Origin of the sequence: Cereibacter sediminicola (assembly GCF_007668225.1) — a bacterium.
GTDB lineage: Bacteria > Pseudomonadota > Alphaproteobacteria > Rhodobacterales > Rhodobacteraceae > Cereibacter_A > Cereibacter_A azotoformans.
On sequence record NZ_VDEK01000011.1, the window covers coordinates 55,934 to 111,450 of the forward strand.

Sequence of the window (55,517 nt, forward strand, 5' to 3'; positions counted from 1 at the left end):
AGGATGCGGCGCTCGAACCGGTTCGAGGCCTCGGCCACGGTCGGCGCAAGCGCCTTTTCCGCGATCTCGGCCATGTAGGCGGTACGGTCGTTCACGCCGCCGAACTCGCCGCCGAAGCGGGTGGGGCGGCCCATCTGCCAGGCCAGCTCCTCGACGACCTGCTCCTTCATCTCGTTGAGCTTCGCCACCCCGGCCTTGACCAGTGCGATGCGCTCGGCGAGCGGGCGCACGGCCCAAGGCCCCTGCGCGGCCCTGGCACGGGCGGCCACGGCCTTCGCCTCCTCCATCGAGAGCGGCATCCGCTCGGCATAGACCCGCCCGTCGACGGGCGAGATCAGCTGGATCGGTTTCGTCATGATGTTCCCCGTTCAGGCGCGCTCGAATAGGCGGGCCAGTTCGAAATCGGTGACCACGCGGTCCTGCTCCTGGATCTCCCATTCCGCCGCGTGGTGGTAGTGCTCGACGACCTCGTCGCCCATCGCCGCGCGCAGCATCGCCGAGCACTTGAGAAGTTCCGCCGCCTCGCGCAGCGTCTTCGGGATCTCGCGGATGCCAGCGGTGGAATACATGTCGCCGCGCATTTCGGCTTCCAGATCCATCTTCTTCTCGATGCCGTCAAGCCCCGCCGCCAGGAGCCCCGCGCAGGCGAGATAGGGGTTCAGGTCGGCGCCGCCAATCCGGCACTCGATGCGGACAGATTTCGTGCCCTCGCCGCAGACGCGGAAGCCCGCGGTGCGGTTGTCGCGGCTCCAGACCGCCTTGGTAGGGGCGAACATGCCGATGCAGAAGCGCTTGTAACTGTTGATGTAGGGCGCGAGGAAGGCGGTGATCGCCTGCGCATGGGCCAGTTGGCCGGCGAGGAAGTGCTTCATCGTGGCCGACATGCCGTGCGGGTCGTCGGCGTCGAAGAAGGCGGGCTTGCCGTCGAGCGTCCAGAGCGACTGGTGGATGTGGCTGGACGAGCCCGCTCGGCGGTGGTCGTATTTCGCCATGAAGGTCACGGACTTGTCCGCGGCATGCGCGATGTCCTTCACCGCCATCTTGGTGATCGCGTGATTGTCGGCCGTGTCGAGCGCGTCCGAATATTTCACGTTGATCTCTTCCTGCCCGGCCTCGGCCTCGCCTTTGGAACATTCCACCGGGATGCCCGCGCCATAGAGGCCGTTGCGCAAGGTGCGCATCACCGCCTCTTCCTTGGTGGTCTGGAAGATGTGGTAATCCTCGTTATAGGCCGAGACCGGCTTCAGGTCGCGGATCTGGCCCGAGGCCTGCATTGAATCGCGCACCTGGTTGAACGAGGTCTCGAACAGGAAGAACTCGAGCTCCGTGGCCATCATCACCGTGAAGCCCATCGCCTCGGCCCGCGCCACCTGCCGCTTCAGGATTGCGCGGGGCGACTGGGGCACCTCCTGGTGATGGTGGTCGAGCAGGTCACACAGCACCAGAGCCGTGCCCTCCTGCCAGGGCAGCACCCGCAAGGTGCCCATGTCGGGCTTCATGACATAGTCGCCATAGCCCCTTTCCCAGCCCGAACTCTTGTAGCCGGGGACGGTGGTCATCTCCATGTCGATGGCCAGAAGATAGTCGCAGCAATGGGTCTCGTGATGCGCGCTGTCGATGAAATGCTGCGCGTGGAACCGCTTGCCCATCAGGCGGCCCTGCATGTCGACGCAGGCGACCAGAACCGTGTCGATCTCGCCGCGCTCGGTGGCTTCCTTCAAGGCGTCGAATGTCATGTTGCCGGGCATGTCTGTCCTCGTTCACTCGCAGGCGGGGTGGGGCGGCGCGGGGCCGCCCCGGTCAGGCGTCAGGAGAAGCGATAGGGCGGGCCCGCCTTCTTCATCGTCTCGTTGTAGTCCTTGATGATCTGCACGACCTTGGCCTTCACCTCGGATTCCTGCGCGATCTCGTCCCAGAACTCGACGGCGGCATTCTCGACCTGGGCCCATTCCTCGTCGGGGATGGTGGTGAGCTTCAGCTTGGTCTCGTTCACCCGCAGATGCGCCTCGCCGGCCCAGTACCAGTGCTGGCGGTAGTAATGCGACTGCTCGAAGCAGACGCGGAGCAGTTCCTGCAGGTGGGGCGGCACCTCGTTCCAGCGGTCCATGTTGGCGAAGAAATGCCCGATCCAGGCGCCCGAGATGTTGTTGGTCAGGAAGTAGTCGGTGACGTTGGCCCAGCCGACCGTGTACACCTCGGTGATGCCCGACCAGGCGAGGCCGTCCAGTTCGCCGGTCTGCAGGGCCACCTCGACATCCTCCCAGGGCAGCGTCACCGGCACCACGCCGAAGCGGGTCAGGAAGCGCCCGGCGGTGGGGAAGGTGAAGACGCGCAGGCCCTGCAGGTCGGCCAGGCTGTTGATCGGCTTCTTGGTCGAGAAGTTGCACGGATCCCACGAGCCGGCCGAGATGTGCTTGACCCCGACCTTGGCATATTCCTCGGCCCAGATCGCGCCGAGCCCGTATTTGTTGAAGAGCGCCGGCACATCGAGCGAATAGCGGAGTGCCATGGGGAAATAGCCGCCGAACACCGTCACCTCGGTCGGCGAGGCCATCGAGTCGTCGTCGGATTGCACGCAGTCGATGGTGCCGCGCTGCATCGCCTGGAACAGTTCGGCCGTGGGCACCAGCTGGTCGGCATAGAACAGCTCGATCTCCATCTGGCCCTGGGCGATGGTGTTGAAGGCCTCCACCGCCGGTTTCACGACATGCTCGCCAAGGGCGGCCCCGGCATAGGTCTGCATCCGCCACTTGATCGGCGCCTGCGCGCGGGTCACGGCGGGGGCGGCTAGGCTGGCCGCACCGGCCAGCGCCCCGGTGGTGAGGAACTTCCGTCTGGTCGTCATGTCATACCTCCATTGAGTGAGCGGAAGCGGTTCGGGCCGCCTCTCGTTGATGGGCTGTCATCTGGCGTAGAGCGTCTGCGGCAGCCAGAGTGCAATCTGCGGGAAGGCCATCACCAACGCCAGCGCCACGACCATTACTGCGACGAAAGGTATGATCGAACGGTAAATATCGCCGATGCTGACCTCGGGCGGGGCCATGGCCCGCATCAGGAACAGGTTGTAGCCGAAGGGCGGTGTCAGATAGGCGACCTGGCAGGTGATGGTGTAGAGCACGCCATACCAGATCAGGTCGAACCCCAGCACCCCCACCAGCGGCACGTAAAGCGGCGCCACGATCACGAGCATCGCCGTATCGTCGAGGAACATCCCCATGATGAGGTAAGAGAGCTGCATCATGATGAGGATCGTCCAGGGCGAAAGCTCCAGCCGGTCCACGAAGAAGCCCTGGATCGCCCGCACCGCGCCCAGGCCATCGAAGACCGCGCCGAAGGCCAGCGCCGCAAGGATGATCCACATGAACATGCACGAGATGGCCAGCGTCGCCCGCGTCGAGGTCTCGAACACCTCGCGGGTGAAGCGCCCCTTGACGACCGCCGCCGCCACCGTGACCAGCGCCCCGATGACCGAGCTTTCCACAAGGCTCGTCCAGCCGTTGACGAAGGGCACCATCATCGAGGCGAAGATCCCCAGCGGCAGCAGGCCCGCCGCCAGCAGGCGCATCTTCTCGGCGCGCGGAACGGCGGCCAGCTCTTCGGGCGGCAGGACGGGCCCGAGAGAGGGGTTCAGCCGGCACCGCAACCAGATGTAGGCCACGAAGAGCGAGGCCATCAGCAGCCCCGGCAGGATCCCCGCCAGCCAGAGCTGCCCCACCGGCTGCCGCGCGATCATGGCGTAAAGCACCAGCACAACCGAGGGCGGGATCAGGATGCCGAGGCTCGACCCGGCCTGGATCACGCCCGTGACCATCCGCTTGTCGTAGTTGCGGCGCAAAAGCTCGGGCAGGGCGATGGTCGCGCCGATCGCCATGCCCGCCACCGACAGCCCGTTCATCGCCGAGATCAGCACCATCAGGAGGATCGTCCCGATGGCGAGGCCCCCCGGCACCGGGCCGAACCAGACATGGAACATCCGGTAGAGATCATCGGCCAGCCGGCTCTCGCTCATGACATAGCCCATGAAGATGAACATGGGCAGCGTCAGCAGCGGATACCATTTCATCAACTTCATCGCCGCCGAGAAGCCCAGGCTCTGCCCGCCCGTGCCCCACAGCGCGAGCGAAGCCACCACGGCGACAAAGCCGATCACGCCGAAGACGCGCTGCCCGGTCAGCATCATCAGCAGCATCGCCGAGAACATCAGGATGGCGATCATCTCGTAGGACATCAGATCGTCTTCCCGCGCAGCGTGGCGATATCCCGGATCAGGATGGCGAGACACTGCAGGATCATCAGCACGAAGCCCAGGCACATCACCAGCTTGATCGGCCAGAGGTAGGGCCGCCATGCGGTCGGGCTGCGCTCGTTGTATTGCAGCGAATAGGCGGTGCTGTCGATCGCGCCCCAGAGCATGACGCCGAGATAGAGGATCACGGCGAAGATCGTGACCGCGTCCCACCAGCTCTTCTTCCGCAAGGGCCAGTCGGCATAGAGCAGATCCATCCGCACATGGCTGCCCATCTGCAGCGAATAGGGCCCGCCGAGGATGAAGTAGGCCACCATCACGAACTGCGCCATCTCCAGCGTCCAGAGCGACGGGTTGAAGAAGACCTTGGACACCGAGGACCACAGCAGCACGCCCATCAGGACGAACAGGAGATACATGGCAAAGCGGCCGATCCCGTAGTTCAGCCGATCCACCAGCCGGACGAAGGCGACAAGAACCCGCGGCATCGCTCAGCCCGCCCCGTCCGGCGCCGGCAGCGCGGCCAGCGCCCGCTCGAGGATCGGGGCGAGACGGTCGGCCATGGCCTCTTCGGCCTCGGGCGTGGCGATCAGGTCGTTGCGGATCTCGAGCATCACGTTCGCAAGCTCGTAGGGCAGGGCCTGAAGACGCAGCGTGTGGGTCACGTCATCGGCGGCGGAATAGGGCTCGTTCAGCCCGCAGACGAGTCCGCTGTCGCGGCTCTCGGCGAAAACCGCGCGGGCGAGACGGTCGTCCCGGTCGTGGATGATGCCGAACTCGACGCGGCGGGGCTGGCCATGCCACAGGGGCGTGAAGGAATGGATCGTCACCAGCGCCGGCGGGGAGCCTCGCGCGATGCGCCGCACGATCTCGGCCCGCAGGTCGGCATGAAACGGTGCATAGACCGCCGCGGTCCGGGCCGCCCGCTCCTCGGGGGAAAGGCCGATGTTGCCGGGGATCGCGTGCATCTCGGACCGCTCGGCCATCGCCCCCGGCTGGTCAGGCGCCCGGTTGCAATCATAGACGAGCCGCGAGACCGGCGCATGAACCAGCGCCGCATCGAGCCTCCGGGCCAGCGCCCGCGACAGGCCGAGCGCGCCCGGATCCCACGCGATATGCGCGCGCCGGAGATCCTCGGACAGCCCGAGGTCGCCCCAGGCTTCGGGCAAGCAATGCGAGGCATGTTCGCACACCAGCACGAACCGGCTGCTGCCCGCGGGATTTTCCACCATGGCGGGATATCGGTGCGGCGGTCTGTCGGCGAAGGTCATTCTTGTTCGATTCATTCCCTGTTGCAACAAAGGCTCCACTGCGGCCCTCTGTCCTGTCAAGAAAATTTCTGCGTGGCACAGTTTGTTAAGATATTTACCATGAGATGAGGTGCCGGCGGGGCGGACGTGCCTGCGATGCGGGCGGAAGCGAGGAGGCGAAGGCGGTTGTCCACGATCGAGGAACTGATGAGGTCGGCGCTGCCGGACCTGACCCGGGCCGAGCGCCAGCTGGCCACCCATATCCTGCGCCAGTATCCGGTGGCGGCGCTCGGCTCGATCACCGCGCTGGCCAAGGCGGCGGATGTCTCGACGCCGACTGTCGTCCGGCTGGTGCAGAAGCTGGGGTTCAAGGGCTACCCCGACTTTCAGGCCGGTCTGCGCGGCGAGGTCGAGGCGATGCTGATGTCCCCGCTCGCCAAGCATGAGCGGTGGGCGGGCGGCGTGCCCGACACGCACATCCTCAACCGTTTCGCCGATGCGGTGGTGGCCAATCTCGAGGCGACGCTGGGCCAGATCGACCATGCCGAATTCGACGCCGCCGCGCGCCTGCTCGCCGATCCCGGGCGGCGGGTCTTCGTCCTCGGCGGCCGGATCACCCACGCGCTGGCCGACTATTTCGTCACCATGATGAAGGTGACCCGTCCCGAGGTCATGCTCATGTCCGACATGTCGAGCACCTGGCCGCCGGCCCTCCTCGACATGGGCAAGGGCGACATCCTCCTGCTCTTCGACATCCGCCGCTACGAGAACACCGTGCTGCAGGTGGCCGAGATGGCGGTCGAGCAGGGGGTGGAGGTGGTGCTGATGACCGACCGCTGGATCTCGCCCGCCGCGGTCCATGCCCGCCACACCTTTTCCTGCCAGATCGAGGTGCCGTCGGCGTGGGACTCGACGGTGGCCATGCTGGTGCTGCTCGAGACCCTGATCTCGGCCGTCCAGAGCCTCACATGGGAACAGACCGAAGAGCGGATGAAGCGCCTCGAAGAGCTTTACGCCCGCTCGCGGGTCTTCCGCCGCCACCGCTGAGACGGGCGGCGCGCCGCCTCACCTCAGCCTGTGGACATGGGCGCTCTGCACCAGGCCGAAGGCCGCCATCAGCACCAGCATGGCCGAGCCGCCGTAGCTCACCAGCGGCAGCGGCACGCCCACGACCGGCGCCATCCCCATCACCATCGACAGGTTGACGGCCAGGTAGAAGAAGAAGTTGGCCGCGATCCCGAGGATCAGGAGCGACGAGAACCGGTCCTTGTTCTGCAGCGCCGAGGCCACGCAGAAGGCGATCACCAGCGCATAGAGCACCAGAAGCGAGGCCGCACCGACGAAGCCGAACTCTTCGGCGAGGGTGTTGAAGATGAAGTCTGTGTGCTTTTCGGGCAGGAAGTTCAGCCGGCTCTGGGTGCCCTGCATGAAGCCCTTGCCCCCCCAGCCGCCCGAGCCGAGCGCGATCTTGGCCTGGATGATGTTGTAGCCCGCGCCCAGCGGATCGGCCGTCGGATCGAAGAACGTGTCGATCCGGCGATACTGGTAATCGTGCAGGAACTGCCAGGGCGTCCCGCGCAGGGTGAAGACCGAGAAGATCGCCCCGGCGCCCATGGCGGCGATGATCCCGAAATACCACAGGCTCACCCCGGCCAGGAACATGACCGCCGCACCCACCATCAGCAGCAGCAGCGCCGTCCCGAGGTTCGGCTGGATCACCACCAGCGCGGTCGGCACCAGGATCATCAGCGCCGGGATCAGCACCCAGAGCGGACGCGAGACCTTCCGGGGGTCCAGCCAGTCGTAGTAGGCGGCCAGCATCATCACCAGCGTGACCTTGGCCATCTCCGACGGCTGGAGCACGAGCGGCCCCAGCGCGATCCACCTCTGCGCCCCCATGCCGACGGTGCCGAACATCTCGACCACCACCAGCAGGGCCAGCGAGACGAGATAGGCCAGCCCCGCCACGTTGCGCCAGAACCAGATCGGCACGAAGGCGATCACGAACATCAGCACGAGGCCCACCGCGAACCGCTTCATCTGCGGCGCGGCCCATGTGTCGATGTTCCCGCCCGCCACCGAGGTCAGCATGAGCCAGCCCACCGAGGCGGTGGCCGTGACCAGCAGCACCAGCGCCCAGTTGACATGCAGCACCTTCGACAGCCCGGTGGGCGCGGTCTTGACGCGGTATTCGAGGAAACTCATGGCGGCCTCAGGCTCGCGAACGGGCGGTGGCTTCGGGTTCGATCTTGCGCAGCGGCAGGCTCGTGAGCAGCGTCTCGATCCGGGCACGCTGGCTCTCGGGATAGGCCGAGAGCGGGGGCAGGGGACCGGGGGTCAGGCAGCGGAGGACCACGTCGCGCACGATCGGCCCCGCGACGGACGAGCCGCCGCCGCCATGCTCGACCACCACGGCCACCGCGACGCGCGGCGCATCGTAGGGGGCAAAGCCCACGAAGAGCGCATGGTCCCGCCGGTTCCAGGGCAGCTGGTCGTTCGAGATCACACCCCGCGCCCGCTCGGCCGCCGAGATGTTGCGCACCTGGCTCGTGCCCGACTTGCCGGCCAGCACGAGCGTCGGGTCCACCACGCGGGTCGAATAGCCCGTCCCGCGCCGGTCGTTGATCACGGAATGCATCCCCTGCCGCACCGCGCGCAGCTGCGAGACGCTCACCTCCAGGGGCGGCGCCTCGGCCACCGCCAGTTCGGCATCCCCCACGGACCGCACGAGGCGCGGCCGGATCGCCCGCCCGCTCGCGATCCGGGCGGTCATCACCGCCAGCTGAAGCGGCGAGGCCAGCACATAGCCCTGCCCGATCGAGGCGTTGATCGTGTCGCCGATCCGCCACTCCTGCTCGTAGCGTTGCCGCTTCCAGGCCTTGTCGGGCATGATGCCTTCGGTGATGGCCGACATGGGCAGGTCGTGGCGCATCCCGAGGCCCAGCCTGCGGCCCATCTCGGCGATCTTGTCGATGCCGACCCGCTGGGCGATGTCGTAGTAATAGACGTCGCAGCTTTCCGACAGCGACCGCGAGAGCGACACCATCCCGTGCCCGCCGCGCTTCCAGCAGTGAAAGCGCCGCCCGCCGGTCTCGTAATGGCCGGGGCAATAGACCGATGTGTCCGCGTTGATGACCCCCGCCTCGAGGGCGGCGAGCGCCGTCACCATCTTGAAGGTGGAGCCGGGCGGATAGGCGCCCTGCACCGCCTTGTTGGCCAGCGGCCGGTGGTCGTTCTCGGTCAGCGCGGAATAGTCCTTGTAGGAGATGCCGCGCACGAAGAGGTTCGGATCGAACGAGGGCGACGAGCAGATGGCGAGGATGTCGCCCGTCGTCACGTCGATGGCCACCGCGGCCGCACTTTCGCTGCCCAGACGCGCCTGCACGAAATCCTGGATCTCGGCGTCGATCGTCAGGCGGATGTCGTCGCCCGCCTCGCCCTCGATCCGGTCGATCTCGCGCATCATGCGGCCGAAGGCGTTGACCTCGATGCGCTTGGTGCCGGCCTTGCCGCGCAGCGTGCCCTCCATCCAGGTCTCGACGCCGATCTTGCCGATCTGGAACTCGGGGATCTTCAGCAGCGGGTCGGGGTCCTCGATCCGGGCGAGATCGCTCTCGCTTACCGGGCCCACATAGCCCACCACATGCGCGAAATCGGTGTCGAGCGGATAGGCGCGGCTGAGACCCACCTCGGGTGTCACGCCCGGCAGCGAGGGCGCGTTGATCGCGACCTTCGACAGATCCTGCCAGGCCATCCGGTCGGCCACGATGATCGGCACGAAGGGGCTGTGCCGCTTCGCCTCGGCCAGCACACGTTCGATGTCGGGCTCGGTCAGGGGGATCACGCCGGCCAGGCGGCGCAGGACCGCCTCGACGTCGCCCGCATCCTCGCGGGTGATGACGACGCGGTAGTTCTGCTCGTTCCCCGCGATCAGGCGGCCGTTGCGGTCGAAGATCTGCCCGCGCGTGGGCGGGATCAGGCGGATGTTGATCCGGTTCTCCTCGGCCAGAAGCTTGAACTCGTCGGCCTGGTCCACCTGAAGATAGCGCATCCTTGCGCCCAGCACCGCGAACATGGCGGTCATCGCACCGCCCATGAAAAGCGCGCGGCGGTTCACCTTGCGGGCGCTGTCCTCGGAATCGCGGGCGGATCGTCTCACATGCGTCTCCCGAAAGCATCGAGCTCGCCCGTGGCGGGCTTGCGCAGGTCCAAGAGCAGCCAGCAGCAGCCGACGATCAGAGGATAGCAGAGGATCGTGGTCGCCGTCTGCTGCAGATGCTGGCCGAGGGCCGGCTGGGGCAGGAAGGCCAGCGCCGCCACCGTCCGTTCGGCAAAGCGCAGCGCGAGCATGATGCCCGAGACGAGCAGCCACTCGACGGGAAAGCTCAGCTCGCGCGTGAGGGCGGCCCGCGTGCGCAGGAACTCGGTCGCGATCAGGACCAGGGCTGCCCAGAGGCCGGGGGGCCGCATCAAGAGCAGATCCTCGAGCAGCAGGACCACCGCCAGCAGCAACGCGGGCAGATAGTCGGGCCGCCGCATGACCCAGGCGAGGATCAGGCAGAGCAGGAGGTCCGGCCCCGGCCAGGCGCCCGCCTCGAAGCCGAGCGGCAGCAGGCGCAGCATCACGAGAAAGGCCGCGATGCCGACGAAGACCGTGGGATAGAGCCAGACGCGGCGGCGGATGCCCTCAGCCATCGGCGCCCTCCGCCGTGGCGGCCACGGGCAGATCGGCCGGAGGGGCGGGCGGCTGCGCCACGAGGCCGCCGGGGTCGCTGATCGGCTCAAGCTCGTGGCTGCGCAGGACGCGCAGGAACTCGAGCCGCCCGTAATCGGCCGCGAGGCGCACCCGCAGCCGCCGGTCCGGCCCCTGCGCGACCTGACCCACGAGAAGATCGGCCGGAAAGACCCCGCCATCGCCCGAAGTGACGACCCGGTCTCCGGGGCGCACCAGATCCGGCTTGTCGAGGAACTCGAGCGGCGGAGAGGGCGAGTTGTCACCTGTCAACAGCGCGCGCTGGCCGGAAGGCTGCACCGTCACCGGGATGCGGCTGTTCGTGTCGCTGAGCAGGATCACCCGGCTGGTCGTGCGGCCCACGCCCGAGATCCGCCCCACCAGCCCGATCCCGTCCATCGTGGCCCAGCCGTCGCGGATGCCGTCGCGCGCGCCCACGTTCAAGAGCACCGACTGCCGGAAGGGCGAGCCGGAATCGGCCAGCACCACGCCCGTGACATGGGTGAGCTTCGGGTCGAGCCGCACCTGATTGAGGTCGAGAAGCCGGGCGTTCTTCTGCTCCAGCTGGAGGGCCGCCTCCTTCCAGGCCTTCATCTGCTGAAGCTCGCGCCGAAGCTCCTGATTCTGTTCGTAGATCCTGGTGTAGGACTGGAAGTTCTCGACCATGCCCGCGACTTTGGTCATCGGCGTCATGAGCCATTCGAACGAGGGCACCACGCGGTCGATCAGGGCGGCGCGGAACTGCTCGACCCGCGGGCTGTCGATCCGCCAGATCAGGAAGATCCCGAGCAGCAGCAGAACCAGCCCGCCGACAAGGATGCGGCGGAGCGGACGGCTGAAATCCTCCGGTCTGGTCCGGTCGCGGGCCACGGTTGTCCCTCGTCAGAAGCCGACGCGCCGTCAGCTTTCGTAGTCGATCACATGCCGAAGCTGCTTTTCATATTCCAGCGCCTTGCCGGTGCCGAGCGCCACACAATTCAGCGACTCGTTGGCCACCGAGATCGAAAGCCCGGTCTGTTCGCGCAGCGCAAGATCGAGATCGCCCAGAAGCGCGCCGCCCCCTGTCAGCATCACACCGCGGTCCACGATGTCGGCGGCGAGGTCCGGGGGCGTCGCCTCCAGCGCCTGCATCACCGCGTCGCAGATCTGCTGCACGGGTTCGGCCAGCGCCTCGGCCACCTGCGCCTGATTGATCTCGGTCTCTTTCGGGACGCCGTTCAGCAGGTCACGGCCGCGGATCGTCATCGACTGGCCGCGCCCGTCGTCGGGCATCCGGGCGGTGCCGATCGAGGTCTTGATCCGCTCGGCGGTCGATTCCCCGATCAGCAGGTTCTGGTGGCGGCGGAGGTAGGCGATGATGGCATCGTCCATCCGGTCGCCACCCACCCGCACCGAGCGGGCATAGACGATGTCGCCCAGGCTGAGGACGGCCACCTCGGTCGTGCCGCCACCCACATCCACCACCATGTTGCCGGTGGGATCGGTGATCGGCATGCCCGCGCCGATGGCCGCCGCGATGGGCTCGGCGATCAGCCCCGCGCGCCGGGCGCCCGCCGACAGGACCGACTGGCGGATCGCCCGCTTTTCCACCGGGGTCGCGCCGTGGGGCACGCAGACGATGATCTTCGGCTTGGAGAAGGTCGTGCGCTTGTGCACCTTGCGGATGAAATGCTTGATCATTTCCTCGGCGGTGTCGAAGTCGGCGATCACCCCCTCGCGCATGGGCCGGATGGCCTCGATCGAGCCCGGCGTCCGGCCCAGCATTAGCTTGGCATCCTCGCCCACCGCAAGGACCTGCTTCTTGCCGTCCTTGACGTGGTAGGCCACCACCGAGGGTTCGCTCAGCACGATCCCCTTGCCACGGACATAGACCAGCGTGTTCGCGGTGCCGAGGTCGATGGCCATGTCTGACGAGAAGAGGCCGGTGAGAAACGACATGCTCTGCTGATCCTGTCCTGAAAGAAGGAAACCGCCCGCGACTCTCGGCGAGGCAGGCGCCCTGCTTATAGGAAGCGGGCGGCGAGAGGGGAAGGGCCCTGTCGGGCCGGGCCGGCGTCAATCCGCGCGCGGGCCGGGGCGGGAAGGGCCGTTGTGGGTCTGAGGGGGCCGTCGTCACCCCTCATGCCCGTCGTCTCGGCCGAGTAGAAACTGGCCATGATGCGGGAAAATGCTGGCGTTCGGCAGCGCCCGGCCGCCCGCCCTTTGACCCGGCGCGGGCATGGCTTAGGTTGCGGGCGGTTGTAACGACGGGGACTTCGATTGATCCGCTCTGCCACCTCGGGGCCGCAGCCCCGGAACCTCTCTCTCGATGCTCTCAAGATCGTGATGGCCATGATGGTCGTGGGGCTTCATGCGGGCTTCCTGCGCGATGTCCATCCGGGCCTGTCGCACTTCTTCACCAACGGCCTCTTCCGGATCGCCGTCCCCACCTTCCTCGTGATCAACGGCTATTTCCTCGAGCGTCAGCTCGATCAGGGGGTCGGGGCCTGGGTCCGGCGCGTGGCGCTGCTTTACGGGCTCTGGATGGCGATCTACGCGCCGCTCTGGCTGCCGGGGGCGCTGGCGGTGCCGTCCTTCGGCCGCGAGGTGCTGCTCTTTGGCTACTATCACCTCTGGTATCTGCTGGCGCTGCTCCTTGGCGGGCTGCTGGTGGCGGCGCTGCGGCCGGCAGGCGAGAGGGTGCTCGTTGCGGTCGGGGCGCTGACCTTTGCCGCGGGCGTCGGGATCCAGTATGCGGGCAATCTGCATCTTTTCGACGGGCCGCTCGATCAGAGCCTGAACCGGGTGCAGACCTACCGCAACTTTCTCTTCATGGGCTTGCCGTTTCTCATCTGCGGCGTGCTTGTCGCGCGGCACGAGGGGCGGCTCGCGCGGCTTGGCTCGGGCCGGATGCTGGCGTTGGCGCTGGGGCTGCTGGCGGCGGAATGGTCGGCGAACATGATCTGGAACCGCGACGATCCGGTGTTCGAGATCTTTGTCTCTCTGGCCATCGTCTGCCCGGTCCTGTTCCTGACCGTGAAGGGCTGGCAGCTGCGGGGGACGAGCCGCTCTATCGGGCAGCTTGCGACGGCGCTTTACCTTGTGCATGTCGCGGTCCTGCACGTCACCTACGACGTCGAGATGGGCGATACGCTGCGGACGCTGATCGGGCTGGCGGCCGCGTCGCTCGTCGCGGTGCCGGTCGTTCTTGCGGCGCGCAGGGTGCCGCTGCTCTAGCCGGTGCGAGGCCCCGCCATTCGCGCTTCGTGAATGGCGGGGCGCCCATGCCCGTGTCAGGCGTGCGAGCTGTAGTGGACATCCTTCATGTCGGCGCCCGGTGCCGATTTCTGGCGCCGGTGGATCAGCCGGTTCAGCGCGTTCACATAGGCCTTGACGCTCGCCACCACCGTATCGGTGTCGGCGGCCTGGCCGGTCGCGATCTTGCCGTCTTCTTCCAGCCGGACCGAGACCGTGGCCTGCGCGTCGGTGCCTTCCGTCACCGCATGGACCTGATAGAGATGCAGCCGTGCGTGATGCGGATAGAGCATCTTGACCGCGTTGAAGGCCGCATCCACCGGGCCGTCGCCGGTTGCGTCGATGGAATGATCGACCCCCTCGACCGAGAGGGTCATCTCGGCCTCCTGCGGGCCGTCGGTGCCGCAGACCACGCGCAGGCGCTTGAGTTGCAGGACGTCATGTTCGGCCGAGGTGGCCTGATCCTGGATCAGCGCCACGATGTCGTCGTCGAACACTTCCTTCTTGCGGTCGGCCAGTGCCTTGAAGCGCACGAAGACGTCGTTGAGCTGGTTCTCGCCCAGATCATACCCCAGATCCTTGAGCTTGGCGCGCAGGGCCGCCCGGCCGGAATGCTTGCCCATCACCAGCGAGGTGTCCGCCAGACCCACATCGGCGGGGCGCATGATCTCGAAGGTCTGGGCGTTCTTCAGCATCCCGTCCTGATGGATGCCGGATTCGTGCGCGAATGCGTTCTTGCCGACGATGGCCTTGTTGAACTGCACCGGGAAGCCCGAGACGGTGGCGACCTTGCGGCTGATGTTCATGATCCGCGTCGTGTCGATGCCGGTGCGGTAGGGCATGATGTCGTTGCGCACCTTCAGCGCCATCACCACCTCTTCGAGCGCGGTGTTGCCCGCGCGCTCGCCGAGGCCGTTGATCGTGCATTCGATCTGCCGCGCGCCGGCCTCGACGGCGGCCAGCGCATTCGCGGTCGCCATGCCCAGATCGTTGTGGCAGTGCGTGGCGAAGATGACCGTGTCCGCGCCCGGCACCCGCTCCAGCAGCATGCGGATCAGGTCGGCGCTTTCGCGCGGCGCGGTATAGCCCACCGTGTCGGGGATGTTGATCGTGGTGGCGCCCGCCTTGATCGCGATCTCGACCACGCGGCAGAGATAGTCATGCTCGGTCCGCGTGGCATCCATCGGCGACCACTGGATGTTGTCGCAGAGGTTCCGGGCGTGGCTCACCGTGTCGTGGATCCGCTCGGCCATCTGGTCCATGTCGAGGTTCGGGATCGCGCGGTGCAGCGGCGAGGTGCCGATGAAGGTGTGGATGCGCGGGGACCGGGCGTGGCGCACCGCTTCCCAGCAGCGGTCGATGTCCTTGTAGTTCGCCCGCGCGAGGCCGCAGATCGTGGAGTTCTTCGCCTGTTTCGCGATGGCCGAAACCGCCTCGAAATCGCCTTCGGAGGCGATGGGGAAGCCCGCCTCGATGATGTCCACGCCCATCTCGTCGAGCAGCGCCGCGATCTCGAGCTTTTCGTCGTGGGTCATGGTCGCGCCGGGGGACTGTTCCCCATCGCGCAGGGTGGTGTCGAAAATCAGGACGCGGTCCTGCTCGGAGGCGGTCTTGGTCGTGTCGGTCATGTGAATTCTCTCGTTGTCCTCAGCTTCGGTCCCGGGCGCTGGTCACCTCCGAGCGGTCGCGCCCAAGGGCACGCTCAGAGGCAGCTAAGGAGAAGAAGCGCACGGGTGGCCATCGCCCGGAGGGGCGGGGCAATAGTGATCGCAATGGAGCGGTCCCGTGTCATGGCGCGGATATTACGGAGGACGGCGCAAAAGGGAAGCGGGAAAATGACCCTGCGTCCGGTGATCGGGGTCGCGCCTTCGGTCCAGAGGGTCTCGCGGCGACCCATGCCTGGAACGCAAGGCTGCCATGCGAAAATTGCCCGCGCGGGCAGGTCGCAGCCCCTGTCAGGCCCGAATTGATGCAGCGCAACCCCCGCAGGTCTCCGGGGGCGTAAACCTCTCCCTGTGAGAGACATGAACGGCTTGCAGCGCAGAAAGGACGACTGAGATGCTTGCGAAACTCCCGATGATCGGCCTTGCCGCGGGGTTCGCCGCGGCCCTTGCCGCGCCCGCCGCCCTTGCGGCCCATTACGAGATCGCCATGGTGCACAATGGCTCGACCGGAGCCAAGGCCTTCGAGCCCGCCTTCATCCAGGCCCGCGTCGGCGACACCGTCACCTTCGTGCCCGTGGACAAGGGCTTCAACGCCGAGATCATCCCCGGAATGCTGCCGCTGGGCGCGCGCGGCTTCAGGGGCGGCATGAACGAGCCCGTGACGATCACCCTGACGCAGGAAGGCGTCTGGGGCGTCAAGAGCATGCCCTACTACGGGATGGGGATGGTGGCGGTGATCCAGGTCGGATCGCCCGTCAATCTCGACGAGGCCATGTCGATCCCGCAACCGGCGCGGGCGCAGGCGCGGCTGGAGCCGATCTTCGCGCAGGTGCTGCAGAACTACGAGGCCAACTGATCCTGCGCCACCGCAGGCAGGGCCCGGCCCCTCTGGCCGGGCCGTTCGCTTGCGCGGCCTCAGGGAATGTCGCGGACCAGCCGGAAGCCGAGGAAGTCGGGCGGGATGCCCGCCGCGCAGCCGCCCGATCGCGCGTCGCGGATGAAATCGACCATGAAGGCCCGGTGCTTGCCCTGCGCGACGCGCACCCCGCAGAACCGCTCGGACGCGATCTGCTCGCCCGTGGGCGACAGCGAGATCTTCTCGTCGCAACTCGTCGTCCATTCCCAGACGTTGCCGGCCAGATCCCGCAGCCCGAGGCTGTTCAGGCCGAAGTGCCCCGAAGGGCGCGGCACGAGATCGGCGTTGCCCCGCCGGTCCACCTCCGAGCGGTAGCTGGCCAGCCAGCGGTCGGACGGGTTCTCGCCTTCGGCGCCGAGAGCGCCGTCAAAGCCCCGCTCGGCCGCGGCGCGCAGCCATTCGGCGTCCGAGGGCAGGCGCCACTCCTGTCCGGTCCGCTCGGACAGCCAGCCAGCATAGGCGGTGGCGTCCGACCAGTTCACGCCGGTCTGCGGCAGGTGGGCGCCGGGCGTCCGTGTGGCGGCCTTGCAGGCGCCCTCGGCCACGCAGCGCGCGTAATCCTCCTGCGTCACCTGGCCGGCCATGATGTCGAAGCCCCGCATCTCGATACGGGTGGGCGGCGGGTCGATCCGCCGCGTGCCGATCCGGTATTCGGCCGACGACCGATAGAGCGCGGGTCCGGGCGGAATAGAGACGGTCTCGGGCGGGGGCAGCCGTGGCTCGGAGGGGGCAAGGCCGAAGCCTCCGAGGGCGGCGAGGGCCAGCAGGCCCGAGGCGAGGGCGGCGCGCAACATGGCACGGGTTCCTGTTCGAGAACGGCTCCGGGCCGGCGGCCGACTGTCCGGCGTGGTCATGCGGGCCCCGAGCAAGGCAAGGGTCGGCGCCTCACGCGGCGGGACGCACATCGGCCGAAGCGGTGCCGGTGCCGCGGAAGGGCCGGAGCGGGACCACGGGGCAGGCGCCCCTTGTCCCGGGAGGGGATCGGCCGGTGGGTGCCGGCCGATCCGGGGCCGGGTCAGCCGGTGAGGCCGACCGGCGCCACGACCTGTTCCATCAGGTCATTGTCCCACTCGCCCTCGACGAGGACGTGCGCGGTGGCGCCCTTGTGGACCGCCTCGATCAGGTTGTGGTTGACGTAGGCATAGACGCCCGGCTGCAGGAACTTGTAGAGCGCGGCGCCGGCCGAGCCGCCGCGGATGAACCAGGTCTCGAGGTCGCGCTCGGGCGTGTTGTGGAACTTGCCGGTTTCCCAGACGAGATCGCCGTGCCCGCCGATGAGGTGCGGGCGCGAGTCGCGGTTGGGCTGGCTGTGGACGAAGAGGACATTCTCGCCCACCTTGGCCTTCAGCGCGCCCTCGCCGGTCAGGGCGCCCACCGCGCCGTTGAAGACGACGTGGCTGGGGATCAGCGTGTCCATCACCGCGACCATGTCCTCGTAGCCCTCGGACGGGTCGGAGAAGCGCATGTAGGTGCCGTCCTCGTCCTTCGGGAGGTAGTGGTCGCTCTCGCCGATGTAATAGACGGTGTCATAGCGCACCGGCTTGCCCTCGTGGTCCTTCAGGCCGTCGCGCGGCAGCACCATGATGCAGCCCGCCATGCCCGAGACGACGTGCCAGGGGATCATCGGGCCGCCGGGGGCGCAGTGATAGACGAAGGTGCCCGCGCGGGTGGCCTTGAACCGCAGGACGACCTTTTCGCCCGGATTGATGAGGGTGAGCCCGCCGCCTCCCAGCGCGCCGGTAGCGGCGTGGAAGTCGATGTTGTGGGGCATGGTGTTTTCGGGCGGGTTGATCAGGGTGAGTTCGACATAGTCGCCCTCATGCACGATCATCAGCGGGCCGGGGATCGAGCCGTCGAAGGTCATCGCCTGCATGTAGGCGTCCTCGTCGAGCTGCACTTCCTTCTCGATGATCCGCATCTCGAATTCGTTGATGACGGGGCCGGAGGCGGCCACCTGCTCGTGTGCATGCGCGAAGGGCGGAGGCACGAGCGTGTGCTTCACGCGGGGCAGGTCGCTGAGATCGACGGAGGCTGCACTGGCGATCTGGGCGGGAGCTTCCTCGGCGCCTGCCGTCCGTATCACGAGCGGCGCTGACGCGAGCGCGGCGGCTCCTACAAGGGCGGCGCGGCGGGTAAACATCGGGTTCTCTCCTTCGATGGATGATGCCTATGACCCGATCGGTAGATCCTCTGGAGAGGCCGGAGTTTGCGGTTGCGCAACAAGCGCCGGCAGCGGCCGGAGGCTGGTCACAAATGTCGCACCCTGTGAAACAAGGGCCCTGCGCCGCACGGCGCGCCAATGGCGGCCGCCTTTCTGCGGCGCCACGGGTGCCGCGGGCCTGGTGCGGCCGGTGGCGGGTGCGAGGTCAGTTGGCCGGAACGGACTCGGCGGGCGGAGTGGCATCCTCGACCGGGGCAGGGGCCTCGGCCGCCTCTTCGGTGGCGGGCTCGGCGAGGATGCCGTCCTTCCACTCGCCCGCGCTCTCCTGGCCCGTGGCGTAACGCATCACGCCCTGACCCTGGCGCTTGCCGGCGCGGAAGGTGCCCTCGTAGATGTCGCCGTTGGCGTAGGTCGCGACACCTTCGCCGTCGATCTCGCCCGCCTTCCAGCCGCCCTTGTAGCGGAAGCCGTCGGCCATCACGATCTCGCCCTCGCCCTCGCGCTGGCCGCGGACGAACTGGCCGGTGTAGATCGTGCCGTCGGCGTAGGTCGCGACGCCCTGGCCGTGACGCTGGCCCTCGTGCCAGTCGCCCTCGTAGCGGTAGCCGTCGGGATAGGTCATCACCCCGCGGCCGTGGTTCTTCGCGGCGCGGAACTCGCCCTCATAGACGAGGCCGTTGGCGTAGGTGGCCGTGCCGCGCCCCTCGATCACGCCGGCCTTCCAGTCGCCCTCGTAGGTCGAGCCGTCGGGATAGGTGATCTTGCCGCGCCCCTCGGGCTGGTCCTCGTGGAACTGGCCGACATAGACCGAACCGTCGGGATAGGTCACGCGGCCCTGGCCCTCGATCCGGCCGTCCACCCAGTTGCCTTCATAGACATAGCCGTCGGAGCCGCGGAAGGTGCCCTGCCCGTGGCGGCGGTCGGCGTGGAACGCGCCTTCGTAGATGTCGCCGTTCCGGTGGGTGACGCGGCCGGTGCCTTCGCGCTGGCCGTCCTTCAATTCGCCCTCATAGACGTCGCCGTTGGGCTGGGTGAGCTTGCCCGTGCCGTTGATCTGGCCGTTCTGCCAGGCGCCGACATAGATCAGCCCGTCCGGCATCGTCAGCGTGCCCTGACCCTGACGCTGGCCCTTCACCAGATCGCCTTCATAGACCGCGCCGTCGGGGTAGGTGATCCGGCCGCGGCCCTCCTTGACCCCCTCGACCCAGTCGCCCTCGTAGCGGTAGCCGCCCGGATTCTCCATCGCGCCGCGGCCATGATGCACGGCGTTGCGGAACTCTCCGCGATAGACCGAGCCGTTGGCGTAGCGGGCCGTGCCCTCGCCGGTCATCTGGCCGCCGGACCACTGGCCCTCGTAGGTGCCGCCGTCCGAGAAGGTGATCTTGCCCTGACCCTCGGGCTTGCCCGCGGCAAAGCTGCCCTCGTAGATCGAGCCGTTGGGAAAGCGCGCGCGGCCCTGGCCGCTGATCTCGCCATCGACCCACTCGCCGGTGTATTCGTAGCCGTTCGGCAGACGGTAGGTGCCGGTCCCGTGCTGGAGGCCGTTGCGGAAGGTGCCCTCATAGACCGAGCCGTCGTCATATTGCTTGGTCGTGACCGGGCCCGGCTCCTGCGCCGGGGCTGGCGCAGCCCCCAGCGTGGCTCCGATGGCCACAGCGATCAGACCGCCCCCGAGGACCTGCCCGATCCGTTCCTTCGTCTTCCGCATCCGCTCTTGCCCCGTTCGCCGACTGTCCTGCATGCTGGCTTCAAGCTGGCCGGGGGCAGAGCCTAGTGGCTGCCCCCCCGGCTGACAAGCGCCTCGGCCGCTATCGCCTTTCCCTTGCCCGGCAGTCTGCTAGAAGACAAGCCAAACCCGCGTGAGCCGGGATCGCAGACGGACCAGGGACCATGACAGAACGTTTCCGCCTCACCCTCGCGCAGCTCAACCCGACGGTGGGCGATCTTGCCGGCAACGTGGCGCTGGCCCGCAAGGCGTGGGAGGCCGCGCGCGCCGCGGGTTCCGACATGGTGGCGCTGACCGAGATGTTCGTCACCGGCTACCAGACGCAGGATCTGGTGATGCGGCGGGCCTTCGTGCGGGATGCGATGGCGGCGATCGAGCGGCTGGCGGCCGACTGCGCCGAGGGGCCCGCCATCGGGATCGGCGGCCCCTGTCTCGAGGGCGACCGGCTGATGAACGGCTACTGGCTGCTCGAGGGCGGGCGCGTCACCGCCACGGTCTTCAAGCATCACCTTCCGAACGGGGAGGTCTTCGACGAGAAGCGGCTGTTCTCCTCGGGCGAGGTTCACGGGCCCTGCCGGGTGGGGCCGCTGCGCATCGGCATCCCGATCTGCGAGGACAGCTGGCATCCCGACGTCTGCGAGACGCTGGCCGAGACCGGGGCCGAGATCCTGCTGGTGCCCAACGGCTCGCCCTATCACCGCGAGAAGCTCGACGTGCGGGTGAATCTGATGGTGACGCGGGTGGTCGAGACCGGCCTGCCGCTCGTCTATCTCAACATGGTGGGCGGGCAGGACGATCAGGTGTTCGACGGGGCCTCCTTCGTGCTGAACCCGCACGGCCGGTTGATGGCACAGCTTCCCGCCTTCGAGGAGGCGCTGGTCCATGTCGATTTCGAGGCGACGAACGAGGGCTGGCGCGCGCTGCCCGCGCCGATCGTGGCCCAGCCCGACCTGTGGGAGGCCGACTATCACGCGATGGTGGTGGGCTTGCGGGACTACCTGGGCAAGAGCGGCTTTTCGCGCGCGCTGCTGGGCCTGTCGGGCGGGATCGACTCGGCGCTGGTGGCGGCGATCGCGGCGGATGCGCTCGGCCCCGAGGCGGTGCGCTGCGTGATGCTGCCCTCGCGCTACACGTCGCGCCATTCGCTCGAGGATGCGGCGGCGGTGGCCCGTGCCCTGGGCTGCCGGCTCGACGAGGTGGGGATCGAGGGGCCGCAGGAAGCGGTGGGGGCGGCGCTCGGCCCGCTGTTCGAGGGCACCGCGTCGGGGATCACCGAGGAAAACATCCAGAGCCGCCTGCGCGGGCTGCTGCTGATGGCGCTGTCGAACAAGTTCGGCGAGATGCTGCTGACCACCGGCAACAAGTCCGAGGTGGCGGTGGGCTATTGCACGATCTACGGCGACATGAACGGGGGCTTCAACCCGATCAAGGATCTCTACAAGACCCGCGTCTTCCAGATGTGCCGCTGGCGCAACGCGCATCACCGGCCCTGGATGAAGGGACCTGCCGGCGAGGTGATCCCGCCGAGGGTGATCGACAAGCCCCCCTCGGCCGAGCTGCGCGAGGGCCAGAAGGACGAGGACAGCCTGCCGCCCTACGCCACGCTCGACGCGATCCTCGAGGGGCTGGTGGACCGCGAGGAGAGTGCGGCCGAACTTGTTGCCCGGGGCTTCGACCGCGAGACCGTGACGAAGGTCGAGCGGCTGATCTTTCTCAGCGAATGGAAGCGGTTCCAGTCCGCGCCCGGCACGCGCCTGACGCGGCGCGCCTTCTGGCTCGACCGCCGCTACCCGATGGTGAACCGCTGGCGGGACGAAAGCGCGAACTGACGGCCGGCGCCATCGCCGGCCAGCCGGAAGGTGCGTGTGGGTGGGGCGGGGCCTTTCGGAGGCCGGGCGGCGTTTGGCCGGGTCAAGGTTCTGCCGAGACTGGGGCGTCAGCGACGGGGCCGCCGGAGGCGGGGGCTTCGCGCCCCCGGCCCGGCCTGCGGCCGGGCTCCCCCGCGGGATATTTGGGCCAGAATGAAAGGCGCGTCAGACCGGGTGCGGGGCACAGGAGGGGAGCAGACGCTCGACATCCTCGGGGTGGCAGAGTTCGGTGGCCTCGGTGATGACGGCGGCGGCGGCGGCGGCGACGCCGTGGGCGAGGGCGGTCTCGGGCGGCGCGCCGCGGGCCAGTGCGAGGACGAAGGCGCCGACGAACGTGTCGCCGGCGCCGACCGCGCTGACCACCTCGACCGGCTCCGAGCGCGAGTGCCAGCGGCCGCGGGCGTCGGCAAGCACCGAGCCGTCGGCGCCACGGGCGATGATCACGCATCCGGCCACGCCGCGGGCCACGAGGGCCGAGGCGAAGTCCGCGGTCTCGGCCACGCTGTCCAGCGGGCGGCCGGCGAGGCTCGCCGCCTCGCCATCGTCCATCCGCAGGATGTCGAGATCCGGCACGCCCCCGGCCGCGAGATGGGCGAGGGGGGCGCCCGACGTGTCCACCAGCAGACGCGCGCGCTGGCCCAGAAGGTTCGACACGAGGGCCGGGAAATCGGCCGGAACCCCCGGCGGCAGCGAGCCCGAGAGGACCACCATGCCGCCCTTGGGCACGGCGCGGTCGATGCGGGCGAGGGCGGCCTCGACGCGGGCGGGGCTCCAGCGGGCGCCGGGCAGCATGAAGCGGAACTGCTGGCCGGTGCCGGTCTCGGTCACCGTCAGGCTCTCGCGCGTTTCGCCGGGGCCGGCGAAGGCCACGATCTCGATCCCGGCGGCCGCCACCAGCGCCGCAAGCCGCCCCCCCACATTGCCGCCGAGCGCCACGAAGGCGCTGCTCTGGCCGCCGAGGATGCGGATGGCGCGGCTGACGTTCAGCCCGCCGCCGCCCGGATCGACCCGTGGCTCGGTGCAGCGCAGCTTGATGCCGGGCAGCACCTGCGGCACGTCGGCGGCAAGGTCGATCGCCGGGTTCAGCGTCAACGTCAGGATGGGGATCATGGCTCGGTTCCCGTTTTGACCAGAGTGCCAGAGCCGCCCGCCGGGCACAATGCCGCGTTGCGGCGGCGTGGACGGGGCCGCGGGCCGGGAACCGGGGACGGGGCCCCCCGGTTGAGGGAGCGACCCGGAAGGAGGAATCCCATGCCCGTCAAGCTTGCCATCCTGTTCTACTCCACCTACGGCACGAACCACCGCATGGCGCAGATCGCCGAGGAAGCGGCGCGAGACACGGGGGCGGAGGTCCGCCTGCGGAAGTTCGCCGAGACCGCGCCCGACGCGGTCGTGAACGGGCAGGACGCCTGGAAGGCGCAGGTGGAGCGGATGGCGGACATTCCCGAGGCGAGCCCTCAGGACATGGAATGGGCCGACGCCTACCTCTTCTCGGCCCCGACGCGGTTCGGGCAGGCGCCCTCTCAGGTGCGGGCCTTCATCGACACGCTGGGCCCGCTCTGGGCGCAGGGCAAGCTCGCCGACAAGGCGGTGAGCGCGATGACCTCGGCGCAGAACCCGCACGGCGGGCAGGAGGCGACGATCCTTGGCCTCTACACCACCTTCCTGCACTGGGGATCGGTGATCGTGGGCCCCGGATATACCGACCCCGTCCTCTACAAGGCGGGCGGCAATCCCTACGGCTACAGCCACACGCAAGGCGCGGAGTTCGACGACACCGCCCGCGGTGCGATCGCGCATCAGGTGCGCCGGCTGGTCGCCATGACGGAAAGGCTCGGGGGCTGAGGCCTCTGGCGTGCGGAGGGCTCAGCCCTCCCGCCGCGCGAGCCTGTAGCTGCCTTCGGGAAGGTTCAGCGCCGCCGCAAGGTCGCGTACCTGCGCCATCGACAGGGTCAGCCGGATCACCTCGTCGCGGCGCGGATCGACCTGCTCGAGCGTCACCACATCCTCGAAGGCCGAGATGGTGACATCCTCCTGCAGGTAGGAACCGCCCTCGTCGATGAGGGTGATGACGGTCGCATCGAAATCGTGCTCGATGGTGAACATGAGGCGATGGTAGGCCAGCCGGCCGCGGACCTCAAGGGCCGCGCCGCAGGACCGGCGAGAGGCCGCACCTTTGCGTGACAGCCTCTTCCTCCCGCCCTCCGTTCTGCTAAGGTCCGCCCCGGAAAAGAGAGGGGTGAGGAATGCTGCGGTTCGCTTTTGCCGCCGTTCTACTGGTTCTGGCGGGCTGCGCCGCGCCGATGGGGCCGCAGGCGACGGGTGGTCTGCCCGCCTTCCAGTCGGCGCCCGATCCGGGGCCGTTCCTGACCGAGGGAGATGCGCAACGCGCCTTTCCGGGCGTGCTGGCCCGGGTCGAGCCCGTGGCGGAAGCCATCTGCCTCGAGCGCACGCGCGGCGTGCCGTGCGACTTCCAGATCACGGTGGATGCGCGGCCGGGCCTCGACCCCAACGCCTTCCAGACGCTCGACGCGCAGGGCCGGCCGGTGATCGGCCTCACGCTCTCGCTGATCAGCAGCGCGCGCAACGTGGACGAACTGGCCTTCGTGGTCGGCCATGAGGCCGCGCACCACATCCTCGGCCATATCCCGCGTCAGCGCGAGACGGCGCTGACGGGGGCGGTGCTGGCGGGGGTGCTGGCGCAGATGGGCGGGGCCGACGAGCAGACGATCCGCTCGGTGCAGGAGTTCGGCGCGAACGTCGGTGCGCGCAGCTATTCCAAGAATTTCGAGCTTGAGGCCGACGGTCTGGGCACCGAGATCGCGATCCGCGCGGGCTACGACCCGGTCCACGGCGCGCAGTTCTTCACCCGGCTGCCCGATCCAGGCGACCGCTTCCTCGGCAGCCATCCTCCGAACGCGCAGCGCATCGCCGTCGTCCGCCGGGCCGCCGAGAGCTTCGGATATGTCAGCGCCCGCTGACGCTTGATCTGCGTCATGGTGAGACAGGGGCCGAAGCCGGATGTTCGGCGCACAATCGTTCCTGAGGAGGATCGCATGATCGGTTATGTCGAGGCGCCGCGGGCCTGGTCGCTTACGCGGGGCATGGCGCGGGTGGCGGGAGTGAACCTGCCCGACGCGGTGATCGAGGGCTGGCTGAGCCGGGCCGAACTCGCCGAGATGGTGGACCGCTGCCAGAGCTGCAGCGCCTCGGAGGCCTGCACCGGCTGGCTGTCGCATTCCGGGCGCTCCACCGTGCTTCCGGCCTTCTGCCGCAACAAGGCCGAGATCGAGGCGCTGGCCTCGTGAGGCGGCCGTGCGGCAGGGAACATCCCCTGCCGCCGGTCGTTCCCTCTGGAACGGTTGCCCCCATCGGCGGCCCTGAAGGAGGAGTTTCCATGACGCACCCCGCCACCAGCTCGAGCAGCATGGTCTCGAGCGCCGACGTGAACGGAACCGCCGTCTACAGCCCCAACGGCGAGCATCTGGGCCATATCGACCATCTGATGATCGACAAGGAGTCGGGTGTGATCGCCTATGCCGTCATGGGCTTCGGTGGCTTTCTCGGGATGGCCGAGGACCATCATCCGATCCCCTGGAAAAAGCTGAACTACGATCCGTCGCTGGGCGGCTTCGTGACGGACATCACCCGCGAGCAGCTCGAGGGCGCGCCCCCGCGCGACGAGAACTGGCGCGACGACCGCAACTGGGGGGCTGCGACCTACAATTATTACGGCATCCCGCCCTACTGGATGTAGGCGCCCATCTGCAGCCGGCGGGGCGACCCGCCGGCCGTCCGGCCGGCCCGGCGATCACCCGAGATCGGGCGCGATGGGCACCAGAAGGCGCCCGCGCACCTGACCCGCAAGGAACTTCGGCGCCGTGTCGATCACCTCGGAGAAGGGCAACTCCACCGTCAGCGCCTCAAGCTTCTCGCGGTCCATCTCGGCGGCCAGCCGCCGCCAGGCCTCGCGTCGCCGCTCCTGCGGGCACATCACGCTGTCCACTCCGACAAGGCTGACCCCGCGCAGGATGAAGGGCGCCACGTTCGCCGGCAGATCGAGGCCCGCGGCCAGCCCGCAGGCGGCGACCGTGCCGCCGTAGCGTATCATCGACAGAAGGTTCGCCAGAACCGCTCCGCCGGCCACGTCGATGGCCCCCGCCCACCTTTCGCGTGCCAGGGGCCGCGGCTTGCCCTTCAGGTCGGCCCGATCGACGAGGCTGGCGGCGCCCAGGCTTTTCAGGAACTCGGTCTCTTCCATCCGACCGGTCACGGCGGCCACGTTGTAGCCCCGCCCGGCCAGCAGGGCGGTGGCGATCGTCCCCACACCCCCGGCGGCGCCCGTGACCGCAACTTCGCCCGAGCCCGGCCGCACGCCGTTGCGCTCGAGCGCCATCACGCAGAGCATGGCCGTGTAGCCCGCCGTGCCAAGCGCCATCGCATGGCGCAGCGACATCCCCTCGGGCAGCGGCACGAGCCAGTCCGCACTGACGCGGGCGCGCCCGGCAAGCCCGCCCCAGTGCGTCTCGCCGACGCCCCAGCCGTTCAGCACCACCCGGTCGCCGGGGCTGTAGCGCGGGTCGCTGCTCTCGGCGACGATGCCCGAGAAGTCGATCCCCGGCACCATCGGAAAGGTCCGCACCACCGGCGCCTTGCCGGTCAGCGCCAGCGCGTCCTTGTAGTTGAGGGTCGAGTAGGCGATCTCGACCAGCACCTCGCCCGCGGGCAGCCGGTCCGACGGGAGCCGGCAGCGGGAGACGGTCTGGGTCTCGCCGTCCTTCTCGATCAGGATAGCCTCGAACATGGAACCTCCGCGGGGCGGGAATGACTTCCCGGCAAGGACGCAGCTTCACAGCCGGGGCCGCCGCTCGGCCGCCCCGGGCCGAATCTCAGAGCGATCCGGTGGCGGGTTCGGCGGCCGGCGCCGTGGCCTCGTCCGCCGGCGGCGGCAGGATCGGCGCGGCGGGCAGCGGGACGGGCTCGGGCGCGGGCACCGCCAGAGGTTCGTCCGCAAGCGGCTCGGCCGGCGCGGGTTGCGCCTCGGGTGCGGGCTCCTCGGCGGGAGGCGCCACCTCCTCTGCGGCGGAGGGCGCCACCGCCTGCGTCATCGCACCGGGCGCACCGTAGGGCGAGAGCATCGGCAGGTTCGACAGGCCCGACGGGATGGCGGGCGTGGGCCGCGCAGGGGCGGCGGCCATCGTCACGGGCTTGACCTTCTTCGGCGCCGGCGGCGGCAGGGTCAGGCCGGTCGGCATCCGGCCGTCCTGCGTCATCACCACGACCTTCGCCCCGTCCGGCACGCGCTCGAACAGGTCGATGACGTCCTGATTGATCATGCGGATGCAGCCCGACGAGGCGTTGTGCCCGATCGAGTTCCATTCCGGCGTGCCGTGGATGCGATAGCCGTAGTCGCGCCCGTTGGTCTCAAGGTAAAGCGCGCGGGCGCCGAGCGGGTTGGTCGGGCCGCCGGGCTGCCCCTTCTCCCACCTGGCGAGTTCCGGCTTGCGCTCGATCATCTCGGGCGGGGGCGTCCAGGTCGGCCAGTGGCGGCGGTTGGCCACGACGGCCGTGCCGGACCACTGGAACCCTTCCTTGCCCACCGCGATCCCGTAGCGGATCGCCGTGTCCTTGCCGGTGATGAAATAGAGCACCCGCTCCCTGGGATTGATGACGATCGTGCCGGGCGGCTCGTTGCTGGTGTAGGCGACCGACTGGCGCTGATACTGGACAGGCACCCGCTCGGTCGGGATCGCGGGCAGCTGGTACTTGCCGTCCGCCCGCGCCGCATAGGCACCCTCGAAGAGCTTGGGCTGCGGAGCAGGCTCCTCGATCTGCGTGTTCACCGTGGCCGCGTCGGGCACGCAGCCTCCCAACATACCCGCCGCGATCACCGCGACTGCAAGTTTCCGTCCGATCAGTTCCATTCCACCGTCCTGCCCCGCGCCCGCCTTTTCCGGCGGGCCGTCTGCCGATGAGGGTAAACCACTCTCGCGCAATGGTCAAAGTCCGACAGCGGAAGACGGCCACCGGGCCCCACCGCCGCTGCGCGCGACCGCGCCCTTCACGCACGCACAGGGCGCGCCGCCTTTCCGGGATCACGCGCGCGAGGTCCCTGCGAGGCGTCGTCCGGGCCTCGCGGGCGGCAGCGCCGGGGCCGGGGGTTCGATGCCCCCGGCGCCGGCACCTCCGCTCCGTCCTGCCGGGTTCAGGTGACGGCCGCCCTCTGCCGGTAGTCCTCGCGGTCCCAGAGCCGCCCCTCCATCACCTCCGACAGGATCGCGGCGGCGCGCACCACCTCCTCCGGCCCGATGTAGAGCGGGGTAAAGCCGAAGCGCAGGATGTCGGGCGCGCGAAAATCGCCGATCACGCCGCGGGCGATCAGCGCCTGCATGATCGGATAACCCTCGGGGTGGCGAAAGCTCACCTGCGAGCCGCGGCGCTCGTGCTCGCGCGGGGTGGCGAGGGCAAGTTCGGGGCAGCGCGTCTCGACCTCGGCGATGAAGAGGTCCGTCAGTTCCAGCGAGCGGGTGCGCAGGCGGACGAGATCCACGCTGTCCCAGACATCGAGCGCGGCGTCGAGCGCCGCCATCTGGATCACGGGCGGCGTGCCCACCCGCATCCGCTCGACCCCGCGGCCGGGGCGGTAGGCGAGGTCGAAGGCAAAGGGCGCTGCGTGCCCGAGCCAGCCCGACAGCGCCGGCACCGCCCGCTCGCCATGTAGGGGCGCCACATAGATGAAGGCTGGCCCGCCGGGGCCGGAGTTCAGATACTTGTAGGTGCAGCCCACCGCGAAATCGGCGCCCTCGTCGGCCACCCGCACCGGCAGCGCGCCCGCGGAATGGGCCAGATCCCAGATCGCCAGCGCCCCCGCCTCATGCGCGCGGCGCGTGATGGCCGCCATGTCGTGCCGCCGTCCGGTGCGATAGTCCACCTCGGTCACCATCACCGCCGCGACCTCGTCGGTGATCGCGCCCTCGACCTCCTCGGGCGCCACGAGGCGCAGCTCGCGGTCGCCGAGCATCCGGCAGATCCCCTCGGCCATGTAGAGATCCGAGGGAAAGTTGCCGCTGTCCGACAGGATCACCCGCCGGCCGGGGCGCATCTCGCAGGCCGCGGCCAGCGCCTGAAAGACCTTGATCGAGAGCGTATCGCCCAGGACCACCGTTCCGGGCTCGGCGCCGATCAGCCGGCCGATCCGGTCGCCGAGCCGGCGCGGCATCTCCATCCAGCCGGCCCGGTTCCAGCCCGTGACCAGCATCCCTCCCCATTCCTCGGTGACGCAGGCCGCCACGCGCGCCGCCGCCGCCCGTGGCAGCGGGCCAAGCGAGTTGCCGTCGAGATAGATCATCCCCTCAGGCAGGTCGAACATCGCCCGCGTCGCCTCGAAATCGGTCATCGCGCCCTCCATGATTGCGCGACGAGGTAGCGGCAAAAGGCGCAGGCTCGCAAGCCGCCTCTGCCCTTTGCGCGGCCGCCCGGCCGTGGCATGAGGGGCCCGACCCAAGGAGACCGCATGAAGCATCTCGACCTGCCGCCGGCCTGGCTTCTTCTCTTCGTGCTCGCCGCGCTTGCGCTCGATTGGCTGGTGCCGTTCGGGATCTTCGGCCTGCCGGGGCGCGTGGCCGGGGTGGGGTTGGGGCTCGCGGCCCTCGTGATCGCGGGGCTGGCCGCCCGGCGGATGCGGCGCGCCGGAACGACCGTCATGCCGCACAGCGCGCCGTCCGCCCTTGTGACCGACGGTGTCTTCTCGTTCAGCCGCAATCCGATCTACCTCGCCGACGTGGTGATCCTGCTTGCGGTGCTGCTCTGGATCGACGCGCCCCTTGGCCTGCCGCTCGTGCCCCTCTTCATGCGGGTCCTGACGCGGCGCTTCATCGAACCCGAGGAGGCGCGTCTGGCCGCCGCCTTCGGCCCGGATTACGAAGCCTGGACGGGCCGCACACGGCGCTGGCTGTGACGCAGCGGCAACGGGTCCGATGGACAAAAACTGCAACTTGCTGCAAGGCGGCAAGCGCCTTGCGCAATTTTCTTGCGCAATGTTAAACAGGCGGGCCGGCGAACGCCCGCCGGAGCCGCGAATAGGGGGATAATCGGTGAAGATCGGAGCACCCAGGGAAACATTCGAGGGCGAGGCCCGCGTCGCGATGACGCCGGACTCGGCCCTCCAGCTGCAAAAGCTCGGGCATCACTGTGTGATCGAGACTGGCGCGGGCATGAAGGCGGGCTTCTCCGACGAAGCCTATGCCGCCGCCGGTGTCGAGGTGCTGCCCTCGGCCCGTGCGCTCTTCGAGGCGGCGGACATCGTCGTCAAGGTGCGGGGCCCGGAACGGCCCGAGGCCGAGATGCTGCGCCGCGGCCAGACGCTGATCTCGTTCTTCTGGCCCGCCCAGAACGCCGAGCTGCTCGAGCTCTGCAAGGACAAGGGCGCCACCGTCGTCGCGATGGACATGGTGCCGCGGATCAGCCGCGCGCAGAAGATGGACGCGCTGTCGTCGATGGCCAACATCGCCGGCTATCGCGCGGTGATCGAGGCGGGCAACAACTTCGGCCGCTTCTTCACCGGACAGGTGACGGCGGCGGGCAAGGTGCCCCCGGCCAAGGTGCTGGTGGTGGGTGCGGGCGTCGCGGGCCTGGCCGCGATCGGCACGGCCGTCAGCCTTGGCGCCATCACCTACGCCTTCGACGTGCGGCCCGAAGTGGCCGAGCAGATCGAATCGATGGGCGCGGAATTCGTCTTCCTTGAATTCGAGGAGGCGCAGGACGGCGCGGCAACCGGCGGCTACGCGGCCCCCTCGTCCCCCGAGTTCCGCGAGAAGCAGCTGGCCAAGTTCCGCGAGCTGGCCCCCGAGATGGACATCGTCATCACGACGGCCCTGATCCCCGGACGGCCGGCGCCGAAGCTCTGGACCGAGGACATGGTCTCGGCGATGAAGCGCGGCTCGGTCATCGTGGACCTTGCCGCCGAACGGGGCGGCAACTGCGACCTGACGGTGCCCGATCAGAAGATCGTCTCGCCCAACGGCGTGACCATCGTGGGCTACACCGACTTCCCCAGCCGGATGGCGGCGCAGGCCTCGACGCTTTACTCGACCAACATCCGCCACATGCTGACGGACCTCACGCCGAAGAAGGACGGCGTGATCCATCACAACATGGAGGATGACGTCATCCGCGGCGCCACCGTCACGCACGAGGGCGCCATCACCTACCCGCCGCCACCGCCGAAGGTGGCCGCGATCGCGGCCGCCAAGCCGCGCGAGAAGGTGAAGGAGCTGACGCCGGAAGAGAAGCGCGCGGCCGAGCACAAGGCCTTCCGCAAGCAGACCATCAGCCAGGTCACGATGCTGGCGGTCGGCACGGCGCTGCTGCTCTTCGTGGGCAACTACGCGCCCCCCTCGTTCATGGCGCATTTCATCGTCTTCGCGCTGGCCTGCTTCGTGGGCTTCCAGGTGATCTGGAACGTCTCGCACAGCCTGCACACGCCGCTGATGGCCGTCACCAACGCCATTTCCGGCATCGTGATCCTGGGCGCGCTGTTGCAGATCGGCTCGAGCAACTGGCTGGTGGTCATTCTGGCCGCCATCTCGGTGCTGATCGCCACCATCAACATCGTCGGCGGCTTCCTGGTCACGCGCCGGATGCTTGCCATGTTCCAGAAGTCGTAAGGAGCCCCCGATGAGCATCGGACTGACATCCGCCGCCTACATCGCCGCGGCCATCCTCTTCATCCTCTCGCTCGGCGGCCTTTCGGGGCAGGAGAGCGCCAAGCGCGCCGTCTGGTACGGCATCGTCGGCATGGCGCTGGCGGTGGGCGCGACGGTCTTCGGGCCGGGCGTCGCGCATTACGTCATCATCGCCGTCATGGTGGTCGCCGGCGCGATTGCGGGCGCCTATGTGGCCAAGAAGGTCGAGATGACCGAGATGCCGCAGCTTGTCGCGGCGCTCCACTCCTTCGTCGGCCTTGCCGCGGTCTTCATCGGCCTGAATGCCCAGTTCGAGCTGGCTTCGGTCGTGAACATGCAGCAGGCGGGGGCCGATACGTCGGTTCTCGCGGGCTTTGCCGAAGTGCTGGCGCACAAGACGCCCGTGGAAATCCTGATCCTGAAGGTCGAGGTCTTCCTCGGCATCTTCATCGGCGCCGTCACCTTCACCGGCTCGGTCGTGGCCTTCGGCAAGCTCGCGGGCAAGATCGACGGCAAGCCGGCGAAGCTGCCGGGCGGCCATGCGATCAACGCGGCCACGATCGTGGCCTCGATCGCGCTGCTCGTGATCTACTTCAACGCCCCGGCCGGCACCGCCGCCTGGACGCTGCTGCTGGTGGCGCTGATCGCGGGTTTCCTCGGCTGGCACCTGATCATGGGGATCGGCGGCGCCGACATGCCCGTGGTCGTGTCGATGCTGAACAGCTACTCGGGCTGGGCCGCGGCGGCCATCGGCTTCACGCTGGGCAATGACCTTCTGATCGTCACCGGCGCGCTGGTGGGTTCGTCGGGTGCGATCCTGTCCTACATCATGTGCAAGGCGATGAACCGCTCGTTCATCTCGGTGATCCTCGGCGGCTTCGGCGGCACGGCGGGCCCCGCGCAGGAGATCGCGGGCGAGATGATCGCCATCGACGCCGATGGCGTCGCGGCGGCGCTGAACGACGCCGACAGCGTGATCATCGTGCCGGGTTATGGCATGGCGGTGGCGCAGGCGCAGGGCTCGGTCAGCGAACTGACGCGCAAGCTGCGCGCGCGCGGCAAGTCGGTGCGCTTTGCGATCCACCCGGTCGCAGGCCGTCTTCCGGGCCACATGAACGTGCTTCTGGCCGAGGCCAAGGTGCCCTACGACATCGTGCTCGAGATGGACGAGATCAACGAGGACTTCCCCTCGACCGACGTGGCCATCGTCATCGGCTCGAACGACATCGTGAACCCGGCCGCGCAGGAAGATCCGAACTCGCCCATCGCCGGGATGCCGGTGCTGGAGGTCTGGAAGGCCAAGCAGGTGTTCGTCTCGAAACGGGGGCAGGGCACGGGCTATTCCGGCATCGAGAACCCGCTGTTCTACAAGGAGAACACGCGGATGTTCTACGGCGACGCCAAGAAGAGCCTCGACGCGCTGCTGCCGCTGATCGAGTGACGATCCGACCGCGAGGTCCGCGCGCGCTCCGCCACGGCGGGGCGCGCTGCATTTTCGGGCATCCGCCGCCGGGCGGACAGGCTGGCCGGGGCGGCCGCGCCTTCCTTTCGTGCCCCGTGACACGACAGCCCCTTCCTGAACGCGCCGTGCCCACCTAGCTTCTCCCTCGCCGACCAGCCGGAGCCCGTCATGTCCCCCGTTGCCGATCATCCGCTGCGCTATGCGCTTGCCAACGAGTTGCACGCCCGCCCCTATCCGGCGCTCGAGGCGCCCTGCCATGTCGTGTTCATGGCCTTCAAGGAGCCGCTGGATGCGGCCAACCGCGACCGGGGCCGCGACAGGGCCCACCTGATCGAGATCCTCGACCGCAACGGCACCGCCCATCCCGCACCGGATTCGACACACTTCTCGGCGCCGATCGGCCGGGCTGAACTGCGATGGGAGAGCCATACGGAGTTCGTCACCTACACGGCCTTCGTGCCGGGGCTGCGAGAGCGGCCCTTCGACCCGGTCAAGACCGAGATCTTCCCCGAGGACTGGATCGAGAGGGCGCCGGGCCGGCGGCTCGTCTCGCTGCTGATCCGCATCGAGGAGATGCCGTCCGACGAAGAGGCCACGATCGAGCGGTTCGAGGAGTGGTTCGTGCCCGACAGCCTCGCCTGCTCGCGCATCGTGGATGGCGCGGCGGTGGTGGCCGGGGATTTCCGCATCGATCCGGCGGGCCATATGCGCTTTTCGGTCTTCGTCAGGCCCGGCACCGGGCCGCGCCGGATCGGACGGATCGTGACGCGCCTCTGCGAGATCGAGACCTACCGCGCCATGTCGATGCTGGGCCTGATGCGGGCCCGGACCCTGAACGGGCGGCTGAATGCGCTCGACCCCAAGCTCTCGGCGCTCGTCTCGGGGCTGGACGAGATCGAGCATTCGCCCGACGAGGCGCTGCACGAGCTTCTGAAGATCAATGCGGAGATGGAGAGCCTTGCGGTGCAGTTCACCTTCCGCTTCGGCGCGACGGCGGCCTACGAGGCGATCGTCCATGACCGGATCCTGGCGCTGCGCGAAGAGCGGATCAGCGGCCGGCAGACCTTCGCCGAATTCATGGCGCGGCGCTACGATCCCGCCATGCGGACGGTGAAATCGGCCGAGGGGCGGTTGCGCTCGATGGCCGAGCGGGCCCAGCGGGCGGCGGAACTTCTGCGCACGCGGGTGGATGTCGAGCGGTCGGCGCAGAACCAGAAGCTGCTCGAGAGCATGGACCAGCGCGCCGACCTGCAGCTGCGCCTGCAGCGGACCGTCGAGGGCCTGTCGGTCGTGGCGATCAGCTACTATGCGGTGAGCCTGCTGGCCTATGCGGTCGCTCCGCTGGCGGAGCCGCTGGGAGTGGGCAAGGGGGTGGCGACCGCGGTGCTGACGCCGCTTGTGGTGCTGGCGGTCTGGCTCACGCTGCGTCGGATCCAGCGCAAGATGCATTGACGGATCGCCCCTGGCCGCTGCCCCGGGGGCTTCGCGCCCCCGGACCCCCGCGGGATATTTGGGCAGAGTGAAAGACGCGGGGGGCGTGGGCCGGGGCATCGGCGCGGGGCTTGACCTTGGCTGCCGGCGGGGCCACGCTCGCCCTCTCAGCAGGAGACGACCATGCCCAGCCCGCTCACGCCGCGCCAGATCCTCGAGCGTCTGGTGGCCTTTCCCACCGTGAGCCGGGACAGCAACCTGGCGCTGGTGGACTGGGTCGAGGAATTTCTCGACGAGCGCGGGATTGCGGCCCACAGGGTCTGGAACGCGGACCGCACGAAGGCCGCGCTCTATGCCCATGTGGGGCCCGAGGTCGAGGGGGCGGTCGTGCTCTCGGGGCACAGCGACGTGGTGCCGGTCGAGGGGCAGGACTGGACATCGGATCCCTGGACGCTGACCGAGCGGGACGGGCGGCTTTACGGGCGCGGCACCTGCGACATGAAGGGGTTCGACGCGCTGGCCCTGGCCGCGCTGGCGCTGGCGCAGGAGCGGGGGGTGAAGCGGCCGCTGCAGCTTGCGCTGTCGTTCGACGAGGAGGTGGGCTGTCTCGGCGCACCCGCCATGATCGAGGAGATGGCGCGCTGCCTGCCCAGGGGGCGCGCGGTGATCGTGGGCGAGCCCTCGCGAATGCGGGTGGTGACGGGGCACAAGGGCGGGGGCGGGCTTCTGTGCCATGTGCAGGGGCACGAGGTCCATTCCTCGATCATGCACCGGGGCGTCAATGCGATCATGTCGGCGGCGCGGCTGATCGACTGGGCCAACCGGCGCAATGCGGAAGGGGCTGCGGTTCAGCCGTCGGAGGTGGCGGCGCTGTTCGATCCGCCCTGGACGACGGTTCATGTCGGCACGATCCGGGGTGGAACCGCGGGCAACATCACCGCCCGCGACTGCCGCTTCGACGTGGGGTTCCGCGCGGTGCCGGGAGAGACGGTGGAGGAATGGGCCGCGGCCTTCGAGGCCGAGGCGCGGGCGCTCGAGGCGGAGATGAAGGGGATTCACCCCGATGCCGCGATCACCATCGGCTGGCTTTTCGGCTATCCGTCCCTCCGCCCGGAGGAGGCGGGCGAGGCCGAGGCGCTGGCGCGGCGTCTGACCGGCGACAACGGCTCGATGGTTGTCAGCTACGGCACCGAGGCGGGGCAGTTCCAGGCGGCGGGCTATTCGGCGGTGGTCTGCGGGCCGGGCGACATCGCCCAGGCGCACCAGCCGGACGAATATCTCGAGGTGGCGCAGTTCGAGGCCGGCTGGTCCTTCATGCGGCGTCTGGTCGAGGAGTGCGCAGGGTGATGCATTTTCCGATCTCGATGGCGCTGCCTGCGCGCTTTGCCGGGCCGCTGCCGGAGAGCTGCGATGTCGTGGTGATCGGCGGCGGCGTGATCGGCGTGATGACCGCCTGGTTTCTCGCCGAGCGGGGGCTGCGCGTGGTGGTCTGCGAGAAGGGCCGGGTGGCGGGCGAGCAGTCGAGCCGGAACTGGGGTTGGATCCGCCAGCAGGGCCGCGACCCGGCCGAGCTGCCGATCATGATCGAGAGCCTGCGGCTGTGGCAGGGGCTGGCGCAGAGCCTGCGCAACCCGTTCGCCTTCCGCCAGACCGGGGTGCTCTATCTCGCCAACCGCGAGGCATCGCTGGCGCGCTACGAGGACTGGCTGTCCCATGCCCGCGAACAAGGGCTCGACAGCCGGATGCTGGGCCGGCGCGAGCTGGCGGAGCGGCTGCCGGGGGCGGCGGACCTCTGGCAGGGGGCGCTGTTCACCGCCTCGGACGCGCAGGCGGAGCCCTGGGCGGCGGTGCCGGCGCTGGCTGCCGGTGCGGTGGAGCGGGGTGTCACGATCCGTGAGGACTGCGCGGTGCGGGCGCTCGACCTTGAGGCGGGGCGCGTGGTGGGGGTTGCCACCGAGCGCGGGCGCATCCGGGCGCCGGAGGTGGTGCTGGCGGGCGGGGCCTGGTCATCGATCTTTGCGCGGGCGCATGGGGTGGAGCTGCCCCAGCTGTCGGTGCTGGCCTCGGTGGCGCAGACCGATCCGCTGCCGGAGGTGCATCCGGGCGCCGCGGCCGACGACGAGTTCGCCTTTCGGCGCCGCGAGGACGGCGGCTATACGATCGCTGGCGGCTCGGAGCATGATTTCTTCATCGGACCCGACGCCTTCCGCCACTTCTTCAAGTATCGCAAGGCGGTGAAGAAGGATTTCCTGAACACGCACTACCGCTGGCTTGCGCCGCGCGACTATCCCGATGCCTGGAACACGCCGCGCACCTGGTCGAAGGGCGCGCCCACGCCGTTCGAGGCGATCCGCGTGCTGAACCCGTCGCCGAACCTGGCCACCCTGTCGCGCGCGGCGGCGGCCTTCGGCCGGGCCTTTCCCGGCGTCGGGCGGCCGCGCATCCGCGCCACCTGGGCCGGGATGATCGACACGATGCCCGATGTGGTGCCGGTGATCGACCGGGCGCCGAGGCTGCCGGGCTTGACGATCGCCACGGGCATGAGCGGGCATGGGTTCGGGATCGGCCCCGGTGTGGGCCGCGTGGTGGCCGATCTCGTCTGCGGCCGCGAGGTCGGGCATGATCTTGCGCGCTTCCGCCTGTCGCGCTTTTCGGACGGGTCCGAGATCGTGCTGGGCCCCTCGCTCTGAGGGTCAGCCGCCGGTGTGGCTCATGTGGCGGGACATCTGGCCCGAGACGGTGCGGCGCGAATAGTCGAAGTCATGGCCGCGCGGCTTGCGCGCGATGGCGGCCCGGATCGCCTCTTCGAGCGCCGCATCGTCCGGCGACCGTCGGAGCGGCTGGCGCAGGTCGGCGCGGTCTTCCTGCCCGAGGCACATGAACAGCTCGCCCGTGCAGGTCAGCCGCACGCGGTTGCAGCTTTCGCAGAAATTGTGGGTGAGTGGCGTGATGAAGCCCAGCCTCTGCCCGGTCTGGGCGAGACGGACGTAGCGGGCGGGGCCCCCGGTGCGGTCCGAAAGTTCGATCAGGCTGTAGCGCTCGGCGAGGGTCGCGCGCAGGTCGTTCAGCGCCCAGTACTGGTGCAGGCGGGTGTCCTCGCCCATCTCGCCCATCGGCATGACCTCAATGAAGGTCAGGTCGTGACCCTCGCTGCCGCACCATTCGACCAGCCGGAACAGCTCGTCCTCGTTGAAGCCGCGCAAGGCCACCGCGTTGATCTTGATGCGCAGGCCCGCGGCCCGCGCCGCGCGGATCCCGTCGAGAACCTGGTTCAGGCGGCCCCAGCGGGTGATCCGGGCGAACTTCTCGGGGTCGAGCGTGTCGAGCGAGACATTCACCCGCCGGACACCGCAGGCCGCGAGGTCCTCGGCGTGACGGGCGAGCTGCGAGCCGTTGGTGGTGAGCGTCAGCTCCTTGAGGGCGCCGGACTCCAGATGGCGCGACATGGCCCGGAAGAAGGTCATGATGCCGCGCCGGACGAGGGGCTCGCCCCCGGTGATCCGCAGCTTTTCCACGCCCAGCCGCACGAAGGTCGAACACAGCCGGTCCAGCTCTTCCAGCGAGAGAAGCTCGGCCTTCGGCAGGAAGGTCATGTTCTCGGCCATGCAGTAGGTGCAGCGGAAATCGCAGCGGTCCGTCACCGAAACCCGGAGGTAGGAGATCGGTCGGGCGAACGCATCGACGAGTGCCGGATTTGTGGGCGCGGGAATCATGTTTGTGAAGGTAGGGCTGCGACGACCTGTCCACAAGCGCCGGCCCGAACGGTTGACGGCATTTCGCCCGAGACTATCGTCGTAGGCATGAACATCCTTGTCCCCGCCTCTGTCGCCCTTCTTCTGCTTGCAGCCTGCGATCCCGTGCGCGAGGCGTCATCTCCGGCGCCCACGCCGGTGGCGCGGCCCGCGGCGGGGGGCGGGGCACTGGGGGGGCAGGGCGTGGCGCCCGCAAGCCTCGACCGCACCACCGAGGCGGAGCGCCGGGCGGCCCTGGCGCCCGCGGCGGCGGGGCGGCCGCTGGGGACGGTGACGGCGGGTCTGGGCGCGCCCTCCGAGCCCGGCTTCTGGCTGCGCAGCGCGCTTGTTGCGGCCGAGCAGCCGGGCCGGGTCGAGCTGGAAGGCGGCCGGTCGGTGGCCGTGACGCTCCGGCCGGGCAGCGGGGCGGCGCAGCTGTCGCTGCCGGCCTTCCGGGCGCTGGGGCTGGGGCTGACCGACCTGCCGCTGGTCACGGTCTATGGCGGCTGACGCGACGGCGCGGCGCGACCCTGTTCAGGGGCGCGGATGCCCCCCCAGCACGCGGATGATCTCGGCCGAGATGCGGTCCGGGGTCACGGGCTTGGCCACATAACCCGTGAGGCCCGCCGCGACATAGGCGGCACGGTGCTCGTCGCCGGCATCGGCCGTCATGGCCACGACCGGCAGGCTGGCACTGGGGCCCGGAAGGGCGCGGATGCGGCGGAAGGTCTCGAGCCCGTCCATCTCGGGCATGTTCATGTCAAGCAGGACCAGATCGACCGTCTCGCGCTGCAGCAGCGCGAGAGCCTCGGGCCCGCTCGGGGCCTCGAGCGTGCGCACGCCGAACAGCTGCAGATAGGCGGCCGCCACAAGCCGGTTGGTCGCGATGTCATCCACCACCAGCACCGAGCGACTGGCAAGGCTGCCGGTGGGTGGCGGCGAGACCGGCTCGCTCGCCTCGACCGGCTGGATCGAGAGCGTCAGGGCAAAGCGTGCGCCCTGACCGGACTGGGGCAGCAGCCGCAGGTCTCCGCCCATCTGGCGGGCCAGCGCGCGGCTGATCGAGAGGCCGAGCCCGTTGCCCGGCGCGCGCGCCGATGGCCGCGTTGTGCCGCGCGTCACGGTGAAGGGTTCGAAGATCGCCTCGGCCTCGTCGGGCCGGATCCCGTCGCCCGTGTCGCTGACCTCGATCCGCAGCATCGGCCAGACCGAGGACGAGAGTTCCATCCGCGCCTCGACGCGGATGCGGCCGCTTCGGGTGTGCTTCAGCGCGTTGGACAATAGGTTCGACAGGCATTGCCGCAGCCGCTGGGGATCGAGCCGGGCCCGCGTCGGCAGATCGCCCGTCACCAGGTGCAGCGCGAGCCCGGCCTCCTCGATCAGCGGGCGGAAGAGTTCGACGCTGGTGACGATCTCCTCGCGCGGGTTGACGATCCGCGGGCGGATCGGCATCCGGCCCTGCTGTGCGGCCGACATGTCGAGGATATCGTCAAGGATGGTCGAGAGCCCCTCGGCCGAGCGGATCAGCACGCCCAGCCTTTCGCGCGTCACCGGGTCCGTGGCGCGGCGCAGTTCGGCATGGCCGATGCCGAGGATCGCGTTGAGCGGCGTGCGAAGCTCGTGGCTCATCTGGGCGAGACACCTGTCCTTGGTCGCATTGGCCGCGACCGCCTCGGCGCGGCCCGCGGCGGTTTCCCGGTGCAGCCGGTTCGCGGCGAGGATCGCGCCGAACGAATATCCCAGCGCGACCAGTGCGCAGAGCGTCGTCAGCGCAAGCGCGGGCAGGTCGTTCTTCGGCAGCCAGTAGAGCGTGTTCGAGACCAGCGTGACGAGGGAAATGGCGGCTGCTCCTGCGAGCCCCATGGGCAGGTGGATGGACCGCACGGTCGCGATATGCAGCATCGTGCAGACCATGAGCCCGACGGCATAGGCCTTCACGAACTGGTCCTCGACATGCCAGAGCAGCGCGGCCGGCATGGCAAAGGCCATCTGCAGCAGGAAGGCCGAGACGATGTAGATCGGGTGCCGCCAGCCGTCCGCGATCCGGTCCGGCCGGGCGTCGATCCGATTGAGGATCAGTTCCCCGACCGCCGTGGCCAGCGCGCAGCTCCAGACGATCCAGTCCGGCAGGAAGAGCAGCGACACCGCGAAAGCAAGAGCAATGGCCGGAAAGCGCACCGGCGCCTCGCGCCGCAGGATCGAGGCCTGCCGGGCAATTTCCTGTTCCAGCTCGATCGTTGGAAGGGTTCGCGTCCAGTGCAGGCGCATGGGGCACTCCGGCATGGGTGAGGGCCGGGGCCGCTGGCCCCCGCCGTGGCGTCAGGGCGCAGCGGGAACGAGGCGCACTTCCTGCCGCAGGCGGCCGTCGGTCTCGAAGATCAGGAGGCGGCCGTCGTCCGTCACCACCCCCAGCCAGTCGCGGCCACGGGTGAAGGCCTCGGCCCGCGCCCCCTCGGGCAGCGCCAGTTCTTCGGGAAGGGCGACGGGGGCCGGCGTCAGGCTTGTCGGCATCCGGGTGACAATCACCGTCACGACCGTTATGACGCCTCCGATCATGGTGAGCGTCAGGATGATGACGAGCCACTTGAGAAACCCGAGGCTGGGCGGAAGCCGCCCTTCCGGTTGCGGAGCCTGCTGCATGGCCATCCTTCCGCCCCACGGGGGCACACTGAGCATCACGATTGGAGAGGATCCTCCCGACCGTCTTGATAAGGCGCTGGCGCGCGAGGCGCCAGAGGAGGCGGCACTGTCGCGCTCGCGGCTGATGAAGCTGATCGCCGAAGGGGCCGTGCGGCTCGCGGGCGTGCCCGTGACCGATCCGAAGACCAGGGCGCTTGCGGGGCAGGTCTATGAGATCGTGACGGGCGAGGCCGCCGAGGTCGAGGCCCTGCCCGAGGCGATCCCGCTCTCGGTGGTGTGGGAGGATGCCGATCTCATCGTCATCGACAAGCCGGTGGGGATGGTGGTCCATCCGGCCCCCGGCCAGTGGACGGGGACGCTGGTCAACGCGCTCCTCCATCATTGCGGGGCAAGCCTCTCGGGGATCGGGGGCGAGAAGCGGCCGGGGATCGTTCACCGGATCGACAAGGACACGTCGGGGCTTCTCGTGGTGGCCAAGACCGACCGCGCCCATCAGGGTCTTGCCGCCCAGTTCGAGGCCCACACGGTCGAGCGCCGCTATCTGGCGCTGGTTCATGGCGTGCCCGAGCCGTCGGATCCTCGGCTGCGCGGCATCCGGGGCGTCAGTTTCGAGCCGGGCGGCGTGCTGCGCATCGCAACCGGCATCGCGCGCCACCGGACCGACCGGCAGCGGCAGGCGGTCACCTTCGAGGGGGGGCGCCACGCCATCACACGGGCCCGCCTGCTCGAGCGGTTCGGCACGCCGCCCGCGGCGGCGCTGGTGGAATGCCGGCTCGAGACCGGGCGGACCCACCAGATCCGGGTCCACATGTCCCATGTCGGGCACGGGCTGATCGGCGACCAGACCTACGGCGGGCGCCGCAAGCTCTCGGCCAAGGCCGTGGGCGCCGAGGCGGCGCTGGCGGCCGAGGCCTTTCCGCGGCAGGCGCTCCATGCCGCAACCCTGGGCTTTTGCCATCCCGTGACCGGAGAGGATCTGTCCTTCGAGAGCCCGCTGCCCGCCGACATGGCGGCGCTCTTGGCACTGTTTCCGCGGATGCAAGGATAACGCGGGATTACATTCGCGTGAATTTCGGCAACAAAGCTGGTGCGGCGACGGTTCCTTGAACATCTCTCGTTAAAACGTCTGTGGTAGCGCAATCGGTGCTGCCGGGATGGAACGGAACGTGCACCGCTCGGCTGGCCGGGCGGCGCCAGAGGGGGTCAATGAATGAGCAGTTACACCAGTCTTCCCGCTCCGAGTCCTGAACAGGGGCTCAACCGCTACATGCAGGAGATCCGCAAGTTTCCCCTGCTGGAGCCGGAAGAGGAATATATGCTGGCCAAGCGCTGGGTCGATCATCAGGACAATCGCGCCGCGCACAGGCTCGTCACCTCGCACCTGCGTCTGGCGGCCAAGATCGCGATGGGCTACCGCGGCTACGGGCTTCCGCAGGCCGAAGTGATCTCGGAGGCGAATGTGGGCCTCATGCAGGCGGTCAAGCGGTTCGATCCCGAAAAGGGCTTCCGCCTCGCGACCTACGCGATGTGGTGGATCCGCGCCTCGATCCAGGAATACATCCTGCGGTCCTGGAGCCTCGTGAAGCTCGGCACGACCTCGGCGCAGAAGAAGCTGTTCTTCAACCTGCGCAAGGCCAAGGCGAAGCTCGGCGCGCTGGAGGAAGGCGACCTGCGGCCCGAGAACGTGGCCCAGATCGCCAAGGATCTCAGCGTGACCGAGGCCGAGGTCATCGACATGAACCGCCGCCTGTCCGCCTCGGATGCCTCGCTCAACGCGACCATCGGTTCGGACGGCGACGGAGCCACGCAGTGGCAGGACTGGCTCGAGGATGAGGACAGCGACCAGGCGTCCGATTACGCCGAGCGCGACGAGCTGGAGATCCGGCGCGAACTGCTGGCGCAGGCGATGTCGGTGCTCAACGACCGCGAGAAGGACATTCTCGTGCAGCGCCGCCTGACGGACGATCCCGTCACGCTGGAGGAGCTGTCGGACGGCTATGGCGTCAGCCGCGAGCGGATCCGTCAGATCGAGGTGCGGGCCTTTGAAAAGCTGCAGGCCCGGATGCGGGAGCTTGCGCGCGGCAAGGGCATGACGATCCCCGCCTGAACGCAGACAGGCGCAGAACAGGAACGGCCGGGAGAGATCCCGGCCGTTCCTGTTTCGGCGCGGTCATGGATCCCGCCCGGGGCCCACGCCGCGGCACGCAGGCCACGCCAGCCGGCGGGAGGTCAGTCCGGCGCCCCCAGCAGGAAGCTCACCTGCAGGCTCGAGTTCAGCCGGTTGAAGGCCGCCCGGTCCTTGAGATCCGAGGCGATCAGCCGCTCCGAGAGCTTGCGCCCGGTCTCGGGGTGCAGGACGCCCATCACCAGCGCCGCCTTGCCCATGCGGAAGGGCGCGACGCAGCTGATGAGGTAGAATCGCTCGGCCAGTTCGCGCTTGAGATCCTCGGTCACCGGATGGTCCGGGGCCGTGTCGGCGCGGAAGGGACGGTCGATCGAGCGCAGGAGCCGGGTCACCCCGCCACCGTCAGCCGGATCGGTCGTCACCATCCGGCCCTCGATGGCGAGTTTCTTCAGCAGCCGGTCGAGGAGGGGCCCGCGATCCTCCAGCCGGTGCAGGACCGAATGGAGGTAGATCACGTCATAGCCCGTGTCGCGGAAGGCGCCGGACATCACGTCCGCGTCGATCAGCCGCGCGTTCCTTCGCTCGCCGATCCGAGCCTGCAGCGCCTCGATCCGCGCCGGATCGTCCGAGACCGCGTGATAGGTGCGCGCCGTCTCGGCCAGCCACGGCGTCAGGGGCGAGCCGCCGCCCACCTCGAGCACCTTCTTGCCCGAAAGATCGCCCAGCCACTCCTTGTGCACCTCGTAAAGCTGCGCCTCGGCCGCGGGCGAGATGGCCGAGAGGGCGCGGGTTCGAATCCGCAGCCAGAGTTCGGAGGCAAGCGCCGCCCCCTTCTCCAGAGCGCCGCCCAGCGGGCCGCTCGCCTGTCCCTTGGGCTTCAGGACGTCGCGCTGCTTGTCTGGCATGGCGGAATGACCCATCAAGAAACTCCGAAACGAAAGATGTGCAGGGGCCAAGCCCCCGCACCGGATGGTAAAACGAGGGACAGGGACGTCAACCGTCCATGGCTTCCAGCTCGTCGATGAAGCCTGCGATCATGCTCAGGCCCTTGTCCCAGAAGGTCGGGTCGCTCGCGTCGAGGCCGAAGGGCGCCAGAAGCTCCTTGTGGTGCTTGGAGCCGCCCGCCGCGAGCATCTCGAAATACTTGTCCTCGAAGCCCTCGCCCCCCTCGGCATAGACGGCATAGAGCGCATTCACCAGCCCGTCGCCAAAGGCATAGGCATAGACGTAGAAGGGCGAATGAACGAAATGGGGGATGTAGGACCAGAAGGTCTCGTAGCCCTCCATGAACTCGAACGCATCGCCGAGGCTTTGGGCCTGCACGCTCATCCAGAGGGCGTTGATGTCCTCGGGCGTGAGTTCGCCCTGCCGACGCGCCTCGTGCAGCTTGCACTCGAAGTCGTAGAAGGCGATCTGGCGCACGACGGTGTTGATCATGTCCTCGACCTTGCCGGCGAGCAGCGTCTTGCGCTCGGCCGGGGTCTTCGCTGCATCGAGGAGCTTGCGGAAGGTCAGCATCTCGCCGAAGACGCTGGCCGTTTCGGCGAGGGTGAGGGGCGTGGAGGAGAGCAGTTCTCCCTGTCCCGCCGCCAGCACCTGATGGACGCCGTGGCCCAGCTCATGCGCCAGCGTCATCACGTCGCGCGGCTTGCCGAGGTAGTTCAGCATCACATAGGGGTGGACGGTGGTCACGGTCGGGTGGGCAAAGGCGCCGGGGGCCTTGCCGGGCTTCACGCCCGCGTCGATCCAGCCCTTGTCGAAGAAGGGCTGCGCGATCTCGGCCATTCTCGGATCGAAGGTGGAATAGGCCTCGAGCACCGTCGCCTGCGCCTCCTTCCAGTCCACGAGGCGCGGCGTCTCGATCGGCAGCGGGGCGTTGCGGTCCCAGACATGCAGCTTGTCGAGCCCCATCCATTTCGCCTTCAGCCGGTAATAGCGGTGCGAGAGCTTGGGGTAGGCCGCGACCACGGCGTTGCGCAGCGCCTCGACCACCTCGGGCTCGACATGGTTGGCGAGGTGCCGTCCATATTGCGGCGTCGGCATCTTGCGCCAGCGGTCGTGGATCTCCTTTTCCTTGGCCAGCGTGTTGTGCACGCGGGCAAAAAGCTTGATGTGGCCGCCAAACACATCGGCCAGCGCGCGGGCGGCGGCCTCGCGGCGCGACCGCTCGGGGTCGGTCAGCAGGTTGAGGGTGGATTCGAGGTTCAGCTCCTCGCCGTCCAGCGTGAAGGTCAGCCCCGCCATCGTCTCGTCGAAGAGCCGGTTCCAGGCGGCGGCGCCTACGGTGGACTGGTCGTGGAGGAAGCGTTCCAGCTCGTCCGACAGCTGGTGCGGGCGCATGGCGCGCATCCGGTCGAAAACGGGCCGGTAGCGGGCGAGGGCGGGGCTTTCCGCCAGCCGCGCCTCGAGATGGGCGTCCTCGAGCCGGTTGAACTCGAGGCTGAAGAAGACGAGCGCGGTGGTGTAGTCGGTCACCTTGTCCTGCGCGTCGGCCATGAACTTGGCGCGCTCGCTGTCCATCGTGTTCTGGTAGTAGCGCAGGCCGGCGTAGGACATCAGCCGCCCGGCGGTGATGTCGATCTTCTCGTAGGTCTCGACGCAGGCCAGCAGGCCCGCGGCGTCGAGGCCTGCCAGCTTGCCCTCGTAGGTGGCGGCGAAGTCGGCGCAGGCGGACTTGAGCCAGGCCATGTCGCGGCCGAATTCGGCCGCGTCGGGCGCGGGATAAAGGTCGCGCAGATCCCATTCGGGCAGGTTCCCGAGGCCCCCGGCGCTGGCGTTGGCATCAAGGACCGGGCGAGGCAGGGGCAGCGTCATGGGAACTCCTTACGTTCTTTGACTGGCAAGGTGGCGTGGCGTGGGCGGAAGTTCAACCCGAAGCGCACGAGACAGGCGGTCGGGCAGGGTGCCAATGCGCGAAGGCTGGGCAGAGCCGGACCGACGGCCCTCATGGCGCGGCGCCTCCGGTGGTGGCGAGGAGCGCGCGCAGGCTCTCCAGCGTGTCGATCTCGGCCGCGGGCTTGTCCTTCCGCCAGCGCACCATGCGCGGAAAGCGCAAGGCGATGCCCGACTTGTGGCGCGGACTGGCCTGGATGCCCTCGAAGGCCAATTCGAACACAAGCTCGGGCGGCACGCGGCGCACGGGGCCGAACCGTTCCAGCGTGTTCTTGCGCACCCAGTCGGTGATCTGCCGGAACTCGGCGTCGGTCAGGCCCGAATAGGCCTTGGTGAAAGGCACCAGATCGTCGCCATCGCGCACCCCGAAGGTGAAGTCGGTAAAGAGAGTCGCCCGCCGCCCGGCCCCCTGCTGGGCGTAGAGCATCACCGCATCGACCGTGTAGGGGTCGAGCTTCCATTTCCACCAGTCGCCGCGCTTGCGGCCGACGAAATAGGGCGAGGAGGCCCGCTTCAGCATCAGCCCCTCGGCGATCTTCTCGCGCGCGGTGGCGCGGATCTGGCCCAGCGTCTCCCAGTCGTCGAAGGACACCAGCGGCGAAGGGGCGATGGGCAGGCCCGGCGGGAGGGTGGCCAGAACCGCCTCGAGCCGCGCGCGCCGATGTGCGAGCGGGGCGGCGCGCAGATCCTCGCCGTTCTCTTCCAGCAGGTCGTAGGCCAGAAGATGCGCGGGCGCCTCGGCCAGGAGCTTCTTCGGGACCGTGAGCCGGCCGATCCGCTTCTGGAGTGCGGCAAAGGGCAGGGGAGCCTCGCCGCCCCAGGCCAGCACCTCGGCGTCGATCACGAGGCCGGGGGGCAGGAAGTCGCGCAGGGGCGCGAGGTCGGGAAAGCGATCCGTGACCAGCTCCTCGCCGCGCGACCAGAGCGCGAAGGCGCCCGCGCGGTTCACGAGCTGGCCGCGGATCCCGTCCCATTTCCATTCCGCAAGCCAGTCCGAGGGCGGCCCCAGCGCCGCCACATCCTCGACCGGCGAGGCCAGCGCGAACGGGTAGGGTTTCGAGGCATCCGCCTCTGGGTCGTGCGCGCCGATCAAGGCATCGAACCGGATCCGTGCGGGGTTCCAGTCGCCCATCAGACGATGCGCCAGCACCGCCTCGTCCACGCCCGTGGCCTGCGCGAGGGCGCGCGTCATCAGTCCCTGGCTCACGCCCATGCGAAAGCCGCCCGTGATGAGCTTGTTGAAGAGGAACCGTTCGGGCGTGGTCAGCCGGTCCCAGGCCTCGAGGATCGCCGCACGCCGCTCCTCGGCGGGGCGGCCGGTGAGCGCGATCAGCATCCGCATCCAACCGTCGAGCGTCCGGTCGCTGGCTCGCGCGGGTTCCGGCAGGATGAGCGAGATCGTCTCGGCGAGGTCGCCCACGATCGGATGCACCTCCTCGGCCAGCCAGACGGGCAGGCCCGCGGCCTCGGCGGCCCAGCTGCGCAGTTCGGTCGCGTTCACGGCGCGCTTGGGCCGGCGGCCCGAAAGAAGCGCGATCGTCCAGACCCGGTCCTCCTCGGGCGCGTCGCGGAAATAGTCGGCCAGGGCCGCCACCTTGGCGGAGGTGCGCGTGGTGCGGTCGAGCAGGTCGAACAGGGCCGCGAACCGCTTCATCCGGGCGCATCCCCGCCCTGCGCGGCCCCTGCCTCTTCCTCTCCACCGGTCTCGATCAGCGGCCCCGGTTCGGGCTCGGCGGCATCAAGGCTTTCGCCCTCGTATTCGGTGGCGACGATGCCGGCCTCGTATCCCTGATCCTCGAGCCAGCGCCGGAAGATGGCGGTGTAGCCGTGGGTCACGAAGATCCGCTCGGCCCCGGTGGCGCGGATGGCGGTGTTGAGGCCCTGCCAGTCGGCGTGGTCGGACATGACGAAGCCCTGTGCGAGGCCCCGGCGGCGGCGCACGCCCCTGAGCGCCATCCAGCCCGAGGCAAAGGCTTCGGCCGCGGGGCCGAAGCGGTTGGCCCAGCCCGTCCCGAGCGCCGAGGGCGGCGCGATCACCAGCGCCCCCGGATGGGTCTTGCCGTCGATGCCGGGGGTGACGTGGGTCGTGGCGGGCAGCGCCAGCCCCTGCGCGCGCAGGATCCCGGTGGTGGCCTCGACCGCGCCATGGGTGAGGATCGGCCCGATCGATGGATCGGCCGAGGCCATCAGCCGCTGCGCCTTGCCGAGCGCATAGGCGCCCAGGATCGAGACCCGCCCGTCAGCCGCATTGGCGGCCCACCAGCGGTTGAGGTCCGCCGCAAGCTCGGCCTGAGGCTTCCAGCGGAAGACCGGCAGCCCGAAGGTGCATTCCGAGATGAAGCAGTGACAGGCGACCGGCTCGAACGGCTCCGACAGACCGTCGCTCGCCACCTTGTAGTCGCCCGACACCACCCAGACCTCGCCCGCCCGCTCGACCCGGATCTGGGCCGAACCCGGCACATGGCCCACGGGATGGAACGAGACGGTCACGCCGCCGATCCGCCGACGCTCGCCATAGCCGATCGTTCCGAGCCGGATGTCGCCCAGCCGGTAGCGGATCACCGGGGCGGACCCCTCGGTCGCCAGATAGGCGCCGTGGCCGGGACGGGCGTGGTCGGAATGGCCATGCGTGATCAGCGCCCGCGGCACCGGGCGCCAGGGGTCGATGTGAAAATCTCCCTCGGGGCAGTAGATCCCGCGATCGGTGAAGGTCAGGAGGGGCTCGCGCGGCATGGGCCTGAGGATAGCGCGGCACGGAGCGCCCGCCAGCGGTACGGATTGCGTAATTTTTGGGCGCTTGTTGCGGCGACGGGCGCGCTTGCGCGGTGCCCTCTTCCCGGTGCCGAATCCCGCTGATTAAACTCGAGGCAGGACGGCGCAAGAACGGTCGGGGGGCGAGGGGACGTGGCGGTGACCACCTATTTCAACGAGATGTACGACAAGGGCCGGGTCCGGCCGCCCTACCGCCAGCTCGAGGACTGGACGCGCGCCATGCCGGCCGAGCTGCGCGAGATGAAGCAGGCGGAGGCCGAGGCGCTCTTCCGCCGCATCGGCATCACATTCGCGGTCTATGGCGAGGGCGGCGACCCCGACCGGCTGATCCCGTTCGACATGTTCCCCCGCGTCTTCACCGCGCGCGAATGGGCGCGGCTCGAACGGGGGATCAAGCAGCGGGCGCGGGCGCTCAACGCCTTCCTTACAGATGTCTATGGGCGGGGCGAGATCGTGCGCGCAGGCCGCATCCCGGGCCGGCTCGTCCACCGCAACGCGGCCTTCGAGAAGTCGGTGGTGGGCTTCACACCGCCCAAGGGGGTCTATTCGCATGTGGTGGGCATCGACCTCGTGCGGACCGGGCCCGACGAGTTCTTCGTGCTGGAGGACAACTGCCGCACGCCCTCGGGCGTCTCCTACATGCTCGAGAACCGCGAGATCATGATGCGGATGTTCCCCGAACTGTTCCGCGAGAACCGGATCGAGCCGGTGGACAGCTACCCCGAGAAGCTGCGCCGCACGCTGGCCTCGGTCGCGCCCCTCAAGTGCGAGCGCGAGCCCACGGTGGTGCTGCTGACGCCCGGCCATTTCAACTCGGCCTATTACGAGCACAGCTTCCTCGCCGACCTCATGGGGGTCGAGCTGGTGGAGGGGGCCGATCTCTTCGTCGAGGGCGAGTTCCTCTACATGCGCACGACGGAAGGCCCCAAGCGGGTGGACGTGATCTACCGCCGGATCGACGACGCCTACATCGACCCGCTCTGCTTCCGCCCCGATTCGATGCTGGGCGTGCCGGGGCTTATGGATGTCTATCGCTCGGGCGGGGTGACGATCTGCTCGGCGCCGGGGGCGGGGGTGGCCGACGACAAGGCGGTCTACACCTTCGTGCCCGAGATGATCCGCTTCTATCTGGGCGAGGAGCCGCTTCTGAACAACGTGCCCACCTGGCAATGCGGCAAGGAGGCGGACCTGGCCCATGTCCTGGCCCATCTGCCCGAACTGGTGGTGAAGGAGGTCCACGGCTCGGGCGGCTACGGGATGCTGGTGGGGCCGAAGTCCACCCGCGAGCAGATCGAGGCCTTCCGCGCGCGGATCGCGGCGGACCCCGACAATTACATCGCGCAGCCGACGCTGGCGCTCTCGACCACGCCCACCTTCGTCAACGAGGGGATCGCGCCGCGCCATGTGGACCTGCGCCCCTACTGCCTCGTGGGCGAGCGGATCGAGCTGGTGCCGGGCGGCCTGACGCGCGTCGCGCTGACCGAAGGGTCGCTGGTGGTGAACTCGTCGCAGGGCGGCGGGGTCAAGGATACATGGGTTCTGGCGGAGTGATCGCGACATGCTGAGCCGGACCGCCGACAACCTCTACTGGATCGCCCGCTACATGGAGCGGGCCGAGACGATGGCGCGCCTTCTGGAAGTGGGCGCGCGCATGTCGCTGCTGCCGTCCGCCCACGGCTACCGCAACGAATGGGACAGCCTGTTGCAGGCCTCGGGCACCGCGGGGGGCTTTGCGCAGAAATACGGGCAGGCGCATCAGCGCGACATTGAGAGCTACCTGTTCTTCGACCTCGACAATCCGTCGTCGGTCGCCTCGTGCATCGGCAAGGCGCGCGAGAATGCGCGCATCGTGCGCACGGCGCTGACGGCGCAGGTCTGGGACGCGATCAACACCGCCTATCAGGAGTTGCGCGCGCTGGAGAAATCCCCCCGCGACAAGCTGGAGCTGTCCCGGCTGATCGACTGGGCGATGAACAAGGCCGCCATCATCCGCGGCTCGATCGACACGACGCAGCTGCGCAACGACGGGTGGGATTTCCTGAACCTCGGCTACTATCTCGAGCGGTCGGACAACACCGCCCGGCTGATGGATGTGAAATATTACGTCCTTCTGCCGCGGGTCGAGTTCGTGGGCTCGGGGATGGACAACTACCAGTGGGCGACGCTTCTGCGCGCCACATCGGCGCACAGGGCCTTTCACTGGGCCTATGGCGGCGAGGTGACGGCGCGCAAGATCGCGGACTTCCTGATCCTGAACGCGCAATGCCCGCGGTCGCTGACCAGTTGCATGGACGGGATCTGCACCCATCTCCGGCGGCTCGAGAAGGCCTATGGGCGGCCCTCGCGCCCGAGCGAGGTGGCCGAGAAGCTGGCGGCCGAACTGGCAGTCCTCAGCGTCGAGGAGATCATCGAGGAGGGGCTGCACGAGTTTCTCAGCCGCTTCATCCTCGAGGCCGCGAACCTGTCGGGCGTGATCTTTGAAACCTACCTGTCGGGGGATGTGCGATGACCCGTGCAGTTCTGTCGGAGGCCATGCCATGATCCTGACGGTCGATCATGTGACCTGCTATCGCTACAACCGGCCCGCCCGGGCGCTGGTGCAGAGCCACCGGCTGATGCCCTCGAACTGCGCGGGGCAGAGGGTGCTGAACTGGACGGTGACCGTCACGGACGGGATTGCCGGGGGCACGTTCCGCGACGGGGCGGGCGACTGGATCCAGGGCTGGACCGTGCCGGGGCCGGTCAGCGAGGTGACGGTTGCGGTCCGGGGCGCGGTCGAGACATCGGATCAGGCTGGCGTGCTGCGCGGGCACCGGGAACTCACACCGCCCGACTGCTACCTCCGCTCCACCTCCGTGACGCGGGCCGACGCGGCGCTGACCGCGCTTGCGGCCGAGGCCGGGGACGCCGGCGAGGCGCTCGACCGGGCGCACCGGCTGGCCGATCTGGTCGCCGACGCGATCGCCTACAAGCCCGGCGTGACCGAGGCCCACACCACCGCGGCCGAGGCGCTGAAGCTGGGCCGGGGCGTCTGCCAGGACCACGCCCATGCGCTGATCGCCGCGGCCCGCGCGGCGGGGCTGCCCGCCCGCTACGTCTCGGGCTATCTCTTCACCGCCGAGGACGGGCGCGAGCATGAGGCGGCCCACGCCTGGGCGGAAGTCTGGGTTCATGGCCTCGGCTGGGTGGGCTTCGACGCCGCCAACCGCTGCTGCCCCGACGATCGCTACATCCGCCTGGGCTCGGGCCTCGATGCGGCCGATGCCGCCCCGATCCGGGGAATCGCCCGCGGCCATGGGATCGAACGACTGGAAGTGCAGGTTGCAGTGCAGGCGGTGCAGCAATAGGGTCGCCGCCAAAACCAACGGACAAGGCTGTCATGACCTATTGTGTGGGCCTGCTGCTCAACGAGGGGATGGTTCTCCTGTCGGACACCCGCACCAACGCGGGCTTCGACAATATCGCCATCTACAAGAAGATGTTCGTCTTCGAAGAGCCGGGCGAGCGTGTGGTGGCGATCCTGACCGCGGGCAGCCTCTCGGTGACGCAGACCACCATCGCCCGCCTGAAGGAGGCGATGCACGACCCCGACGCCACCGAAGAGACCTCGATCCTCAAGGCCCCGACCATGCTGAACGTGGCCGAGATCATCGGCAACATGCTGGCGCGCGTGCGGCTCGACATCGACGAGAAGCTTGCGGCGATGAAGCAGGGCGCCTCGGCCAGCATGATCGTCGCCGGCCAGCGCAAGGGCGGCGAGATGCGGATGTTCCTCATCTATCCCGAGGGCAATTTCATCGAGGCAACCGAGGACACGCCCTTCCTGCAGATCGGCGAGCACAAGTACGGCAAGCCGATCCTCGACCGGGTGGTCAAGCCGGAGACCTCGCTGGCCGATGCGCAGAAGGCCGTGCTGCTGTCGATGGATTCGACGCTGCGCTCGAACCTGTCGGTGGGGATGCCGCTCGACCTTGCGGTGATCGAGCGCGACGGCTGCCGCATCAGCTCGCGCCGCCGGATCGAGGCCGGGGACGAGAATTTCCGCGCCATGTCCGAAGCCTGGTCGCGCGCGCTGCGCGAGGGGTTCACGCAGATTCGGATCTGACCGGGGCGGCCTCGGCCGCTCGGTCGAAGAGGGCGGTCGCGGCGTCGAAGAAGGCATCGCGCACCTCGGGGCCGTCCATCATCACCTCATGCTCGGCGCCGGGCACGATCTGCAGTTCTCCGTCCCGCCAGCCGCCCATCCGGCGCCGGATCTCGTCCAGATCGACGACCTTCTCGGCCGAGCCCACGATGCAGAGCGCGGGAAGCCGGGGCGAAGACAGATGCGAAAGGCGATGGGTCTCGGCAAAGGCCGCGCGCAGCCAGTCGAGGCTGGGGCCGGCCAGGCCCAGTTCGGGCACGCGCGCAAGCTGGTCCTGCATCCAGGCGAACATCTCGCGGTCGCGCGTGAGCACGTTCGATTCGAAGGCGGTGGCGAGCACATAGCTGCGCGTGCCGGTGCCGGGCACATAGCGATGGCCGAGCCCCGTCCGGCGGGCAAGCGCCCCCAGGGCGGCCGCCACGACCCGCAGCGCCGCATGGACCCGGATGCCCCACATCGGGGCCGAGAAGCAGACCGAGCGCACCGCAAGCCCCTCGTGCAGCGCGCGCAGGCCGATGCAGCCCCCCATCGAATGGGCCAACAGGTGGTAGGGTTCCGGCAGGCCCTGCGCCCGGACATGCGCGACGAACGCCGCAACATCCTGCTGATACTCGGCAAAGTCGCTGATATGGCCCACCAGCGGGTCGCTCAGCGAGCGGTCGGACAGGCCCTGTCCGCGCCAGTCGAGCGTGGCCGAGGCATAGCCGCGGCGGCGCAGCTGATCGGCGGCGGGCCCGTATTTCTCGGCGTATTCGGTGCGGCCCGAAAAGAGCAGCACGGTGCCCCGGCCGCCCTCGGGCCAGATCACGCTGCGCAGCCGCACGCCATCCTGGGTGCGAATCCACTGCGCGCGGACACCATCGGGCCCGCGCGCGATCTCCGAGTGGAAGGGCGGCGCGCTCAACTGAGGGCCGCGCCCACCTTCATCGCCATGGGAATTGACCCCTCGATGGCGAGACGGCCCGACATGAAGGCCATGGTCGGGTTGAGATCGCCCTCCAGGATCTGCTGGAACACGTCCGCCGATGCGGTCATCGTGACGTCAGCCTCGCCATCGCCTGCGCGCACGCCGGCCTCGTCCATCATGATCACCCCCTCATCGGCGATGATGAACTTGGCACTGCCGTCGAAGCTGGACACCTTGCGGCCGAGCGCTTCCACTGCGGCGTCGATCACCTTGCTCATTCCCGGCTGTCTCCATTCTCTGTTTCTTGAGCCCGTGCCTCTGGCGTTCGGCCCGCGGCACGCTACATTCGGACTATGAAAGCGCGGCGACCGTTTCACAACGCTATCGTGGCGGCAATTCTGCCGATTGTCTTCGGATGGGCCGCGGCCGATGCCCAGACGGCCGGCGCGGGCGGGGGGCTGGACGAGTTGTTCGCCCGGCTGAAGGAGGCCGACGCGGCCTCGGCGCGGCGAATCGAGCGGCAGATCTTCACCGAATGGTCCAGGTCGGGCTCGCCTTCGGCCGATCTCCTGCTCCAGCGGGGGCGCGAGGCCATGTCGGCCGGCGAAAGCAGGGTCGCAATCGAGCATCTGACGGCGCTGGTCGATCACGCCCCTGACTTCGCCGAAGGGTGGAACGCCCGCGCGACCGCCTATTTCCGCGCCGGCATGTTCGGGCCCTCGATGGCCGACATCGGCCGCGTCCTCACCCTCAACCCGCGCCATTTCGGCGCGCTGGCCGGGCTGGGCACCATGCTCGAGCAGATGGAGCGTCCCGAGCGGGCGCTCGAGGTCTATCGGGCCGCGCTCGCTATACATCCGCACCTCGAAGGGGTAGAGCAGGCGGTGAAACGGCTGGAAGCCAAGGCGGCCGGTCAGGAACTCTGAGGCAGGCCCATGCGCGCGACCGCGAGGGTGACGGCGGTCCTCGGACCGACCAACACCGGCAAGACCCACCATGCGATCGAGCGGATGCTGGGCCACAGGACGGGCGTGATCGGCCTGCCGCTGCGGCTGCTGGCGCGCGAGGTCTATGACCGGATCGTGGCGCAGCGCGGGCCCTCGGTCGTGGCGCTGGTCACCGGTGAGGAGCGCATCGTCCCCGACCGCACGCAATACTGGGTCTGCACCGTCGAGGCCATGCCGATGGAGATCGGCGCCGATTTCGTGGCGGTGGACGAGATCCAGCTTTGCGGCGATCCCGAGCGCGGCCATGTCTTCACCGACCGTCTGCTGCGGGCGCGCGGGCTGGTCGAGACCATGTTCCTCGGCTCGGACGTGATGCGGGGCGCGATCGCCGCGCTGGTGCCGCATGTGACCTTCCTTCGGCGCGAGCGGCTCTCGACCCTCTCTTACGCAGGATCCAGGAAGATCAGCCGGATGCCGCCGCGAAGCGCCATCGTCGGCTTCTCGGTCGACAACGTCTATGCCATCGCGGAACTGATCCGCCGCCAGAAGGGCGGCTGTGCGGTGGTGATGGGGGCGCTGTCCCCCCGGACGAGGAACGCGCAGGTCGCGCTCTACCAGAACGGCGACGTGGATTACCTCGTGGCGACCGATGCCATCGGGATGGGACTCAACCTCGACATTCATCATGTCGCCTTTTCCTCGACGGTGAAGTTCGACGGGCGGCGGATGCGCCACCTGTTCCCGCACGAGCTGGGCCAGATCGCGGGCCGCGCCGGACGCCATACCGAGAACGGCACCTTCGGCGTGACGGGCGAGGCCGAGCCGCTTGACGAGGGCGTGGTCGATGCGATCGAGAACCACCGTTTCGCCCCGATCCAGCGCCTGCACTGGCGCAACGACCGGCTCGAGTTCGGCACGGTCGAGCGGCTGATCGCCTCGCTGGAAGAGCCCACATCGAACGAATGGCTCTCGCGGGCGCGGGAGTC

General features: G+C 68.9%; 52 protein-coding genes (2 of these 52 running past the window's edge). 23 read left to right on the forward strand and 29 right to left on the reverse strand.

Annotated features, from left to right (window positions below; all coding sequences use genetic code 11):
- The 6 genes in view from FG154_RS09640 to FG154_RS09665 are tightly spaced (at most 59 nt apart) and all read right to left on the reverse strand, a layout consistent with a single transcriptional unit that may run on beyond the window.
- A protein-coding gene (locus tag FG154_RS09640; RefSeq protein ID WP_145107067.1) for an aldehyde dehydrogenase family protein crosses the window boundary here: on the reverse strand, positions 1–356 show its beginning. It extends 1,033 nt beyond the left edge of the window; the window shows 356 of its 1,389 coding nt (coding positions 1–356); its start codon is at positions 354–356; the stop codon falls past the left edge of the window.
- A 12-nt stretch (positions 357–368) separates the two neighbouring features.
- Positions 369–1,748 (reverse strand): glutamine synthetase family protein, encoded by a 1,380-nt coding sequence (locus tag FG154_RS09645; protein WP_145107069.1) that lies wholly within the window; start codon positions 1,746–1,748, stop codon positions 369–371.
- Between the two features lie 59 nt (positions 1,749–1,807).
- Positions 1,808–2,845, reverse strand: a complete 1,038-nt coding sequence (locus FG154_RS09650; protein WP_145107071.1) for a TRAP transporter substrate-binding protein — start codon at positions 2,843–2,845, stop codon at positions 1,808–1,810.
- Positions 2,846–2,902: 57 nt separating this feature from the next.
- Complete coding sequence (locus FG154_RS09655) at positions 2,903–4,228, reverse strand: TRAP transporter large permease (protein ID WP_145107074.1); 1,326 nt, start codon at positions 4,226–4,228, stop codon at positions 2,903–2,905.
- Positions 4,228–4,734 (reverse strand): TRAP transporter small permease subunit, encoded by a 507-nt coding sequence (locus FG154_RS09660; protein ID WP_011908629.1) that lies wholly within the window; start codon positions 4,732–4,734, stop codon positions 4,228–4,230. Before FG154_RS09660 ends, FG154_RS09655 begins: the two co-directional genes overlap by 1 nt.
- Before the next feature lie 3 nt (positions 4,735–4,737).
- Complete coding sequence (locus FG154_RS09665) at positions 4,738–5,517, reverse strand: N-formylglutamate amidohydrolase (protein WP_145107076.1); 780 nt, start codon at positions 5,515–5,517, stop codon at positions 4,738–4,740.
- Between the two features lie 135 nt (positions 5,518–5,652).
- Between FG154_RS09665 and FG154_RS09670 the strand changes: the two genes are divergently transcribed.
- Positions 5,653–6,543 (forward strand): MurR/RpiR family transcriptional regulator, encoded by an 891-nt coding sequence (locus tag FG154_RS09670; protein WP_145107078.1) that lies wholly within the window; start codon positions 5,653–5,655, stop codon positions 6,541–6,543.
- An 18-nt stretch (positions 6,544–6,561) separates the two neighbouring features.
- Here the strand turns inward: FG154_RS09670 and rodA are convergent, their stop codons facing one another.
- Genes rodA through FG154_RS09695 form a run of 5 tightly spaced genes read right to left on the reverse strand, consistent with a single transcriptional unit; the run spans position 6,562 to position 12,166 of the window.
- Positions 6,562–7,701 (reverse strand): rod shape-determining protein RodA, encoded by a 1,140-nt coding sequence (gene rodA, locus FG154_RS09675; protein WP_145107081.1) that lies wholly within the window; start codon positions 7,699–7,701, stop codon positions 6,562–6,564.
- A 7-nt stretch (positions 7,702–7,708) separates the two neighbouring features.
- Entirely contained in the window at positions 7,709–9,655 is a 1,947-nt protein-coding gene (gene mrdA, locus FG154_RS09680) for a penicillin-binding protein 2 (protein ID WP_145107084.1), read from the reverse strand.
- Positions 9,652–10,191, reverse strand: coding sequence for a rod shape-determining protein MreD (locus FG154_RS09685; RefSeq protein WP_145107086.1), 540 nt, complete (start codon positions 10,189–10,191; stop codon positions 9,652–9,654). Before FG154_RS09685 ends, mrdA begins: the two co-directional genes overlap by 4 nt.
- Entirely contained in the window at positions 10,184–11,098 is a 915-nt protein-coding gene (gene mreC / locus FG154_RS09690; protein WP_145107089.1) for a rod shape-determining protein MreC, read from the reverse strand. The genes FG154_RS09685 and mreC overlap by 8 nt, the downstream gene beginning before the upstream one ends.
- 30 nt (positions 11,099–11,128) lie before the next feature.
- Positions 11,129–12,166 (reverse strand): rod shape-determining protein, encoded by a 1,038-nt coding sequence (locus FG154_RS09695; protein ID WP_145107091.1) that lies wholly within the window; start codon positions 12,164–12,166, stop codon positions 11,129–11,131.
- Between the two features lie 321 nt (positions 12,167–12,487).
- On the opposite strand from FG154_RS09695, the gene FG154_RS09700 reads away from it, so the two are divergent.
- Positions 12,488–13,444, forward strand: coding sequence for an acyltransferase family protein (locus FG154_RS09700; protein ID WP_145107094.1), 957 nt, complete (start codon positions 12,488–12,490; stop codon positions 13,442–13,444).
- Between the two features lie 56 nt (positions 13,445–13,500).
- Here the strand turns inward: FG154_RS09700 and FG154_RS09705 are convergent, their stop codons facing one another.
- Entirely contained in the window at positions 13,501–15,090 is a 1,590-nt protein-coding gene (locus tag FG154_RS09705; protein WP_145107096.1) for a 2-isopropylmalate synthase, read from the reverse strand.
- Positions 15,091–15,520: 430 nt separating this feature from the next.
- On the opposite strand from FG154_RS09705, the gene FG154_RS09710 reads away from it, so the two are divergent.
- A complete protein-coding gene (locus FG154_RS09710; RefSeq protein WP_145107099.1) occupies positions 15,521–15,982 on the forward strand; it encodes a pseudoazurin in 462 nt (153 codons plus the stop codon).
- A 59-nt stretch (positions 15,983–16,041) separates the two neighbouring features.
- Here FG154_RS09710 and FG154_RS09715 read toward each other — a convergent pair whose 3' ends face one another.
- The 3 genes from FG154_RS09715 to FG154_RS09725 form a co-directional block, all read right to left on the reverse strand.
- On the reverse strand, positions 16,042–16,836 hold the full coding sequence (locus FG154_RS09715) for a formylglycine-generating enzyme family protein (RefSeq protein WP_246100201.1): 795 nt from the start codon (positions 16,834–16,836) through the stop codon (positions 16,042–16,044).
- A gap of 221 nt (positions 16,837–17,057) precedes the next feature.
- On the reverse strand, positions 17,058–18,182 hold the full coding sequence (gene nirK / locus FG154_RS09720; RefSeq protein ID WP_186312327.1) for a copper-containing nitrite reductase: 1,125 nt from the start codon (positions 18,180–18,182) through the stop codon (positions 17,058–17,060).
- 226 nt (positions 18,183–18,408) lie between these two features.
- Positions 18,409–19,911 carry an MORN repeat-containing protein gene (locus FG154_RS09725; RefSeq protein WP_145107105.1) on the reverse strand — a complete coding sequence of 501 codons (1,503 nt, stop codon included), beginning with the start codon at positions 19,909–19,911 and terminating at the stop codon, positions 18,409–18,411.
- A gap of 182 nt (positions 19,912–20,093) precedes the next feature.
- On the opposite strand from FG154_RS09725, the gene FG154_RS09730 reads away from it, so the two are divergent.
- The gene (locus FG154_RS09730; protein WP_145107108.1) at positions 20,094–21,758 is read left to right on the forward strand and encodes an NAD+ synthase; all 1,665 of its coding nucleotides are present in this window, start codon (positions 20,094–20,096) and stop codon (positions 21,756–21,758) included.
- Positions 21,759–21,962: 204 nt separating this feature from the next.
- Here the strand turns inward: FG154_RS09730 and FG154_RS09735 are convergent, their stop codons facing one another.
- Positions 21,963–22,907 (reverse strand): 1-phosphofructokinase family hexose kinase, encoded by a 945-nt coding sequence (locus tag FG154_RS09735; RefSeq protein WP_145107111.1) that lies wholly within the window; start codon positions 22,905–22,907, stop codon positions 21,963–21,965.
- 141 nt (positions 22,908–23,048) lie between these two features.
- Here FG154_RS09735 and wrbA point away from each other — a divergent pair, with 141 nt between their 5' ends.
- Entirely contained in the window at positions 23,049–23,642 is a 594-nt protein-coding gene (gene wrbA / locus FG154_RS09740) for an NAD(P)H:quinone oxidoreductase type IV (protein ID WP_145107113.1), read from the forward strand.
- A 21-nt stretch (positions 23,643–23,663) separates the two neighbouring features.
- On the opposite strand, the gene FG154_RS09745 is transcribed toward wrbA, so the two are convergent.
- A complete protein-coding gene (locus FG154_RS09745; protein WP_145107116.1) occupies positions 23,664–23,903 on the reverse strand; it encodes a hypothetical protein in 240 nt (79 codons plus the stop codon).
- Between the two features lie 140 nt (positions 23,904–24,043).
- Here FG154_RS09745 and FG154_RS09750 point away from each other — a divergent pair, with 140 nt between their 5' ends.
- The 3 genes from FG154_RS09750 to FG154_RS09760 all read left to right on the forward strand — a co-directional run bounded on the left by FG154_RS09750 (position 24,044) and on the right by FG154_RS09760 (position 25,554).
- Positions 24,044–24,778: a M48 family metalloprotease gene (locus tag FG154_RS09750; RefSeq protein ID WP_145107119.1), complete on the forward strand. Its 735-nt coding sequence runs from the start codon at positions 24,044–24,046 to the stop codon at positions 24,776–24,778.
- Positions 24,779–24,853: 75 nt separating this feature from the next.
- On the forward strand, positions 24,854–25,105 hold the full coding sequence (locus FG154_RS09755; RefSeq protein WP_145107121.1) for a DUF6455 family protein: 252 nt from the start codon (positions 24,854–24,856) through the stop codon (positions 25,103–25,105).
- 89 nt (positions 25,106–25,194) lie between these two features.
- The gene (locus tag FG154_RS09760; protein WP_145107123.1) at positions 25,195–25,554 is read left to right on the forward strand and encodes a PRC-barrel domain-containing protein; all 360 of its coding nucleotides are present in this window, start codon (positions 25,195–25,197) and stop codon (positions 25,552–25,554) included.
- 54 nt (positions 25,555–25,608) lie between these two features.
- On the opposite strand, the gene acuI is transcribed toward FG154_RS09760, so the two are convergent.
- The 3 genes from acuI to kynU all read right to left on the reverse strand — a co-directional run bounded on the left by acuI (position 25,609) and on the right by kynU (position 29,193).
- Positions 25,609–26,601 carry an acrylyl-CoA reductase (NADPH) gene (gene acuI, locus FG154_RS09765; protein WP_145107125.1) on the reverse strand — a complete coding sequence of 331 codons (993 nt, stop codon included), beginning with the start codon at positions 26,599–26,601 and terminating at the stop codon, positions 25,609–25,611.
- Between the two features lie 85 nt (positions 26,602–26,686).
- Positions 26,687–27,721 carry a L,D-transpeptidase gene (locus tag FG154_RS09770; protein WP_145107128.1) on the reverse strand — a complete coding sequence of 345 codons (1,035 nt, stop codon included), beginning with the start codon at positions 27,719–27,721 and terminating at the stop codon, positions 26,687–26,689.
- Between the two features lie 281 nt (positions 27,722–28,002).
- Entirely contained in the window at positions 28,003–29,193 is a 1,191-nt protein-coding gene (gene kynU, locus FG154_RS09775; protein WP_145107130.1) for a kynureninase, read from the reverse strand.
- Between the two features lie 117 nt (positions 29,194–29,310).
- Here kynU and FG154_RS09780 point away from each other — a divergent pair, with 117 nt between their 5' ends.
- The 6 genes from FG154_RS09780 (at position 29,311) to FG154_RS09805 (ending at position 37,063) form a co-directional block, all read left to right on the forward strand.
- Positions 29,311–29,754, forward strand: a complete 444-nt coding sequence (locus tag FG154_RS09780) for a methyltransferase family protein (protein WP_145107132.1) — start codon at positions 29,311–29,313, stop codon at positions 29,752–29,754.
- Between the two features lie 136 nt (positions 29,755–29,890).
- A complete protein-coding gene (locus FG154_RS09785) occupies positions 29,891–31,462 on the forward strand; it encodes a Re/Si-specific NAD(P)(+) transhydrogenase subunit alpha (protein ID WP_145107134.1) in 1,572 nt (523 codons plus the stop codon).
- 10 nt (positions 31,463–31,472) lie between these two features.
- Positions 31,473–32,921 carry an NAD(P)(+) transhydrogenase (Re/Si-specific) subunit beta gene (locus FG154_RS09790; protein WP_145107137.1) on the forward strand — a complete coding sequence of 483 codons (1,449 nt, stop codon included), beginning with the start codon at positions 31,473–31,475 and terminating at the stop codon, positions 32,919–32,921.
- A 189-nt stretch (positions 32,922–33,110) separates the two neighbouring features.
- On the forward strand, positions 33,111–34,394 hold the full coding sequence (locus FG154_RS09795) for a DUF3422 family protein (protein WP_145107139.1): 1,284 nt from the start codon (positions 33,111–33,113) through the stop codon (positions 34,392–34,394).
- A 162-nt stretch (positions 34,395–34,556) separates the two neighbouring features.
- Positions 34,557–35,720, forward strand: a complete 1,164-nt coding sequence (argE, locus tag FG154_RS09800; protein WP_145107141.1) for an acetylornithine deacetylase — start codon at positions 34,557–34,559, stop codon at positions 35,718–35,720.
- A complete protein-coding gene (locus FG154_RS09805) occupies positions 35,720–37,063 on the forward strand; it encodes an NAD(P)/FAD-dependent oxidoreductase (protein ID WP_145107143.1) in 1,344 nt (447 codons plus the stop codon). Before argE ends, FG154_RS09805 begins: the two co-directional genes overlap by 1 nt.
- 3 nt (positions 37,064–37,066) lie before the next feature.
- Here the strand turns inward: FG154_RS09805 and moaA are convergent, their stop codons facing one another.
- Entirely contained in the window at positions 37,067–38,086 is a 1,020-nt protein-coding gene (moaA, locus tag FG154_RS09810) for a GTP 3',8-cyclase MoaA (protein ID WP_145107145.1), read from the reverse strand.
- An 87-nt stretch (positions 38,087–38,173) separates the two neighbouring features.
- On the opposite strand from moaA, the gene FG154_RS09815 reads away from it, so the two are divergent.
- On the forward strand, positions 38,174–38,614 hold the full coding sequence (locus FG154_RS09815; protein ID WP_145107148.1) for a hypothetical protein: 441 nt from the start codon (positions 38,174–38,176) through the stop codon (positions 38,612–38,614).
- 24 nt (positions 38,615–38,638) lie between these two features.
- Here the strand turns inward: FG154_RS09815 and FG154_RS09820 are convergent, their stop codons facing one another.
- Together FG154_RS09820 and FG154_RS09825 are read right to left on the reverse strand one after the other, a co-directional pair.
- Positions 38,639–40,372 (reverse strand): response regulator, encoded by a 1,734-nt coding sequence (locus FG154_RS09820; RefSeq protein WP_145107150.1) that lies wholly within the window; start codon positions 40,370–40,372, stop codon positions 38,639–38,641.
- A gap of 51 nt (positions 40,373–40,423) precedes the next feature.
- Positions 40,424–40,744, reverse strand: a complete 321-nt coding sequence (locus FG154_RS09825) for a DUF6476 family protein (RefSeq protein ID WP_145107152.1) — start codon at positions 40,742–40,744, stop codon at positions 40,424–40,426.
- Here FG154_RS09825 and FG154_RS09830 point away from each other — a divergent pair.
- Together FG154_RS09830 and rpoH are read left to right on the forward strand one after the other, a co-directional pair.
- A complete protein-coding gene (locus tag FG154_RS09830; protein ID WP_145107154.1) occupies positions 40,743–41,792 on the forward strand; it encodes an RluA family pseudouridine synthase in 1,050 nt (349 codons plus the stop codon). The genes FG154_RS09825 and FG154_RS09830 overlap by 2 nt on opposite strands.
- Positions 41,793–41,954: 162 nt before the next feature.
- Positions 41,955–42,851, forward strand: coding sequence for an RNA polymerase sigma factor RpoH (gene rpoH / locus FG154_RS09835; protein ID WP_011908594.1), 897 nt, complete (start codon positions 41,955–41,957; stop codon positions 42,849–42,851).
- A 122-nt stretch (positions 42,852–42,973) separates the two neighbouring features.
- Here the strand turns inward: rpoH and FG154_RS09840 are convergent, their stop codons facing one another.
- From FG154_RS09840 to FG154_RS09855, 4 genes are all read right to left on the reverse strand, one after another.
- A complete protein-coding gene (locus tag FG154_RS09840) occupies positions 42,974–43,789 on the reverse strand; it encodes a class I SAM-dependent methyltransferase (protein ID WP_145107157.1) in 816 nt (271 codons plus the stop codon).
- A 73-nt stretch (positions 43,790–43,862) separates the two neighbouring features.
- The gene (locus FG154_RS09845) at positions 43,863–45,683 is read right to left on the reverse strand and encodes a M3 family oligoendopeptidase (protein WP_145107159.1); all 1,821 of its coding nucleotides are present in this window, start codon (positions 45,681–45,683) and stop codon (positions 43,863–43,865) included.
- A gap of 130 nt (positions 45,684–45,813) precedes the next feature.
- Entirely contained in the window at positions 45,814–47,415 is a 1,602-nt protein-coding gene (locus tag FG154_RS09850; protein ID WP_145107161.1) for an ATP-dependent DNA ligase, read from the reverse strand.
- Positions 47,412–48,494, reverse strand: a complete 1,083-nt coding sequence (locus tag FG154_RS09855; protein WP_145107163.1) for a ligase-associated DNA damage response exonuclease — start codon at positions 48,492–48,494, stop codon at positions 47,412–47,414. Before FG154_RS09855 ends, FG154_RS09850 begins: the two co-directional genes overlap by 4 nt.
- A 198-nt stretch (positions 48,495–48,692) precedes the next feature.
- Here FG154_RS09855 and FG154_RS09860 point away from each other — a divergent pair, with 198 nt between their 5' ends.
- From FG154_RS09860 to FG154_RS09875, 4 genes are read left to right on the forward strand one after another with little or no spacing between them, the layout of a single operon-like run.
- A complete protein-coding gene (locus tag FG154_RS09860; protein ID WP_186312328.1) occupies positions 48,693–50,084 on the forward strand; it encodes a circularly permuted type 2 ATP-grasp protein in 1,392 nt (463 codons plus the stop codon).
- A 7-nt stretch (positions 50,085–50,091) separates the two neighbouring features.
- Positions 50,092–51,042, forward strand: a complete 951-nt coding sequence (locus FG154_RS09865; protein WP_145107169.1) for an alpha-E domain-containing protein — start codon at positions 50,092–50,094, stop codon at positions 51,040–51,042.
- Between the two features lie 28 nt (positions 51,043–51,070).
- Complete coding sequence (locus FG154_RS09870; protein WP_145107171.1) at positions 51,071–51,880, forward strand: transglutaminase family protein; 810 nt, start codon at positions 51,071–51,073, stop codon at positions 51,878–51,880.
- 32 nt (positions 51,881–51,912) lie between these two features.
- Positions 51,913–52,638 carry a proteasome-type protease gene (locus FG154_RS09875; protein WP_145107174.1) on the forward strand — a complete coding sequence of 242 codons (726 nt, stop codon included), beginning with the start codon at positions 51,913–51,915 and terminating at the stop codon, positions 52,636–52,638.
- Here the strand turns inward: FG154_RS09875 and FG154_RS09880 are convergent.
- Together FG154_RS09880 and FG154_RS09885 are read right to left on the reverse strand one after the other, a co-directional pair.
- Entirely contained in the window at positions 52,619–53,581 is a 963-nt protein-coding gene (locus FG154_RS09880; RefSeq protein WP_145107177.1) for an alpha/beta hydrolase, read from the reverse strand. The two genes, FG154_RS09875 and FG154_RS09880, sit on opposite strands and share 20 nt — an antisense overlap.
- Positions 53,578–53,862 (reverse strand): SCP2 sterol-binding domain-containing protein, encoded by a 285-nt coding sequence (locus tag FG154_RS09885; RefSeq protein WP_011908584.1) that lies wholly within the window; start codon positions 53,860–53,862, stop codon positions 53,578–53,580. The genes FG154_RS09880 and FG154_RS09885 overlap by 4 nt, the downstream gene beginning before the upstream one ends.
- A 108-nt stretch (positions 53,863–53,970) precedes the next feature.
- Here FG154_RS09885 and FG154_RS09890 point away from each other — a divergent pair, with 108 nt between their 5' ends.
- Both FG154_RS09890 and FG154_RS09895 read left to right on the forward strand, forming a co-directional pair.
- Positions 53,971–54,510, forward strand: coding sequence for a tetratricopeptide repeat protein (locus FG154_RS09890; protein WP_246100203.1), 540 nt, complete (start codon positions 53,971–53,973; stop codon positions 54,508–54,510).
- A gap of 9 nt (positions 54,511–54,519) precedes the next feature.
- Positions 54,520–55,517, forward strand: the 5' end (the start) of a protein-coding gene (locus FG154_RS09895) for a helicase-related protein (protein WP_145107183.1). 1,861 nt of this gene lie beyond the right edge of the window; 998 of the gene's 2,859 nt are visible here — the first part of the coding sequence; the start codon lies at positions 54,520–54,522; the stop codon falls past the right edge of the window.

What these genes read in the sequence shown, in the direction of transcription:
- FG154_RS09645 (WP_145107069.1), bottom strand. Translation starts at nt 1,748, where the DNA reads ATGCCCGGCAACATGACATTCGACGCCTTGAAGGAAGCCACCGAGCGC.
- FG154_RS09650 (WP_145107071.1), bottom strand. Translation starts at nt 2,845, where the DNA reads ATGACGACCAGACGGAAGTTCCTCACCACCGGGGCGCTGGCCGGTGCG.
- FG154_RS09655 (WP_145107074.1), bottom strand. Translation starts at nt 4,228, where the DNA reads ATGTCCTACGAGATGATCGCCATCCTGATGTTCTCGGCGATGCTGCTG.
- FG154_RS09660 (WP_011908629.1), bottom strand. Translation starts at nt 4,734, where the DNA reads ATGCCGCGGGTTCTTGTCGCCTTCGTCCGGCTGGTGGATCGGCTGAAC.
- FG154_RS09665 (WP_145107076.1), bottom strand. Translation starts at nt 5,517, where the DNA reads ATGACCTTCGCCGACAGACCGCCGCACCGATATCCCGCCATGGTGGAA.
- FG154_RS09670 (WP_145107078.1), top strand. Translation starts at nt 5,653, where the DNA reads ATGCGGGCGGAAGCGAGGAGGCGAAGGCGGTTGTCCACGATCGAGGAA.
- rodA (WP_145107081.1), bottom strand. Translation starts at nt 7,701, where the DNA reads ATGAGTTTCCTCGAATACCGCGTCAAGACCGCGCCCACCGGGCTGTCG.
- FG154_RS09685 (WP_145107086.1), bottom strand. Translation starts at nt 10,191, where the DNA reads ATGGCTGAGGGCATCCGCCGCCGCGTCTGGCTCTATCCCACGGTCTTC.
- FG154_RS09695 (WP_145107091.1), bottom strand. Translation starts at nt 12,166, where the DNA reads ATGTCGTTTCTCACCGGCCTCTTCTCGTCAGACATGGCCATCGACCTC.
- FG154_RS09705 (WP_145107096.1), bottom strand. Translation starts at nt 15,090, where the DNA reads ATGACCGACACGACCAAGACCGCCTCCGAGCAGGACCGCGTCCTGATT.
- FG154_RS09710 (WP_145107099.1), top strand. Translation starts at nt 15,521, where the DNA reads ATGCTTGCGAAACTCCCGATGATCGGCCTTGCCGCGGGGTTCGCCGCG.
- FG154_RS09715 (WP_246100201.1), bottom strand. Translation starts at nt 16,836, where the DNA reads ATGTTGCGCGCCGCCCTCGCCTCGGGCCTGCTGGCCCTCGCCGCCCTC.
- nirK (WP_186312327.1), bottom strand. Translation starts at nt 18,182, where the DNA reads ATGTTTACCCGCCGCGCCGCCCTTGTAGGAGCCGCCGCGCTCGCGTCA.
- FG154_RS09725 (WP_145107105.1), bottom strand. Translation starts at nt 19,911, where the DNA reads ATGCGGAAGACGAAGGAACGGATCGGGCAGGTCCTCGGGGGCGGTCTG.
- FG154_RS09730 (WP_145107108.1), top strand. Translation starts at nt 20,094, where the DNA reads ATGACAGAACGTTTCCGCCTCACCCTCGCGCAGCTCAACCCGACGGTG.
- FG154_RS09735 (WP_145107111.1), bottom strand. Translation starts at nt 22,907, where the DNA reads ATGATCCCCATCCTGACGTTGACGCTGAACCCGGCGATCGACCTTGCC.
- wrbA (WP_145107113.1), top strand. Translation starts at nt 23,049, where the DNA reads ATGCCCGTCAAGCTTGCCATCCTGTTCTACTCCACCTACGGCACGAAC.
- FG154_RS09745 (WP_145107116.1), bottom strand. Translation starts at nt 23,903, where the DNA reads ATGTTCACCATCGAGCACGATTTCGATGCGACCGTCATCACCCTCATC.
- FG154_RS09750 (WP_145107119.1), top strand. Translation starts at nt 24,044, where the DNA reads ATGCTGCGGTTCGCTTTTGCCGCCGTTCTACTGGTTCTGGCGGGCTGC.
- FG154_RS09755 (WP_145107121.1), top strand. Translation starts at nt 24,854, where the DNA reads ATGATCGGTTATGTCGAGGCGCCGCGGGCCTGGTCGCTTACGCGGGGC.
- FG154_RS09760 (WP_145107123.1), top strand. Translation starts at nt 25,195, where the DNA reads ATGACGCACCCCGCCACCAGCTCGAGCAGCATGGTCTCGAGCGCCGAC.
- acuI (WP_145107125.1), bottom strand. Translation starts at nt 26,601, where the DNA reads ATGTTCGAGGCTATCCTGATCGAGAAGGACGGCGAGACCCAGACCGTC.
- FG154_RS09770 (WP_145107128.1), bottom strand. Translation starts at nt 27,721, where the DNA reads ATGGAACTGATCGGACGGAAACTTGCAGTCGCGGTGATCGCGGCGGGT.
- kynU (WP_145107130.1), bottom strand. Translation starts at nt 29,193, where the DNA reads ATGACCGATTTCGAGGCGACGCGGGCGATGTTCGACCTGCCTGAGGGG.
- FG154_RS09780 (WP_145107132.1), top strand. Translation starts at nt 29,311, where the DNA reads ATGAAGCATCTCGACCTGCCGCCGGCCTGGCTTCTTCTCTTCGTGCTC.
- FG154_RS09790 (WP_145107137.1), top strand. Translation starts at nt 31,473, where the DNA reads ATGAGCATCGGACTGACATCCGCCGCCTACATCGCCGCGGCCATCCTC.
- FG154_RS09795 (WP_145107139.1), top strand. Translation starts at nt 33,111, where the DNA reads ATGTCCCCCGTTGCCGATCATCCGCTGCGCTATGCGCTTGCCAACGAG.
- argE (WP_145107141.1), top strand. Translation starts at nt 34,557, where the DNA reads ATGCCCAGCCCGCTCACGCCGCGCCAGATCCTCGAGCGTCTGGTGGCC.
- FG154_RS09805 (WP_145107143.1), top strand. Translation starts at nt 35,720, where the DNA reads ATGCATTTTCCGATCTCGATGGCGCTGCCTGCGCGCTTTGCCGGGCCG.
- moaA (WP_145107145.1), bottom strand. Translation starts at nt 38,086, where the DNA reads ATGATTCCCGCGCCCACAAATCCGGCACTCGTCGATGCGTTCGCCCGA.
- FG154_RS09815 (WP_145107148.1), top strand. Translation starts at nt 38,174, where the DNA reads ATGAACATCCTTGTCCCCGCCTCTGTCGCCCTTCTTCTGCTTGCAGCC.
- FG154_RS09820 (WP_145107150.1), bottom strand. Translation starts at nt 40,372, where the DNA reads ATGCGCCTGCACTGGACGCGAACCCTTCCAACGATCGAGCTGGAACAG.
- FG154_RS09830 (WP_145107154.1), top strand. Translation starts at nt 40,743, where the DNA reads ATGGCCATCCTTCCGCCCCACGGGGGCACACTGAGCATCACGATTGGA.
- FG154_RS09825 (WP_145107152.1), bottom strand. Translation starts at nt 40,744, where the DNA reads ATGCAGCAGGCTCCGCAACCGGAAGGGCGGCTTCCGCCCAGCCTCGGG.
- rpoH (WP_011908594.1), top strand. Translation starts at nt 41,955, where the DNA reads ATGAGCAGTTACACCAGTCTTCCCGCTCCGAGTCCTGAACAGGGGCTC.
- FG154_RS09840 (WP_145107157.1), bottom strand. Translation starts at nt 43,789, where the DNA reads ATGGGTCATTCCGCCATGCCAGACAAGCAGCGCGACGTCCTGAAGCCC.
- FG154_RS09845 (WP_145107159.1), bottom strand. Translation starts at nt 45,683, where the DNA reads ATGACGCTGCCCCTGCCTCGCCCGGTCCTTGATGCCAACGCCAGCGCC.
- FG154_RS09850 (WP_145107161.1), bottom strand. Translation starts at nt 47,415, where the DNA reads ATGAAGCGGTTCGCGGCCCTGTTCGACCTGCTCGACCGCACCACGCGC.
- FG154_RS09855 (WP_145107163.1), bottom strand. Translation starts at nt 48,494, where the DNA reads ATGCCGCGCGAGCCCCTCCTGACCTTCACCGATCGCGGGATCTACTGC.
- FG154_RS09860 (WP_186312328.1), top strand. Translation starts at nt 48,693, where the DNA reads ATGTACGACAAGGGCCGGGTCCGGCCGCCCTACCGCCAGCTCGAGGAC.
- FG154_RS09865 (WP_145107169.1), top strand. Translation starts at nt 50,092, where the DNA reads ATGCTGAGCCGGACCGCCGACAACCTCTACTGGATCGCCCGCTACATG.
- FG154_RS09870 (WP_145107171.1), top strand. Translation starts at nt 51,071, where the DNA reads ATGATCCTGACGGTCGATCATGTGACCTGCTATCGCTACAACCGGCCC.
- FG154_RS09875 (WP_145107174.1), top strand. Translation starts at nt 51,913, where the DNA reads ATGACCTATTGTGTGGGCCTGCTGCTCAACGAGGGGATGGTTCTCCTG.
- FG154_RS09885 (WP_011908584.1), bottom strand. Translation starts at nt 53,862, where the DNA reads ATGAGCAAGGTGATCGACGCCGCAGTGGAAGCGCTCGGCCGCAAGGTG.